The organism is Pedococcus sp., from assembly GCF_036000045.1.
Classification (GTDB): Bacteria; Actinomycetota; Actinomycetes; order Actinomycetales; family Dermatophilaceae; genus Pedococcus.
This window is the reverse complement of the sequence record NZ_DASYGF010000019.1, coordinates 1-52,936: the sequence shown is the minus strand read 5'-3', so window position 1 is coordinate 52,936 and position 52,936 is coordinate 1. Positions and strand designations below refer to the sequence as shown.

The following is a 52,936-nucleotide window of genomic DNA, read 5'->3' as shown; positions in this document are numbered from 1 at the left end:
TCGGTGCCGTCCGGAGCCACGAGGACCACGGTCGCGTTGACGGCGTCGTGGCCCTCGCGAAAGACCGTCGCTCGGACCGTGAACTGCTCGTCGACCACCGCCTTGGCCGGTCGCAGCCCGTTGTCGACGAGCGGGGAGACGTCCAGGACCGGGATCCGGCCGATGGGCGTCTGCGGTGCCTCGGACTGGGGAACGGGGGCTCCGGTCGGGGCGGTGCCCGTGCTCCCGGCGCCCGCGGCGTCAGGTGTATCCGGTGTGGTTGCTGGGGGAGTCGCAGTCACGGGCCCGACGCTACTCGTTCTGCACGTTGCGCACCTCCCGCAGGCTCTGCGCGGGTCGATCCGTGAAATTTTGTGAAAGTCCTGCAAGAAGACGTCAAGAGCACGGGGTCGGAGGCCTTAGGATGACCCCTCGTGAAGGCCATCCGACGCTTCAGCGTCCGTACTGTTCTGCCCGAGCCCATTGCAGCGCTCGGCGACCTGGCCAGCAACCTCCGCTGGTCCTGGCACCCGCCCACGCGAGACCTCTTCGAACGGATCGACCCCCAGCGCTGGGTCGCCGTCCGCAAGGACCCGGTCCGCCTCCTGTCCGCCCTGTCTCCCCAGGAGCTGGCCGACCTGGCCGCCAACGACGACTTCGTGGCGGCCGTCGGCCTGGCCAAGGCCGAGCTGGACACCTATCTCACCGAGCCCCGCTGGTTCCAGGCGTGGGCCGAGGAGACCGAAGGTGGCGCTCCCCGCGCCATCGCCTATTTCAGCCCCGAGTTCGGCATCACCGAGGTGCTGCCCCAGTACTCCGGTGGTCTCGGCATCCTGGCCGGCGACCACCTCAAGACCGCCTCCGACCTCGGCGTCCCGATCGTCGGCGTCGGCCTCTTCTACAAGACCGGCTACTTCAAGCAGAGCCTCAACCGCGACGGCTGGCAGCAGGAGACCTACCCGGTCCTCGACCCCGACGAGCTGCCCCTGAGCCTGCTGCGCGAGGACGACGGCGAGCCCTGCGTCATCACCCTCGACCTGCCCGGCGGCCGCGAGCTGCGCGCCCACGTCCTGCGCGCCCAGGTGGGCCGCGTCCCGCTGCTGCTGCTCGACTCCGATGTCCCCGGCAACGACGAGGCTGCCCGCAACATCACCAACCGCCTCTACGGCGGCGGTGGCGAGCAGCGCCTCCAGCAGGAGATGCTGCTCGGCATCGGCGGCGTCCGGGCCCTGCGCCTGTGGTCGCGGCTCACCGGTGCCCCCAAGCCCGACGTCTACCACACCAACGAGGGGCACGCTGGGTTCCTCGGCGTCGAGCGCATCCACGAGCTCACGAAGAGCGCCGGCCTCACCTTCGACGAGGCTCTCGAGGCGGTGCGCGCCGCGACGGTGTTCACCACCCACACCCCTGTCCCCGCCGGCATCGACCGCTTCGGCGCGGAGCTCATCGAGCTGCACTTCGGCGGCGACAACGCCGTGGCGGGCGTCCCCGTGCAGCGGCTGCTCGAGCTGGGCGCCGAGGACTACCCGGGCGGCCAGGCCGGCATGTTCAACATGGCGGTCATGGGCCTGCGCCTGGCCCAGCGCGCCAACGGCGTCTCCCAGCTGCACGGCGTGGTCAGCCGCGAGATGTTCGACGGCCTGTGGCCGGGCTTCGACGACGACGAGGTCCCGATCACGAGCGTCACGAACGGCGTCCATGCCCCGACCTGGGTCGACCGTCGGGTCTACGAGCTCGCCGCCAAGCACCTCGGCACCGCCGACATCGAGCGCGACAACGCCTGGGATCGCATCCCGGACGTGCCCCGTGACGCGATCTGGGCCACCAAGCGCGAGATGCGCGAGCAGCTCGTCAAGGAGGCCCGCCGGCGCACGAAGTCCTCGTGGAAGAAGCGTGGCGCGAGCGCGGCCGAGCTCGGCTGGGTCGACGACGTCCTCGACCCCGACATTCTGACGATCGGGTTCGCCCGACGGGTGCCGACCTACAAGCGGCTCACCCTCATGCTTCGCGACCCGGCCCGCCTCAAGCGGCTGCTGCTCGACGAGGAGCGCCCCATCCAGCTCGTCATCGCCGGCAAGTCCCACCCCGCCGACGAGACCGGCAAGCAGCTCATCCAGCAGATGGTGCGCTTCGCCGACGACCCCGAGATCCGTCACCGCATCGTGTTCCTCCCGAACTACGACATCGCGATGGCCCAGTACCTCTACCCGGGTTGTGACGTCTGGCTCAACAACCCGCTGCGTCCCTTCGAGGCCTGTGGGACCTCGGGGATGAAGGCCGCCCTCAACGGCGGTCTCAACCTCTCGATCCTCGACGGCTGGTGGGACGAGTGGTTCGACGGTGAGAACGGCTGGGCCATCCCGACCGCTGACGGCGTCGAGGACCCGGAGCGTCGGGACGACATCGAGGCGGCCGCGCTCTACGACCTCATCGAGAACAGCGTCGCGCCCCGTTTCTACGACGTCGACGCCGACGGACTGCCCCAGAACTGGCTGTCGATGCTGGTCCACACGCTGCAGACGCTCGGTCCCAAGGTGCTCGCCAGCCGCATGGTGCGCGACTACACCACCCAGCTCTACGGCCCCGCGGCCCGAGCCGGCTGGGCGCTCAACGGCACCACGTTCGACGGGGCCCGAGCGCTCGCGGCATACAAGGCGAAGGTCAAGGAGGCGTGGCCCAGTGTCCACGTCGACCACGTGGAGTCCTCGGGCGTCTCGGACTCCCCGCAGATCGGTGACAACCTGCACGTCAACGCCTACGTCTCCCTGGGTGCGCTGTCGCCCGACGACGTCGACGTGCAGGTCGCGCACGGCCAGGCCCACTACTCGGACGACCTCTCCGACGTGCAGGTCGAGTCGCTGCAGCTCGCCGAGTCCTATGAGGGTGGCCGGCACCACTTCGCCGGTGACTTCGCCCTGAGCCGCACCGGTTCCTTCGGCTACACCGTGCGGATCCTGCCCAAGCACGCCGGGCTGGCGAGCACGAGCGAGCTGGGGCTGGTCGTCAACGCCTGACCGGGGGTCGGCTCAGTCCGCTGAGTCGCCTCGCACCCCTCGATAGACCCGGATGCACGCCGGCCCGATCTCGACCGGGCCGGCGTGCATCGTCGCATCGCGCACCCCTGGCCGCTCGTCCGTGGAGTCCCACAGCAGCTCGTATGCCGCGAGGAGGCTCGGCACCGTGGGCAGCCGCACCGTGGTCGCCTCGCCGCCGTGGAGGACGACGAGCACCGAGTCGTGGTCGAAGCAGGTCCCGTTGAGGAGCATCTGCAGGGTGCGCGTCGCCGGGTCCTCCCAGTGGCCGTTCTCCATCGGCCGGCCGTCTGCGGCGAACCAGGCGAGGTCCATCGACCCGTCGGCGTGAACCTCGCGTCCGGTGAAGAAGCTCCGCGGACGCAGGGCAGGGAGCTCTGAACGCAGCCGCGTCAGGAAGGCGGTGGAGGCCAGCAGATCCCGCTGCCAGTCCGCCAGGTCCCAGTCGAACCACGAGATCTCGTTGTCCTGGCAGTAGGCGTTGTTGTTGCCGCCCTGGGTCCTGCCCAGCTCGTCGCCCGCGTTGAGCATCGGCACGCCGGTCGCGAGCAGGGTCGTGGCGAGCAGGTTGCGCATCGAGCGGCGCCGCGCGGTCTCGATGGCCGTTGCGTCGGAACGCCCGTCCACGGGGCCCTCGACGCCGTGGTTCCAGGAGCGGTTGTGGTCGCTGCCGTCCCGGTTACCCTCGCCGTTCGGCCCGTTGTGCTTGACGTTGTAACGGGTCAGGTCCGCGGTCGTGAACCCGTCGTGGGCCGCCACGAAGTTCACCGAGGCGACGGGCCCCCGGTCGCGCGAGCCGAACAGGTCCTGGGAGCCGGCCAGGCGCGTGCCGAGCTCTCGGACCCCGTGGCCCTGGTGGCCCATGGACCGGGCCTTGAGGTCGTCGAGCCAGAACGTGCGCACCGAGTCGCGGAACCGGTCGTTCCACTCCGAGAAGGGCGGTGGGAACTGTCCGGTGCGCCACCCGTGCATCCCGACGTCCCAGGGCTCCGCGACCAGCTTGACCCGGGAGAGGACGGGGTCTGTTCGCAGGGCCACGAGGAACGGGTGGTTGGGGTCGTAGTCGTCGTTCTGGCCGCGTCCCAGCGCCACGGCGAGGTCGAAGCGGAACCCGTCAACATGGCACTCCTGCACCCAGTACCGCAGGGAGTCCAGCACCATCCGGCAGACCATCGCGTGCCGCAGGTCGAGGGTGTTGCCGCACCCCGTCACGTCGATGTCCTGACCACGGTCGTCCAGCCGGTAGTACGCCCGGTTGTCCAGACCGCGCCACGACAGGGAGGCGCCGGTGCGGCCGGCCTGCTCGGCGGTGTGGTTGTAGACCACGTCGAGGAGGACCTCGATCCCCGCGGCGTGCAGCAGGCGCACCATGCCCTTGAACTCGTCGAGCACGCCCTGGGGGTCCGACGCGGCGGCATACGCGGCGTGGGGGGCGAAGAACCCGAGGGTGTTGTAGCCCCAGTAGTTCACCAACCCGCGCCGCGCCACCTCGGGCTCGGTGGCGTTGGCGTGGATCGGCAGGAGCTGGACCGCCGTGACCCCCACGGTCAAGAGGTGCTCGATGACTGCTGGGTGGCACAGGCCGGCGTACGTCCCACGCAGACTCTCGGGCACCGCCGGGTGCCGCTGGGTGAGGCTGCGGACGTGGGCCTCGTAGATGACTGACTCGGCCAGGGGCGTGTGTGGGGGAGCGTCGTCACCCCAGTCGAAGCGCTGGTCCACGACCACGCCCCGGGGGGTGGCTGCCGCACTGTCCAGACTGCTGCGGACCAGGTCGTCCCCGTGCAGCCGCTCGTCGACGCGGTGCGCGAACACCTCCGGCGACCAGGTGACCTCGCCCTCGATCGCGCGGGCATAGGGGTCGAGAAGGAGCTTGGCCGGGTTGTACCGCAGCCCCTCGGCCGGGCGCCAGGGCCCGTCCGCCCGCAGGGCGTAGCGCTGCCCTGCGCTCACCCCCGGCAGGAACCCGGACCAGACGCCGTGGGTGCGCTCGGTGAGCGGGATCCGCCGCTCGGAGGCCCCCCTGGCGTCGCCCGGCTCGAACAGGCAGACCGTCACCGACTCGGCATGCCCGGCATAGACGGCGAAGTCCGCACCGCCGGCCATCAGCGTCATTCCCAGACTGGGAGGAAGGTCACGCGGACGGACGGCGGGCGACATGGCCCTCAGCCTAGGCAGTCGTTACGGTTGGGCCCATGAGTGACCCCACGTCCCTTCCCAACTTCCCACCCCCGCCGGACGAGCATCCCCTGCGCGGACGGGTGCTGGACGTCCTGATCGACCAGGGCCTCGGCCCCGACATCGACGGTGACGGGGACGTGGCCTTCACGGTGCAGGACCAGCAGCTGTTCGTGCGGTGCAGCGAGGGCGACTTCCAGATCATGCGGGTGTTCGGCCAGTGGGCCATCGGCGAGGCCGTCCCGGCCGACCCGCTCAAGCGCCTCGAGACCTGCAACGAGCTCACGCTCCAGCTCAACATCGTCAAGCTCGGCCTGGCGCACGACACCCTCGTGGTGACCGCCGAGCACGTCGTTTCGCCGCAGTCGGACCTGCCCACGCTGGTCGCGGTGTCGACGCAGCTGGTCCTCGCCGGAGTCCAGATGTGGCACGAGCGGATCATGGGCGGCGGCCCCGACAGCGGCCCTGGAGCGGGCCAGCCGGCCCCCGAAGGAGGCCCCGCATGAGCGAGCTCGTCAGCGTCGAGGTCGACGGCGGGGTGGCGACCATCCTGCTCAACCGGCCGCCGATGAACGCCCTCAACGCCGAGATCCAGGGTGCCCTGAGCGCGGCGGCCGTCGAGGTGGGGGAGCGTCGCGACGTCTCAGCCGTCATCCTCTACGGCGGCGAGAAGGTCTTCGCCGCAGGCGCGGACATCAAGGAGATGGAGCGCATGTCCTACACGGACATGGTGCAGCACGCGGGCTCCCTCCAGGACTTCACCCGGGCGATCTCGCGCATCCCCAAGCCGACGGTCGCTGCCATCACCGGCTATGCGCTCGGTGGCGGGTGCGAGGTCGCCCTGGCGTGCGACTTCCGGGTGGCGGCCAAGAACGCCAAGCTCGGTCAGCCGGAGATCCTGCTCGGCATCATTCCCGGGGCCGGTGGCACCCAGCGGCTCGCCCGCCTCGTCGGACCTGCCAAGGCCAAGGACCTGATCTTCTCCGGGCGCTTCGTGTCCGCCGACGAGGCGCTGGCCATCGGGCTGGTCGACGAGGTGGTCGAGGCCGAGGACGTCTATGCCGCTGCCAGGCGCCGCATGGAGGCGTACGTCGGTGGTCCCGCCTTCGCCCTGCGCGCGGCCAAGGAGGTCATCGACCGTGGGCTCGAGGTCGACCTCGACACCGCGCTGGACATCGAGCGCGCCCAGTTCGCCGCGCTGTTCGCGACCAGGGACCGCGAGATCGGCATGAGGTCGTTCGTCGAGAACGGACCGGGCAAGGCGAAGTTCGAGGGCGCCTGAACCCATGGCTGAGACCAACGCGGCAGCGACCGCCGAGCAGGTGGCGGCCGCATACGAGGACAACAAGCTGGCCCAGGTGCTGTACCACGACTGGGAGGCGCGCAGCTACGACGACAAGTGGTCGATCTCGTTCGACCGCCGCTGCATGGACTACGCCCGCGAGCGGTTCGAGGCGATCACCGGCCTGCCCGATCCCCTGCCGTATGGCACCGCCCTCGAGCTCGGCGCGGGCACCGGCTTCTTCTCGCTGAACCTCAAGCAGGCGGGTGTGCTGGACCAGGTCCACGTCACCGACCTGTCCCCGGGGATGGTCGAGGCAGCGCAGGCCAACGCCGACAGGCTGGGCTTCCGCGTCCAGGGCAGGGTCGCCGATGCAGAGCGAATTCCCTACGACGACAACACCTTCGACGTCGTGGTGGGGCATGCGGTGATCCACCACATCCCCGACGTCGAGGCAGCCTTCCGCGAGATGTTGCGCGTCCTCAAGCCCGGTGGCCGGTTCGTCGTCGCCGGTGAGCCGACGCGGATCGGCGACTGGTACGCCCGCCGGTTGGGCCGTATCACCTGGGCGGCGGCAACCCGCATCACCCACCTGCCGACGCTGCGCGAACGCTGGGCCAAAGAGCAGGAGCAGCTGGACGAGTCCTCCCGGGCCGCCGCCCTGGAGGCCGTCGTCGACCTGCACACCTTCGATCCCGACGAGCTGGCGCGGATGGCCCTGCGGGCGGGCGCGGTCGACGTGCGCACCAAGACGGAGGAGCTCACTGCCGCCTTCCTCGGCTGGCCGGTGCGCACGTTCGAGGCGGCCGTGAAACCGGGAGTGCTGGGCTGGGGCTGGGCGAGGTTCGCGTTCGGGTCCTGGCAACGGCTCTCGGCGGTCGACCGCGCGCTCTCCAGGGTCGTCCCCTCCCGGTTCTACTACAACGTCGGGATCACCGGCGTGAAGCCGAGTTGACGTCGGCGGCCGACGCCGACATGTCGCCCGCCGACCACGGCGAGCGCGCTCCGTGGGGGCTTCCGCGGCCGATGGCGTGGCTGCGGTGGGTGGCGTGGGCGGTCCGCAACCGCGCCTTCACCCGCCACCACCTGTTGAGCTACCTGAGGATGGCCCGGGCGAGTGCGCGGTACCCGTCGCTGCGGTTCGAGGGCCCGTGCTTCATAGGCCCCGACGTGCGCTTCGAGGTGCGTGAGGGCTATGCGCGGATGGTGGTGGGCGCCTACACCCACTTCGGCGCCCATGCCAGGGTGCGCGCACATGAGGGGACTCTACGCATCGGCAGCAAGTCGGTCATCGGCATCAGGACGACGGTCAACTGCTGGCTGGACATCGTGATCGGCGACACCTGCCTGTTCGGGGACGACGTCTACGTCTGCGACTTCGACCACGTCACCACCTCGACGCACGTGCCGGTCAAGGACCAGGGCATCGTGAAGTCTCCGGTGCGGATCGGCGACGACGTGTGGCTCGGCACCAAGGTGGTCGTCACGCGCGGAACCGACCTGGGGGACCACTGCGTCGTCGCGGCGGCCGCCGTGGCGCGTGGCGTCTACCCGCCCAAGTCGGTCGTGGCCGGCATACCCGGCAAGGTCGTCAAGACCCGGAGCTGAGCCGGGCATCCAGCGACGCGAAGGCGCCGTCGCGCGCCGCCAGACGCGCGGACTCGGCCGCTGCATCGTCGCGTCGTCCGTCCTCGATGAGCTGGGCGAGCACGTGAAACTCCTTGCGATGCAACACAGCCCGTCGCTCCGCATAGTCCACCGACTGGCCGCGGGTCACGAGGAACGCCCAGTCGCTGGACAACGCGTGGAAGAGGGAGGTCAGCAGCTGGTCGAGGTCGGGCCGGCGCGCGCCGAGCCGGCCGGCGGCACCCTCGCGCGTCATCAGGTCCACCCAACGGCGCTGCATCCAGTCGTTCTCGTAGGCGATCTGGCGCACACGCGGACCGTCCCACACCGAGAAGTCCTTGCCCGCACCCCACGAGCCCGGTCCGAGGTCGAGCTCGCCCGCCACGTGACCGGCCTCGAGGGCCTTCTGCACCGTGGTCACGGTCACGCCGGCCTCGCGCAGCGCGCGGACTGCGTGGCCGAGGAACTCCGGACCCTCGTGCCACCAGTGCCCGAAGAGCTCGGTGTCGTAGGCGGCGACGACGAGGGCAGGTGCCCCGGTCCGGTCGTAGGCGCCACGGAGCCGCGCGGTCACGGCCTCGACGAAGTGGTGGGCGTCGCGGCGCACCTGCACCGAGGCGGCAGCCGGGTGGTAGGGCTGCTTGCGCGTCACGTCGACATCGGCTTCGGTCACAGCCCACAGTCGTATGCCGGTCTGTTCCTCGCGAGCATGGAAGTCGCGGTACGCACCGGCGGCCGGATAACCGGTGCGGGACGACCAGATCAGGTTGGTGACCTCGAGGTCACGAGGCACGGCGACCACCGAGGTACCGGCGACCCGCCAGGCGCCGTGCGGATGCCCTCCGGCGTCACGCACCGTCTGCTCGTCGACCACGAAGTGACCCACGCCGGCCTTCTCGAAGGCAGTGGCGAGCCCGGGAGCCCAGCCGCACTCGGGGGACCAGATGCCGCTCGGGCGCGCGCCCAGCCGCCAGCTGCTGTCAGTCAGCCCACACGCCAGGGCGGCACGGACGAGCTCGGGCCGGAGCAGGGGTAGGAGTGGGTGTGCCGCGGGACCACCGAGCAGCTCGACGACCCCAGCGTCCCGAAGGGAGCGGAAGACGGGCGACCCGCCGGCAGCCCAGCGGTCGGCGAGCAGGGTCTGCGCCCGTACGGCCGCGGCATACTCCCTGCCGGCCGCGTCACGGCGGTCCGGGTCGGGGTCGAACCCGAGCTCGCGGGCCCGCTGCTCCCACAGCCCCGCCCAGGTGGTCACATCCCTGCGCATGCGTGGGTGGTCGAGCTGGGCGGCGAGCACGGGCGTGACGCCGAGGGTGAGGACGTCTCGGTGTCCCTCAGCCGCAAGGGAGTCCAGCTCGGCGACGAGGGGCAGATAGGACTCGACCCAGGCCTGGAACAGCCACTCCTCGCCGACCGGCCAGACCCCGTGGCCCGGCAGCCAGGGGAGGTGGGAGTGCAGGACGAGGCAGAACGTGCCCGGCACGGGTGCAGTCACGAGAGGCCAGTCTGCCGTGTGCGCACCGTCACCCGCTCGGCGGGCCGTGGTGAGCGTCACGCGGTGCCGACATGTCGATTGTGGGTGGGGGCTGTAAGGATGGCACCTGACCTCAGTTCGATCCCTACCTGGAAGAGGACGATCAGCGCATGAACATCGTCGTCTGCGTGAAGTACGTGCCGGACGCACAGTCCGACCGCACGTTCAACGACTCCGACAACACCACCGACCGGGTGGGTGTCGACGGCCTGCTGTCCGAGCTCGACGAGTACGCGGTCGAGGAGGCCCTCAAGCTGGTCGAGGCCGGCGAGGGCGAGGTCACCGTCGTGACCGTGGGCCCCGACCAGGCTGCCGACGCGGTGAAGAAGGCCCTGCAGATGGGCGCTGACAAGGCCATCCATGTCAACGACGAGGCGATCCACGGCTCCGATGCCATCGCCACCTCGCTGGTGCTGGCCGAGGCCGTCAAGAAGGTCGGCCCGGCCGATCTGGTCATCACCGGCATGGCGTCCACCGACGGCACCATGAGCGTCGTGCCGGCCATGCTCGCCGAGCGTCTCGGGCTGCCGCAGGTGACCCTGGCCTCCGAGCTCACGGTCGACGGCTCCACGGTGACGATCCGCCGCGACGGCGACGCCGCCTCGGAGACGATCGTCGCCTCGCTGCCGGCGCTGGTGTCGGTGACCGACCAGATCAACGAGCCGCGCTACCCCTCCTTCAAGGGCATCATGGCCGCGAAGAAGAAGCCGGTCGAGACCTGGTCGCTGTCCGACCTGGGCGTCGACCCCTCGCAGGTGGGCCTCGACGCCGCCTGGACCAAGGTCACCTCGTTCACCAAGCGCCCGCCGCGCCAGCAGGGTCAGATCGTCACCGACGAAGGCGACGGTGGCACCAAGCTCGCCGAGTTCCTGTCCGCGCAGAAGTTCGTCTGAGCCCTGCCGCTCAGGCAAGCAGAGAAGAGAGTTCCTGTCATGGCTGAAGTACTCGTGCTGGTCGACCACGCGAACGGCACCGTTCGCAAGACCACCTCTGAGCTGTTGACCATCGCCCGCCGTCTGGGCGAGCCGTCCGCCGTGTTCGTCGGCGACGGCTTCGAGGCCGCCAAGGAGACGCTGGCCAAGTACGGCGCGGAGAAGGTCTACCGCGTCGAGTCGGCCGACGTCACCGACTACCTCGTGGCGCCCCAGGCCGAGCTGCTCGCCCAGCTGGTCGAGAAGACCTCGCCGGCCGCCGTCCTCATCCCGAGCAACGCCGCCGGCAAGGAGATCGCCGCGCGGCTGGCGATCAAGACCGAGTCCGGGCTGATCACCGACGCGGTGGACGTCCAGGCCGGCGAGGGTGGCGGTGTCGCCACCACCCAGTCGGTGTTCGCGGGCTCCTACTCGGTGCAGGCGACGGTCACCAAGGGCACGCCGATCGTCACCGTCAAGCCCAACTCCGCCGCACCCGAGGAGGCTGCAGGCGCGGCCGCCGACGAGGTGTTCGAGGTGGCGGTCTCCGACGCCGCCAAGGGCGCCAAGGTGACCGAGTCCAAGCCCAAGACGGCCACGGGCCGCCCCGAGCTCACCGAGGCCGCGATCGTGGTCTCCGGTGGTCGCGGCACCGGTGGCGACTTCTCCAAGGTGGAGGACTTCGCCGACTCCCTCGGCGCTGCCGTGGGTGCGTCCCGGGCGGCGGTCGACGCCGGCTGGTACCCCCACACCAGCCAGGTGGGCCAGACCGGCAAGCAGGTCTCGCCCCAGCTCTATGTCGCCTGCGGCATCTCCGGCGCCATCCAGCACCGTGCCGGCATGCAGACGTCCAAGACCATCGTGGCCATCAACAAGGACGAGGAGGCCCCGATCTTCGAGCTCGTCGACTTCGGTGTCGTGGGCGACCTCTTCCAGGTGCTCCCGCAGGCCACCGAGGCGGTCAAGGCCGCCAAGGGCTGACCTCCTCCCGTCTGCCGCGAACGCGGCATACCCAGCGAACGCCCCGGACCACACCGTGGTCCGGGGCGTTCGCTGTGCAGTTGACGCGTAAACTTTCCGGGTGCCTGCCTACCTCGACCACGCCGCCACCACGCCGATGCTCCCGGCGGCCCGCGCGGCGATGACCCGGCAGCTCGCCATCACCGGCAACGCCTCGTCCCTGCACACGTCCGGACGGCAGGCCCGACGGACCGTCGAGGAGGCGAGGGAGCGTCTGGCCAAGGCGATCGGAGCGCGCCCCTCCGAGGTCGTGTTCACCTCAGGGGGCACCGAGTCTGACAACCTCGCCGTCGCAGGCACGTTCGCCGCGCGGCGTGAGGCCGACCCGGCCCGCAACCGCATCGTCTCCAGCTCCATCGAGCACCACGCCATCCTCGACTGCATCGAGCACCTCGTCGCCCACGAGGGCGCCAAGGTCACCTGGGTGGACCCCACCGCCGACGGTGTCGTCACGGTCGCGGGCCTGCGGGCGGCGATCGAGGCCGACCCCGACTCGGTGGCCCTGGTGACCGTGATGTGGGCCAACAACGAGGTGGGCACGGTGCAGCCGGTCGCCGAGCTCGCCGCCGTCGCGCGCGAGTTCGGCATCCCGTTCCACACCGATGCCGTGCAGGCCGCCGGTCATGTCCCCGTCGACTTCGCCGCCAGTGGGGCCGACCTGATGACCATCACTGGCCACAAGGTCGGCGGGCCGTTGGGAGTCGGGGCTCTCGTGGTGCGACGCGACGTCGTCCTGGTTCCTCAGAGCTTCGGCGGTGGCCAGGAGCGTCAGATCCGCAGCGGCACGCTGGACGTGCCGGCGATCCTGGCCTTCGCGGTCGCGGTCGAGGAGTCGACCCGACTGCTCGAGTCCGAGTGCACGCGACTGGTCGCCTTGCGTGACCGGCTGATCCGGTCCGCACTCGACCTCGGCTACGACATCACGGTGGGGGGCGCGTGGGAGCCCGGCGACGGCATACACCGGCTGCCGGGCAACGCCCACCTGCTCGTGCCGGGCTGTGAGGGTGACTCCCTCCTCTACCTGCTGGACGCGGCCGGCGTGGAGTGCTCGACCGGCTCCGCCTGTCAGGCGGGGGTCCCCCGGCCCTCGCACGTGCTGCTGGCCATGGGCATCCCCGAGCGAGCGGCTCGAGGCGCGCTCCGGCTGACCCTGGGTCACACGTCCACGGACGCCGATGTCGATGCCGCCCTGGCCGCTCTCCCCGCCGCCATCGAGCGGGCGCGGCGGGCCAGCGGGGTCGCGAGCTGATGCGGGTCGTCGCCGCCATGTCCGGCGGGGTCGACTCGGCCGTGGCGGCCGGACGCATGCTCGACGCCGGGCACGAGGTGGTGGGCGTGCATCTCGCCCTGTCGCAGAGCGCCGCCACCCTGCGCGAGTCGGCCCGTGGCTGCTGCACGATCGAGGACGCCGGGGACGCGCGCCGCGTGGCCGACATGCTCGGGATCCCCTTCTACGTCTGGGACATGGCGGCGCGGTTCAAGCGCGACGTCATGGAGGACTTCGTCGCCGAGTACTCCGCCGGGCGCACTCCCAACCCGTGCCTGCGCTGCAACGAGAAGATCAAGTTCTCCGCGCTGCTCGACAAGGCGGTGGCGCTCGGTTTCGACGCCGTGGCGACGGGCCACTACGCCCAGGTGGTGACCCGCGACGGGGGCGCTCGAGAGCTGCATCGCGCAGTCGACCCCGCCAAGGACCAGTCCTACGTCCTGGGCGTGCTCGACGCCGACCAGCTGGCTCGGGCCCACTTCCCGCTGGGCGACACCACGAAGCCCGAGATCCGGGCAGAGGCCAAGGCCCGTGGGTTCTACGTCGCGAGCAAGCCCGACTCTCACGACATCTGCTTCATCGCCGACGGTGACACCAAGCGTTGGCTCACCGACCGGCTGGGGGAGCAGCCCGGCGAGATCGTCGACGCGACGTCGGGCACGGTGGTGGGCTCGCATTCGGGCGCCTACGCCTACACCGTCGGCCAGCGTCGAGGGCTCGGGCTGGACCGGGCGTCGCTGGATGCCGAGCCGCGCTATGTCGTCGGCGTCGACGCGGTCGCCAACCGCGTCGTCATCGGTACCGGGGACCTCCTGGGCGTGAACGCGCTCAGGGGTGACCACGCGCGGTGGTGCGGGGCCGCTCCGGAGGGCGTCGTCGCGCTCGGCGCGCAGGTGCGTGCCCACGGCGAGGAGGTGCCAGCGCAGGCGTGGGCGGAGGGCGACGAGGTGCAGGTCCGGCTGGCGTCGCGGCTGCGCGGGGTGGCGCCGGGGCAGTCGGTGGTGCTGTATGACGGGACGCGGGTGGTCGGCTCGGCCACGATCGCGTCGGCCTGGCTCGAGCGCTGACCGTGGCTCGAGCGATGGCCGTGGTGCGTGAGCGGGCACTGGTCCTCGGGGGCGGCGGGTCCGCCGGCAATGCCTGGGAGATCGGCGTGATCGCCGGCTTGTTCGACGCCGGGCTCGATGTGACCGAGGCCGACCTGGTCGTCGGAACCTCGTCGGGGTCCACGACCGCGGCACAGGTGATGAGCGGACCCCGCCCGACCGAGCTCCTTGCCGCCGTTCTCGAGGCCGGGCCTCAGGCCCCGAACGGGGCACCTGGGGCGCGCGGGGCCCGCGGGGTGTCCGAGCACATCGAGCGGACGAACGCCATCATCCGTGCTGCGACGGACGCGGCCGATATGCGCCGCAGGATGGGTGCCGCGGCGCTGGACCAGGGTGCGGGGTCGGACGACTCGGCTCGAGCGCAGCGGCGCGCCCTCGTCGCAGCACGCCTGCCCAGCCCGGACTGGCCGCAGCGGCCGCTGCTCGTCGTGGCGGTCGATGCCCACACCGGCGAACCGGCCGTGTTCGACCGTCACAGCGGAGTCGACCTGGTGGACGCCGTCGTCGCCAGCACCGCCGGGCCCGGGGCACCCGGCTACCGGATCGGCGACAGCCGGTACATCGACGGCGGCTACCGGCGCAACGAGAACGCCGACCTGGCTGCCGGATCCGCACGGGTGCTCGTGCTCTCGCCCTTCGGCGGCAGGACCCGGCATCCGCTGGAGTGGGGGCTTCAGCTGGCCAGCCAGGTGGAGGAGCTCCGGGCCGATGGCAGCAGGGTCGAGACGGTCTTCCCGGACAGCAGCTCGCTCGAGGCGTTCGGCGACAACGTGATGGACCCGTCGACGCGTCCGCCCGCAGCTCGGGCCGGGTTCGCGCAGGGGCACGCCCTGGCTGAGCAGCTGACCGAGCTCTGGCGCTGACCGGGTTCGCGACGGTCACGGGCTGTCGGTGGGCCCGGCTAGGCTCGGCCCGTGGCTCGCGCAACTGGCATCGGATCCCTGCCCGGCACCGATATCCGCGAGGCGCTGCGGGGGGTCCGCGACATCCTCGGCGACGGGCACCTGCCCTACCTGCCCGAGCTGCCGGCCCGCGGTCCCGGTTCGGACCTGCTCGGTCGGGCGGCGGGGATGCTGGTGGACCTGCACGTGGACCTGCAGCCCGGTGGGTGGCGTTTCGTCGAGCGTCCCGGACGTGACGCGGGGCGCACCAGCGGTCTCCTGCGACAGGATCTCGACGAGCTCGCCGAGGCGTTCGACGGCTACGCCGGTGAGCTCAAGCTCCAGTGCGCCGGCCCCTGGACCCTCGCGGCCGGCGTCGAGCTGACCCGGGGAGAGAAGTCGTTGTCCGACCAGGGCGCCGTGCGCGACCTGGTCGGATCCCTGGCCGAGGGGGTGCGTCAGCACCTGGCCGAGGTCCAGCGCCTGGTGCCGTCGGCCAGCCTCGTGCTCCAGCTCGACGAGCCCTCGCTGCCTGCGGTCCTGGCGGGGCGGCTCCCGACCGTCTCCGGCTATGGCCATCTGCGCGCCGTCGACCCGCAGACCGTCGCCGACGGCCTGCGTGAGGTGCTCGCGGCCGCGACCGACGCCGCGGCGACCGTCGTCCACTGCTGCGACCCCGGCATACCGCTGCCGTTGCTCCGCGCGACTGGCGTGGGGGCGGTGTCGTTCGACACCACCGCGCTGAAGCCGCAGCGTTGGGAGTCCGTGGCGGCGACGGTCGAGCAGGGGGTCGCACTGTGGGCCGGGTGCCTGCCTACCGACGGCAGCGGCACCGCGCGGGCGGCGGCCGAGCTGGTGGCGCGGGGGTGGCACGACGCCGGTCTGCCGGTCGCCGCCTTGGCCGACCTGGTCGCCACCCCGACGTGTGGCCTCCCCGGACTCACACCGGAGGGTGCCTGGCGCGTTCAACGCGCAGCGGTCGACGTGGCCGCGGAATGGTCCGAGCGAGCAGAGAGTTGACCGCACCATGAGCAGCGTTGCCACCCGTGATCGCGTCGCGCAGACGCCGTCCACCACCAGGGTGCCGTGGCAGGTGAAGTACCTGCTGTTGGCCCTGATCTGGGGTTCGAGCTTCCTACTGATGAAGGTCGGACTGCGGACCATGGCACCCCTGCAGATCTCGAGTCTGCGCATCTTCGCCGGTACGGCCACGTTGCTGTCGTTGCTGGCCGCCACCGGTGGCCGGCTGCCCCGCGAGCCACGCGTCTGGGGGCACCTGGCCGTGTCCGGGGTGTTCCTCACCGCACTGCCGTTCAGCCTGTTCGCGGCGGGGGAGGAGCGCGTGTCCTCGGCGCTCGCGGGCATCGGCAATGCCACCACCCCCCTCGCGGCCGTCTTCTTCGCCCTGGCCCTGCTGCCGAGCGACCGGCTGTCGCCACGCAAGCTGGCGGCCGTCGTCATCGGCTTCGTCGGGGTGGTCGTCATCATGCAGCCGTGGGCGTCGGCGGGTCGTCCTGACCTGCTCGGCTTCGGCATGACCCTCGTGGCCGGCGCCTGCTACGGGCTGGGGTGGACCTACAACCGCCGGTACCTCGGGCACGCGGACCTGGGCGGTCTCTCGATGCCCACGGCCCTGCTCCTGGTGGGGTCGGCCCTGATGGTGCCCGTGGTCCTTTTTTGGTGGCTGCTCCACCGGTCCGCTTATGCCGCCCCGTGGTCCGGGCACGCGGACACCGGTCAGGGTGGTGTCCTGCTGCCCCTGGTCTGCGTGCTCGTCCTCGGCGTCGTGGGCACAGGCCTCGCCTACATGCTGCAGTTCGACGTGGTCCGCGGTGCCGGTGCCACCGTGAGCACGACCGTCACCTACCTCATCCCCGTGGTGTCGGTCATCCTGGGTGTGCTGGTCCTGCACGAGCACCTGGCTTGGCCGCAGCTGCTCGGCGCGGTGATCGTGCTCGTCTCGGCGGTCGTCATCGGCCTGCCGGCTCGTCGTCCCCGACCCGCCGCCTGACGCGCGGCTCGGGCTGCTCAGGAGCCGGTCGGCGCGTGCACCTCGCGGCGCAGGATCTTGCCGGTTGCGCCCTTGGGCAGCTCGTCGACCTGCCACAGGTGCCGTGGGTACTTGTAGGCGGCGATGCGCTCCTTGACGTAGGCCTTCACGTCGTCCAGCGACGCCGTGGCTCCGGGGCGCAGCGCCACCGCCGCGCCCACCTCCTCGCCGAGTAGCTCGTCCGGGACGGCGACGACAGCGGCCTCCAGCACGTCGGGGTGCGTATAGAGCACCTCCTCGACCTCCCGCGGGTACACGTTCATGCCGCCGCGCAGGATCATGTCCTTCTTGCGGTCGACGATGGTGAAGTAGCCCTCGTCGTCCATGGTGGCGAGGTCGCCGGTGCGGAACCAACCGTCCGGGATCGCCTCCGCCGTGGCCTCCGGGTTGTCCCAGTAACCCTTCATGACGTTGTCGCCGCGGATCGCGATCTCGCCGACGCCCTCGCCCGGCGGGACGTCGTTGCCCTCGAGGTCCACGAGCTTCATCTCGCACCCGGGGATGGCCACGCCGATGGTGCCGGGCTTGCGCTCGCGGTCGGGCATGTTGAACGACGCGACCGGCGAGGTCTCCGACAGGCCGTAGCCCTCGAGGATGACGCAGCCGAACTTCTCTTCGAACGCCTTCATGACCTCCAGGGGCATGGCCGAGCCGCCGGAGCAGCACGTGCGCAGTGAGCTGGTGTCAAGTGAGTCCGAGTCGGGGTGGTTCAGGATGGCGGCATACATCGTCGGCACGCCCATCATGATGGTGACCTTCTCGGCGCCGATGACCTTGATCGCCTCGGCGGGGTCGAACCGAGGGATGAGGGCGAGCGACGCACCGGAGATCACTGCAGCGTTGAGCCCCACCACGAGCCCGAACACGTGGAACAGCGGCAGGCAGCCCATCACCACGTCCTGCGGACCGGTCTGCTGGATCTCGACGGCGCTGCGGTAGGCGTTGAGGTGGATGTTGCGATGGGTCAGCTCGGCTCCCTTGGGGCGGCCCGTGGTGCCCGAGGTGTAGAGCACGATCGCGGTGTCCTCGTCGTCGCGCTCGACCGGCTCAGCGATCGGCTCACCCTCGTCGAGAGCGCCTGCCTCGGGGCCGAGCACGCCGCAGGTGACGATCCGGGTGCCCGAGCGCTCGGCGCCGGCCGTGGCCTCCGCGACGAAGTCAGGCCACACGAAGGCCACCTTGGCCCCGGAGTTGCTGAAGAAGAAGTCGATCTCGCCGGCCTTGAGCAGCGGGTTCATCGGGACGACGATGGCGCCCGCCAACAGCGAGCCGAAGAACACCACCGGGAAGGCCGGCACGTTGGGCAGGATGATCGCCACCCGGTCGCCCGGCTCGATGCCCGCGGCTCGCAGCTGTCCGGCCACCGTGGCCGCCATGGCCGAGAGCTGGGCATAGCTGAGGTCCTGGCCGTGGAACTTGATGGCCGGCGCGTCGGGCTGCTTCCGAGCGGTCTCGACCAGGTTGGTGGCCAGGTTCGTCATCGTTGACTCCACTTCTGCGAGGAACGGGCTTGGGGCGTTGGCGTCATCCTCCCTGGTCATCCCCTGGTTGGCTATGGATCACCGGATTTCGGTATGCCGCGGGCCGTCAGTGGGGTGCGGCAGGATGGCCCCGTGAGTGAGATCGTGTCGAGCACCGTCCCGCAGCAGGTCCGCCACGAGTGGACAGAGATCGCCGAGCAGGCCAGCGCAGCGCAGTTCGCCTATCACGTCAAGGATGCCCCGACCATCAGCGACGGCGAGTACGACGGCCTGATCCGACGGCTCAACAGCCTCGAGGAGGAGTACCCCGAGCTGCGCACGCCCGAGAGCCCCACCCAGCAGGTGGGGGGCGCGGTGTTCTCCACCGACTTCCAGGCGGTCGACCACCTGGAGCGGATGCTCAGCCTCGACAACTGCTTCTCGCCCGAGGAGCTGGCCCAATGGGCGGCGCGGGTCACCCGCGACGCGGGCACGGCGGCATACCACTATCTGTGCGAGCTCAAGATCGACGGTCTGGCCGTGAACCTGCTCTACGAGCGGGGCCGGCTGACCCGGGCCCTGACCCGCGGCGACGGCCGAACAGGCGAGGACGTCACCCACAACGTGCGCACGATCGAGGGCGTGCCCCACCAGCTCGCCGGGTCGGGCCACCCGGCCACGGTCGAGATCCGGGGCGAGGTCTTCTTCCCCCTCGAGGGGTTCGCCGAGCTCAACGCGGCACTGGTCGAGGCGGGCAAGGCGCCCTTCGCGAACCCTCGCAACTCGGCGGCCGGATCGTTGCGCCAGAAGGACCCCCGCGTCACCGCGAGCCGCCCACTGCACATGCTCGTGCACGGCATCGGCTACCACGAGGGGTTCGAGCTGACCCGGCAGTCGCAGGCCTACGAGAAGCTGCGCGAGTGGGGGCTGCCGATCTCGACGCACTTCCGGGTGGTGGACACCATCGACGAGGTCCAGGAGTTCGTCCGCTACTTCGGCGAGCACCGCCACAGCGTCGAGCACGAGCTCGACGGGATCGTGGTCAAGGTCGACGAGGTGGCCGTGCAGCGCCAGCTCGGCTCCACGTCGCGGGCCCCGCGCTGGGCGATCGCCTACAAGTACCCGCCCGAGGAGGTCAACACCACGCTCCTCGATATCCAGGTCAACGTCGGTCGCACCGGTCGGGTCACACCGTTCGGCGTGATGCAGCCGGTCGTGGTGGCCGGCTCGACCGTCGAGCGGGCCACCTTGCACAACGCGGACGAGGTGCGGCGCAAGGGCGTGCTCATCGGCGACACCGTGGTGCTGCGCAAGGCCGGCGACGTGATCCCCGAGATCCTTGGACCGGTCGTCGACCTCCGGGACGGCACCGAGCGGGAGTTCGTGATGCCGACGCACTGCCCGTCGTGCGGCACGGCTCTGCGCCCCGAGAAGGAGGGCGACAAGGACATCCGCTGCCCCAACTCGCGCACCTGCCCCTCCCAGCTGCGCGAGCGGCTCGCGGGGCTGGCCGGGCGCGGCGCCTTCGACATCGAGGCGCTGGGCTGGGAGGGCGCGACGGCACTGCTCGACTCCGGGGTGCTCGAGGACGAGAGCGGCCTGTTCGGTTTGGGGGAGCAGGACATCGCGCAGGTCCCGCTGTTCACCCGCGCCGCGAAGAAGACCGACCCTGCCGATGCCGTCGTCGATGGGCGGGTGCTGTCGGCCAACGGACGGCGGCTCGTCGCCAACCTGGCCCAGGCCAAGACCCAGCCGCTGTGGCGGGTGCTCGTCGCGTTGTCGATCCGCCACGTCGGGCCCACGGCTGCGCGCGCCCTGGCCCAGCACTTCGGCTCGATGGACGCGATCCGCGAGGCGAGCCGCGACGAGCTCGCCGGGGTCGAGGGCGTGGGCGGGGTCATCGCCGACGCGGTCCGTGAGTGGTTCGACGCGCCGGACAACGCCTGGCATCTGCGCATCGTCGACCAGTGGGCGGCCGACGGGGTCGTCATGCGGGACGAGCGTGACACCTCCGTGGACCAGACCCTGGCCGGACTGACGGTCGTCGTGACCGGCTCGCTGGAGGGGTTCTCGCGCGACTCGGCCAAGGAGGCGATCCTGGCCAGGGGGGGCAAGGCCTCCGGATCGGTGTCGAAGAACACCGACTACGTCGTCGTCGGCGAGAATGCCGGGTCCAAGGAGGACAAGGCCCGCGAGCTGGGTCGGCCCATCCTCGACGAGGCCGGGTTCCGCCGGCTGCTGGAGACCGGCGAGGCTGAGCCTCTGCCGGCGACCGGCGAGGGATAGCCCGGCCGGCGACCGCCGACCGGCGAGGCCTAGCCTCGGACGGCGGGTCGCCCCTCGCGCAGCGCCGCGCTCGCCTCGTCGATGATCGAGGTCATCGCCGCGAAGGCGGCGGGGCCGTCGCCCGACTGGACCGCCTCTGCTACGTCGGCATGGAGCCGGACGGCCACCGGGTTGGGCCGCGCGGGCATCAGGTGGTGATGGGTCCGGCCGGCCAGCACCTCGGCGACAACGTTGTGCAGGGCCGCGAGCATCTCGTTTCCGGAGGCCTCGAGCATGGTGCGATGGAAGACGGTGTCCGCCTCGAGGTACGCCTCGAGGTCGCCGGCCTTGGCATGGATGGACATCTGCATCACTGCGCCCGTCATCGCCCCGCACTGCTCGGGAGTGGCTCGCTCCGCGGCGAGCGATGCGGCCACCGGTTCGAAGCCACGCCGCAGCTCGCCGAGCGACAGCAGCTGCTCCTCGCGGTCAGGGCCGTCGAGACGCCAGCGGATGACCCGCGGGTCGAAGACGTTCCAGTCGGGCCGGGGGCGGACCCGCACGCCGAGGCGCCGCCGAGTCTCCACGAGGCCCATCGACTCCAGGACGCGCACCGCCTCGCGCACGACCGAGCGGGACACGCCATACGTCTCGTCGAGCTGGTCGATACGCAGGATGGCGCCCACGGGCGAAGCGCCCGACACGATGTCGTGCCCGAGGGCGTCGAGCACCGAGGCGTGCAGGCCGCCGGGGTGACCGGCCGCACCACCGTCCCCGAGCCGGGGCGGCGGGGGAGCGTCGGGGGTCGCGGGGCTGGCGGGGAGCATGGGGTCAAGCGTGCCAGAGGTGCCATCTGAGGCGGCGGCCGGGAAAGAAATCATATTTATTTCTACTGACCTCTTGATAAGACAGGTCTGAGAGGGCACTCTGTTCCGAGCGACTCGATGAGGAGTACTCGAGCCGGACGAAGGAGTCTCGGAAGCATGCACGAAAGTCCACCACCCCTGGTTGTCGTGATGGGGGTGTCCGGCTCGGGGAAGACCACGGTCGGTGCCGCCCTGGCGCAGCGCCTCGGCGTCCCGTTCGCGGACGCCGACGACTTCCACCCCGAGGCCAACATCGCCAAGATGTCGGCCGGCATCCCGCTGGACGACGAGGACCGCCGGCCCTGGCTCGAGGCCATCGCGCAGTGGCTCGCCTCGCATGCCGCGTCGGGCGGGGTCGCCAGCTGCTCGGCGCTCAAGCGCTCCTACCGCGACATCCTCACGACCTCAGCGCCCGAGACCTTCTTCCTGCACCTGCATGGCGACCGTGACGTGCTCGCGTCCCGGGTCGCAGCCCGTCCGGCCCACTTCATGCCGGCCGCGCTGATCGACAGCCAGTTCGCCACGCTCGAGCCCCTCCAGGCCGACGAGCGCGGCGCCACCCTCGACGTCTCGCATTCCATCGACGACCTGGTCGACCAGTCCGTCACCCTCCTCACCGCGAAAGGCGGAGTCTCCGCATGACCCCCGACCTGTTCTCCCTCCTGCACCCCGCCTTGGCGGCTGCCAGCACACCGGCGATCCCGGCGGCACGGCTCGTCCCGGCGGCGCTGCTGGGCATCGCCGTCATCGTGTTGCTCATCACGCGCTTCAAGGTCCACCCCTTCCTCAGCCTCACGATCGGCTCACTGGTGGTCGGAGCGGTCGCCGGCGTGCAGCTGTCGTCCGTCGTGGACAGCTACACCAAGGGCTTTGGTGCCACGGCTGCGAGCGTCGGCACCCTGATCGCCCTCGGCGCGATGTTCGGCAAGCTGCTGGCTGACTCAGGTGGTGCGGACGAGATCGTCGACACCATTGTCGGTCGCTCGAGCGCGCGCACCCTGCCGTGGGCCATGGCCCTGGTCGGCGCGATCATCGGCCTGCCGATGTTCTTCGAGATCGGCCTCGTGCTCCTCATGCCGGTCATCTTCCTCGTGGCCCGCCGCTCCGGCCTGTCGGTGATCAAGGTGGGCATCCCGGCCCTCGCGGGTCTCTCCGCCATGCACGGGCTCGTCCCGCCGCACCCCGGTCCGCTCGTGGCCATCGACGCCCTCAAGGCCAACCTCGGCCTCACCCTCGGCCTCGGTGTCCTCGTCGCCGTCCCGACCGTGGCCATCGCCGGCCCGCTCTTCGCCCGGTTCGCCGGTCGCTGGGTCGACGTCCCCGCCCCGGCGATGTACGAAACCCGTGAGAACGCCCTCGACCCTCGCCCCTCCTTCGGACTGACCCTGTTCGCGGTGCTCACCCCCGTCGTGCTCATGCTCGGCAAGGCAGTCGCGGACATCCTCGAGGGCAAGGACGCCCCCGTCCGGGTGGTCCTGGACTTCGTCGGCACGCCCCTGATCGCCCTGCTCATCGCCGTCATCGTCGGCATGTTCACCCTGGGCCGCGGTGCGCGCATGGGCACCAAGGAGCTCGCGAAGTCGCTCGAGCAGTCGCTCCCGCCGATCGCCGGCATCATCCTCATCGTGGCGGCCGGTGGCGGTTTCAAGCAGACCCTGGTCGACACCGGCGTGGGCAAGGTCGTCGCCACGTGGGTCCAGGGCAGCGGCCTGTCCGTGCTCCTGCTCGCCTGGCTCGTCGCCGTGCTCATCCGACTGGCCACCGGATCGGCCACGGTGGCCACGGTCACCGCGTCGGGCATCCTCGCGCCGCTGGCCTCGGGCATGGCCCCTGCCCACGTGTCGCTGCTCGTCCTGGCGATCGGTGCCGGGTCGGTGTTCTTCTCGCACGTCAACGACGCAGGCTTCTGGCTGGTCAAGGAGTACTTCGGCCTGAGCGTCGGCCAGACGATCAAGTCGTGGTCGCTCATGGAGACTGTGCTCTCCGTGACCGGTCTGGTGTTCGTGCTCCTGCTCGGCCTCGTGGTCTGAGCGGACCCGACACCCCATCGACGGCGGGTATGCCGCGCGGCCAGGCCGCGCGGCATACCCGCTTGTCTTTTGTGCGCGACACGGGCGGCCCGGTTGGATCCGCCGGTGAACTAGGCTTGACCCTCGTGGCAACCGACTTCCAGCAAGAGATCAAGACCCTGCGCGCGACGATGGACTCGGTGCGCGAGGTGACCGACCTCGACACCCTCCAGGCCCGCATCAAGGACCTGGAGGAGAAGTCCGGCGCGCCAGACCTCTGGGACGACCCTGAGCAGGCCCAGCAGGTGACCTCCGCCCTGTCGCGCGCCAACGCCGAGTACGAGCGGGTCACGGGGATGGACTCGCGCATCGACGACCTCGAGACGCTGGTCGAGATGGGCACGGAGGACGGCGGCGACGCCGAGACGATGGCCGAGGCCGAGCGCGAGCTGGCCTCGCTGCAGAAGGCCGTGGCCGAGCTCGAGGTGCGGACGCTGCTGTCGGGGGAGTACGACGAGCGCGAGGCGGTCGTGACGATCCGCTCCGGCGCCGGTGGGGTCGACGCCGCGGACTTCGCGGAGATGCTCATGCGGATGTATCTGCGCTGGGCTGAGCGGCACGGCTACCCGACCAAGGTCATGGACACCTCCTATGCGGAGGAGGCCGGGCTGAAGTCGGCCACCTTCGAGGTGAACGTCCCGTATGCCTTCGGCAACCTCTCCGTCGAGGCGGGCACCCACCGTCTGGTCCGGATCAGCCCCTTCGACAACCAGGGACGCCGCCAGACGAGCTTCGCCGCCGTCGAGGTGATCCCGCTCATCGAGCAGACCGACCACATCGAGATCCCCGAGAACGAGATCAAGGTCGACGTGTTCCGCTCGTCCGGCCCGGGTGGACAGAGCGTCAACACCACCGACTCGGCCGTGCGGATGACCCACATCCCCACCGGGATCGTGGTCTCCATGCAGAACGAGAAGTCCCAGATCCAGAACCGCGCGGCCGCCCTGCGCGTCCTGCAGTCCCGCCTCCTCCTGCAGCGTCAGGCCGAGGAGGCCGCCGAGCGCAAGGAGATGGCCGGCGACGTCAAGGCCAGCTGGGGCGACCAGATGCGCTCCTACGTCCTGCAGCCGTACCAGATGGTCAAGGACCTGCGCACCGAGTTCGAGGTGGGTAACCCCTCTGCGGTGTTCGACGGCGACATCGACGGCTTCCTCGAGGCTGGGGTGCGCTGGCGCAAGGAGCAGCAGAAGGCCGCTCAGGGCTGAGTGAGCTGAGCAGCCCGAGCAAGGCCGACGGCCGGTCTCGAGGGCCGCGCAACGCCGAGAAGGTGCCGCTGCGCGGCATACCAAGGTTCCTTACCTATCCTCGGGTGCGGCGTGCGTGCACCACGGCGTGCGTCCGTCTGCCGCCCCTGCCCCCGCCCGTAAGGCTCAGTCCCCGCGCATGATTCGGTTCGAGAACGTCAGCAAGGTCTATCCCCGGTCCTCCCGGCCGGCGCTGAGCGACATCACCCTCGACGTCGAGCGAGGCGAGTTCGTCTTCGTCGTGGGCGCCTCCGGGTCGGGCAAGTCCACGCTGCTGCGCCTGGTCCTCAAGGAGGAGCGCGCCACCCAGGGGACGGTCCTCGTCGCCGGCCAGGAGGTCGGCAAGCTGCCGCAGCGCAAGGTCCCGCGCCTGCGCCGCGAGATCGGCACGGTCTTCCAGGACTTCCGCCTGCTGCCCAACAAGACGGTCTACCAGAACGTCGCGTTCGCCCTTCAGGTGCTCGGTCGCTCGTCCCATGCGATCCGCCAGGTCGTGCCGGAGACCTTGGAGATGGTGGGTCTGGAAGGCAAGGAGAAGCGGCTGCCCCACGAGCTCTCCGGTGGTGAGCAGCAACGGGTCGCTATCGCCCGGGCGTTCGTCAACAAGCCGCCGATCCTGCTGTGCGACGAGCCCACCGGCAACCTCGACCCCACGACGAGCCTCGACATCGTGCGGCTGCTCGACCGGATCAACCGCACCGGCACCACCATCGTCATGGCCACCCACGACGACGACATCGTGAACCAGCTGCGCAAGCGAGTCGTCGAGCTCAAGTCCGGTCACATCATTCGCGACGAGAACAAGGGCGTCTACGGCAGCGGTCGCTGACCCGACCTCTGCCTGTCACCGGCCCCCACGCTTCGGAAGAGACCCACCCCATGCGACTGCAGTTCATGCTCGGCGAGATCTGGACCGGCCTGCGCCGGAACCTGTCCATCGCCGTCTCCGTCATGCTCGTCACCACCGTGTCCCTCTATCTGCTGGGCCTCGGGCTCCTGGCCCAGCGCGAGGTCGACACCCTCAAGGGCTACTGGTACGACCGCATCCAGGTGTCGATCTTCATGTGTGGCCCTGACGCGCCTGAACCCAACTGCGCAGGCAAGGCGATCACCGAGCAGCAGAAGGCCTCCCTCAAGGCTCAGCTGGACCAGATGCGGCCGCTGGTGAAGAACGTCTACTACGAGTCGGAGCAGCAGGCCTACGACCGGTTCCAGGAGCAGTTCCGCAACAGCCCTCTCGCGAGCAACATCCGCGTCGGCGACATCCCGCAGAGCTTCCGCGTCCAGCTGTCCGACCCCACGAAGTACGACGTCGTGGTGAGCGCCTTCCAAGGCGCACCGGGGGTGGGCAGGGTCCAGGACCAGCAGAAGACGCTGGACAAGCTGTTCAAGGTGATGAACGGCGTGACGGTGGCCTCGTTGGTCCTGGCGTTCATCATGATCATCTGTGCGGTGCTGCTGATGGTCACGACGATCCGGCAGGCGGCGTTCACCCGGCGGCGCGAGACCGGGATCATGAAGCTCGTCGGCGCCTCGAACCTGACGATCCGGCTGCCGTTCGTCATGGAGATCGTCCTGGCCACGCTCATCGGTGTGGGCGCGGCCATCGGGCTGCTCTGGTCCACCACCCAGTTCCTCGTCGCTCCGTACGTCGTCAAGGTCCTTCCGGACGTGCCACTGGTCGGCATCAGCGACGTCTGGCTCATCTCGCCCTATCTGGCGGGCCTGATGCTCGTCATTGCCATCAGCACCTCGTGGGTCACGCTCTGGCGCTACCTGCGCGTCTGACTCGCTCGTGTCACTCCCGGGATACCCGTGAGGTCTGTGTTACCAATGAGGTCTATGAGCGCGAACTCCCCGCGGCAGCGGCGCCACGCGGGCCTGGCCTTCCTGTGTTCGGTCCTGGTGGTGAGCTCCGGGGCTGTGAGCAGCGCGTATGCCGGCCAGCTCGCGGGGGAGCCCGGGCTGAGCTCGGCGGCCCCCTCGGCCACCGATCCCGGCCAGGCCAAGCAGCAGGTGGACCGCGAGATCCAGGCGCTGCAGGGCCAGCTCGAGGACGTCGGAGCCAGCCTGGCCAAGGCCTACATCGCCCTGCGCCGCACCCAGGCCGCCCTGCCCGTCGCGCAGCTGGCGCTCGACCGCGCCACCGCGGCGGTGAACAAGGCCGATGTCTACAACAGCGAGATGACGGTGCAGCTCGACGTCGCCCAGGCCAACGAGGCGCGAGCCGTCGACGAGCTGACCGCCACCCGGGACCGGCTGGCGGCGACCCGGGTACGCGTGGCGGGCTTCGCCGCCCAGCTCTACCAGGACCAGGGGATGGGTCAGCTGTCCGTCGCGCTGAGCGCCACGACACCGGAGGACTTCGCCAACCGCATCGCCATGAACGACACGGTGATCAGCGTCCAGAACCAGTCGCTGACCACGTTGGCCACTGCCTCGGCGGCCGCCACCGCCGAGGAGGCCCACCTCGCCGCCCTGCAGGCCGACGTGGCCGCCGCCAAGAGGGCCGCGGAGGCAGCCTTGGCCCGCGCCCAGGCGGCTCGGGCCAGCGCGGCTGCCGCGCAGCAGAAGCTCGAGGCGCTCGCCGCCCAGCAGGTGGCCCAGTCCAAGGCCCTGGCCGCCCAGAAGGTCGTCGAGCAGAAGCAGCTCGCCGCCGCCCAGAAGGTGCAGGCCCAGCTCCAGGCCCAGCTCGTCGCCCGAGCCAAGGCCGCCCGCGCCGCTGCGGCCCGGCGCGCCGCCGCGTTGCGGGCAACCGGCCGCAGTGTGCCATCCGGGCCGATGACCTCGACCGGCTTCCTCTCGCGGCCGTCCGACGGCTGGATCTCCTCCGAGTTCGGCATGCGCTTCCATCCGATCCTGCACATCTGGCGGCTGCACGCCGGCCGCGACTTCGCCGCCGCCTGCGGCACACCGATCCGGGCTGCTGCCGACGGCCAGATCATCTCGGCCGGAGTCGTCAGCGGCTACGGCAACCGCATCGAGATCGACCACGGCATGGTGCGGGGGGTCGACCTCGTCACGACCTACAACCACATGGAGCGGTTCGCGGTGACGAGCGGCTTCGTCCACCGCGGTCAGGTCATCGGCTACGTCGGCACCACCGGGGAGTCGACCGGCTGCCACCTGCACTTCGAGACCTACGAGGACGGCATACCGAGGGACCCGCGCCGCTGGCTGTGAGCCGTCGACGAAACCGGCTGGCCGGGATACCCGGGTCAACAGGTACCGTTGCATCGCGTGGGCGCACGGCCCACGACGCAGGCACGGACGGGAAGAGCAGTGGCCAAGGAGCAGGGGCGCAAGGTGGTGGCGAGCAACCGCAAGGCTCGCCATGACTACCTCATCGAGGACACCTTCGAGGCGGGCCTGGTCCTCATGGGCACCGAGGTGAAGTCGCTGCGGATGGGCCGCGCCTCCCTCATCGACGGGTATGCCGCGTGGCGCGGCGACGAGCTCTGGCTCGAGGGAGTGCACATCCCCGAGTACGTCAACGGCAACTGGACCAACCACACGCCACGCCGCCGCCGCAAGCTGCTGCTGCACCGCGCCGAGCTCGGCAAGATCCAGCGCAAGTCCTCCGAGAGCGGCCACACCATCGTGCCGCTGCAGCTGTACTTCAAGGACGGCAAGGCGAAGGTCGAGATCGCGATCGCCAAGGGCAAGCGCCAGTTCGACAAGCGCCAGACCCTGCGCGAACGGCAGGACACCATGGACGCGCAGCGAGCGCTGCACCGCCGGGGTCCCCGCTAGGCCCATGTCAACCACCGCGCGGCGGCGCCCGTATGCCGCGTTGGCGGGGCTTCTCGTCCTGCTCTTCGGGAGTCTGGTGCTGGCGTCGGGGCCGGCAGAGGCGGCTACCGCGGTCGAGGCGGCCCAGGTGGTCCCTGGCGTCCAGGCGGTCGACCAGGCGACGCAGTTCCACGTCGACTTCACCCTGAACCGCGACGGGTCGGTCGATGTCGCCGAGCACCTCACCTGGCAGTTCCCGCAGGGGGAGCCGCGGCACGGGATCGAGCGGCTCGTGCGCGTGCGCGTGGGCTACCAGAACCGCACCGACGTCTACCGTGAGTACCCGATCAGCGCCATCACGGCAAGCTCACCGTCGGGAGCCCCGGCGCAGGTGTCGGTGTCAGACGCGGTCGACGGAGCGTCGGTGCGGATCCGGGTGGGCGACCCGCAGCAGACCGTCTCCGGCACGCAGTCCTATGTCGTGCGCTACCACCTCGCCGCCGTGGTCAACGGGTTCCCCGACCACGCCGAGCTCTACTGGAACCTCGTCCAGCCGGGCGACACCCAGATCTACCAGCACGTCACCGCGACCGTCACAGGCCCGGCGCCCAGCGACCGCGCCGAGTGCTTCTACGGCGAGCGCGGCTCGACGTCGCGCTGCACCTCGACACCTGGAGCAGTCGCGCAGTTCAGCGCACCGGACCTGCAGCCGGGGCAGGGCGTGTCCCTCCTCGTCTCGCTGCCCCGGTCTGCCTTCGGGGCGCTCGAGCCCGTCCTGCGCCAGGGAACCGTCAGCGCCTCCGGTGGGGTGGTGAACACACCGGTCAGCCGCGCTGTTGCGGTGCTCGCACTCGGCGCGGGGCTCACGCTGCCGCTCCTGGCGGCGGGGCTGATGGGCACGCTCGTCTATACCCGCGGCAGGGACGAGCGCTACGCGGGACTCACGCCGGGCCTGCGGCCGGGCATGGGCGACTCGGGGGCGGTCGTGCGTGGCGGAAAGCCTGTCGTGACAGTGCAGTTCGCTCCGCCCGAGGGCGTGCAACCTGGAATGGTCGGCACCATCATCGACGAGACGGTCGATACGGTCGACGTCGCGGCGACCCTGGTCGACCTGGCGGTGCGCGGCTACCTCACCATCGAGCCGGTCGGTGACCAGGACTGGCGGCTGACGCGCACGACACCCGCGGTGGGGGAGCAGGCGCTGCTGCCGTACGAGGTGGCGCTGTACGGAGGTGTCTTCTCCGGCAGCACGGTGCTGCTGTCCGAGCTGCGCAACGAGTTCAAGCCCACGCTGGACCGCGTGCAGAGCCTCATGTACGACGAGGTCGTCCGGCGTGGGTGGTTCCGGCGCTCGCCCCAGGCGCAGCGCGCCGGCTGGACCGCGCTGGGCGGGGCGCTGGTGGCGGCAGGGGTGTTCGGGTTCTTCTGGCTCGGCGGCCGGGTCGACCGGCTCGGGTCGGTGGCCGGGGTGCCCGTGCCGCCCGGGATCGTGCTGCTCGCCGGGACGGTCCTCGCTGGTGTCGTCGTCGTGCTCCTGGGTCGGCGGATGGCCTATCGCACTGCTGACGGCAGTGCGGTGCTCGCGCAGTCGCTGGGGTTCAAGCAGTACCTCGTCACGGCGGAGGCGAACCAGATCCGGTGGGAGGAGGCCCAGGACATCTTCAGCCGCTACCTCCCGTTCGCCATCGTCTTCGGCGTGGCTTCGCAGTGGGCGTCGACCTTCGAGCAGGTCGCCGAGTCGGCGGCTGCCGCGGGGCACGTCGTCACACTGCCGTTCTGGTATCTCGGGGGTGGCTACGGCTCGTTCGGCGGCCTCGCCGACAGCATGGACTCGTTCGCCAGCACGGCCGGGGGGACCTTCGCTAGTACGCCTGGGGGATCGGGTGGCTCGGGCTTCTCCAGCGGCGGTGGCTTCTCCGGCGGTGGTGGCGGCGGCTCGTCCGGTGGTTCCTGGTAGGACGTCCACCTACCACGGTCCTGACAGCAAGGAGCCACGGTCTTTGACAGCAGAAAGGCCGGGCCACGAGGGCCCGGCCTTCCTGCTGGAGGAGACAGCTGGTTCAGTCGCCGAAGGCGTCCTTCACCTTCTCGCCGGCCTGCTTGAGGTCAGCCTTGCTCTGGTCCGCCTTGCCCTCGGCCTCCATGCTCTGGTCGTCGGTGACCTTGCCGGTGGCTTCCTTGGCCTTGCCGGTCAGGTCCTCGGCCATGTTGCTCATCTTGTCGTCGCCGCCCATGTGGGGCCTCCTCTGGTAGGGGAGCCCACGTTCTACCCGCTCTGCGTGAGTTCAAACGCCCGCCGGCCGGGGCTGCTCCTACGCGTCGATGACGACGATGAGGTCACCGCCCTCGACCTGCTGCTGGGAGCCGATGGCCAGGCGGCTCACCGTGCCCGCCACGGGCGCGGTGATGTTGGCCTCCATCTTCATGGCCTCGATGGTGGCGACGACCGCACCGGCCTCGACCCGGGCGCCCTCCTCCACGGCGAGGCTCACGACACCGGCGAAGGGCGCGGCGACCTGTCCCTTGGCGTTGGGGTCGGCCTTCTCGGCGGCCTTGACGTCGACCGCGACCTTCTGGTCACGCACCTGCACGGGCCGCAGCTGGCCGCCCATCGTGAACATCACGGTGCGCATGCCGCGGTCGTCGGCGTCGGACACCGACTGCAGCCCGATGATCAGGCGCTTGCCGGGCTCGAGGTCGATCTCGTGCTCGTAGCCCACCTCGATGCCGTGCAGGAACTCGCGAGTGCCGAGGACCCCGAGGTCGGAGTAGGCCTCGCGTGAGCTCTCGAAGTCCTGGGTGGGCCCGGGGAAGAGCAACCGGTTGAGCGTATGCCGCGGGCTCGCCTTGAGCGCGTCCCGGTCGTCCTCGCTCAGCTCGCTGACCCTCGGCTTGAGGTCCCTGCCCGCGAGGGCCTTGGTCCGGAACGGCTCCGGCCAGCCACCCGGCGGGTCACCGAGCTCACCGGAGAGGAAGCCGATCACCGAGTCGGGGATGTCGTACTTGGTGGGGTCGGCCTCGAAGTCGGCCGGGTCGGCCTTGGCGCCGACCAGGGCCAGCGCAAGGTCACCGACGACCTTGCTGCTCGGCGTGACCTTGACGATGTTGCCGAGGATGCGGTTGGCCGCGGCATACATGTCCTCGACCGCCTCGAAGTGGTCGCCCAGGCCGAGCGCGATGGCCTGCTGGCGCAGGTTCGAGAGCTGGCCACCGGGGATCTCGTGGGTGTATACGCGCCCGGTCGGTGCCGGCAGACCGGACTCGAACGGGAAGTACAGCTGGCGCACCGCCTCCCAGTAGGGCTCGAGGTCGCAGACCGACCGCAGGTCGAGGCCGGTGGCCTTGGAGGTCCCGTCGGTCGCCGCCACGAGGCTGGACATCGGGGGTTGGCTGGTGGTGCCTGACAAGGCAGCGCTCGCCACGTCGACCGCGTCGACGCCCGAGTCGATCGCCGCCAGCAACGTCGCCAGCTGCCCACCCGCGGTGTCGTGGGTGTGCAGGTGCACCGGCTGGTCGAACCGCTCCCGCAGCGCCGTGACGAGCGTGCGAGCGGCGGGGGCCCGCAACAGCCCGGCCATGTCCTTGATGGCGATGATGTGGGCACCGGCCTCGGCGATCTGCTCGGCCAGCCGCAGGTAGTAGTCGAGGGTATACAGCTTCTCGCCGGGGCTTGTGAGGTCGCCGGTATAGCACAGGGCCACCTCGGCCACGGCGGTGCCGGTGGCCCGCACCGCGTCGATCGCCGGACGCATCTGGCCCACGTCGTTGAGTGCGTCGAAGATGCGGAAGATGTCGATCCCGGTGGCCGCCGCCTCGGTGACGAAGGCGTCGGTCACCTCGCTCGGGTACGGCGTGTAGCCGACGGTGTTCCGGCCACGCAGCAGCATCTGCAGGGGCAGGTTGGGCATCGCCTCGCGCAGCTGGGCGAGGCGGTCCCAGGGATCCTCGGCCAGGAACCGCAGCGCGACGTCATAGGTGGCGCCTCCCCAGGCCTCGACCGAGAGCAGCTGCGGCGTGAGCCTGGCGACGTGGGGGGCCACGTGCATGAGGTCGCGCGTCCGGAGCCGGGTGGCCAGCAGCGACTGGTGGGCGTCGCGGAACGTCGTCTCGGTGACGCCGACCGCCTCCTGGGCGCGCAGGGCCTCGGCGAACGCCTGCGGCCCCAGTCGCAGGAGGCGGTCCCGCGCGCCGGGCGGCGGGGGAGTGGAGAGGTCGACGGCCGGCAGCTTCGACCGTGGAGAGACCCGGGTGCGACCAGGGCCGTAGGGCTGGTTCACCGTGACGTCGGCCAGGTAGGTGAGCAGCTTGGTGCCGCGGTCGGCCGAGACCCTGGCCGTGCGCAGGTAGGGCCGCTCGTCGATGAACGAGGTCGACAGACGGCCCGCCTGGAAGTCGGGCTCCTCCAGCAGGGCCTGGAGGAAGGGGATGTTGGTGGAGACGCCGCGGATGCGGAACTCGGCCAGCGCACGCCGGGCCCGGCGCACCGCGGTCGGGAAGTCACGTCCCCGGCAGGTGAGCTTGACGAGCATCGAGTCGAAGTGGGCGCCGATCTCGGCGCCGACGAACACGGTGCCGCCGTCGAGGCGCACGCCCGCGCCACCCGCGGACCGGTACGTCGTGATCCGGCCGGTGTCGGGTCGGAACTCGTTGGCCGGGTCCTCGGTGGTGATGCGGCACTGCAGCGCGGCACCGCGGATCTGCAGGCTCTCCTGGGCGATGCCGAGGTCGGCGAGAGTCTCGCCGCTGGCGATGCGCATCTGCGAGCTCACCAGGTCGACATCGGTGATCTCCTCGGTCACGGTGTGCTCGACCTGGATGCGGGGGTTCATCTCGATGAAGACGTACCGGCCGTCGGGCGCCAGCAGGAACTCGACGGTGCCTGCGTTGACGTAGCCGATCTGCGTCGCGAAGGCCACCGCGTGGGCGCACATCCGCTCGCGCAGGTCTGGGTCGAGATTGGGCGCGGGGGCGATCTCCACGACCTTCTGGTGGCGTCGTTGCACCGAGCAGTCGCGCTCGAACAGGTGGACCACGTGGCCTTCGGCGTCGCAGAGGATCTGCACCTCGATGTGGCGGGGGCTGACCACGGCCTCCTCGATGAAGACCGTCGGGTCGCCGAAGGCGGACTCCGCCTCTCGCATGCAGGCCTCGAGAGACTCCCGCAGGTCCTCGGGTCGCTCCACCCGTCGCATGCCGCGCCCGCCGCCGCCGGCGACGGCCTTGGCGAAGATGGGGAACCCGATCTCCTCCGCCGCGGCGACCAGCTCGTCGACGTCGGTGCTGGGCGGCGCACTGCGCAGGGTCGGAAGGCCGGCCTCCTTGGCGGCGGCGATGGCCCGCGCCTTGTTGCCCGTCAGGTGCAGGACCGAGGCCGGCGGCCCGATGAAGGTGATGCCGGCCGCCGCGCACGCCTCGGCCAGCTCGGGGTTCTCGGAGAGGAAGCCGTAGCCCGGGTAGACGGCGTCGGCCCCCGCCTCGACGGCGGTCCGGACGATGCCCTCGGGGTCGAGGTAGGCCCGGACGGGGTGTCCCTCGTCGCCGATCTGGTAGGCCTCGTCGGCCTTGAGCACGTGCTCGGACTTGCGGTCCTCGTAAGGGAACACGGCCACCGTCTTGGCGCCGAGCTCGGTGGCGGCACGGAACGCGCGGACGGCGATCTCACCGCGGTTGGCGACAAGGACCTTGCTGAACACGGGGCCTCCAGGTGGGGGGCAGCGACGACACGGTGCGGTTCGATCGTAGTAACGCCCGGCGAGGTGAGCCGGGTCACGTTCAGTCCGCGAAACGGCATACCTCTCCCGCTTTGTGCGACTGACGCGTCCTGGGCGCGTCGTGTCGCCCACCTGCGCGAGCGTTGGTCGCACCAAGCAGGGAGTATGCCGGGTGAGGGAGGGGGCGTCGGGAAATGATTGGGAGGTGGCCGGCGTTGACCGATAGGCTGAGTCATCAGCAGCACAACTGAACAGCGCTTGTGTGAACACCCCTGCACTCGCAGGAGCATGGGGGTGATCGGTTTCGACATTGGTCGGCATTCCAGGGGAAGCGGGTCGAGGATGCCTGGTTATCTCGTTAACGCTCCTGGCAAACCAATAGGTGCCAATTCCAACCGCACCGACTTCGCCCTCGCCGCCTGAGCGAGCCTCGAAGTCCGTCAGCCTGAGGTAGTTCTCGACTCAGTGTCTGGCGTCAGCTAGAGAACTTGCTGCGTAGTCACGTTGGGGGGCTGCGCGGGACTCTTACCCAGCTGGGCCTGTCAGGGAACGTGTGCGTGCGAGCCCTGGGGCCGAGAAACTCCGTAGCGCACTGCACCCGGAGAAGCCCTGGTTTCCCGTCAATGGACGCGGGTTCAATTCCCGCCACCTCCACCACCCTGGTGTTCACACGCCGCAGTCAGCGCGAAGGCCCGGTCATCCGACCGGGCCTTTCGCGGTGACTGGGCGGCGATCTCGCGCTAGACCGCGCCCTCGGCTGCAGCGGGCTCGGCCTTCTGCGCCTCGACCTCGGCGCGCACGGCATCCATGTCGAGGGCCTTGACCTTGTCGATGACCTCGGTGAGCATCGGGGCGGGCAGCGCGCCCGCCTGGGCGAAGACGAGGATGCCGTCACGGAACCCCATGAGCATGGGGATCGAGGTGATGTTGGCGGCCCTGGCCAGAGCCTGCTCGGCCTCGGTGTCCACCTTGCCGAACACGATGTCGGGGTGCTCCTGCGAGGCCGCCTCGAACACCGGCCCGAAGCGCTTGCAGGGTCCGCACCAGTCCGCCCAGAAGTCGACGAACACAGTGCCGCTCTCGAGCACAGTCTTCTCGAAGTTCTCCGCGGTCAGCGTTGTCGTTGTCATCGGTCGTCCACTCCCATCGGCCCGCGACGGTCACGGTCCTGCGTGGTCAACGTCGAACGGCGCCGCAACCTTCCCGCAACCGTCCGCCGCCGTCCCCGTCGCCGTGGGCGGCCGTCCTTCCCAGAGGTCGCCGTCCTAGAGTCGGGCTGTGCAGAGAACCGACTCCCGCGTCGTCACGGTCGGCCGGCTCTTCGGTGTCCTGGCCGTCCTGTTGGTGCCGTGGACCGCCTATGTCTTCCTGACGCTGCCGCCACGGGCACGCGCCGAGAACTATGACCTCGCCTGGGGTGGCTTCGACGTGGGTCTGGTCGGCCTGCTGGGCCTGACCGCCATTGCCGCGGTGCGCCAGAGCCCCTGGCTCGCGCCTGTCGCGGGCGGTACGGCGACCGTACTCGCCACGGACGCATGGTTCGACGTGGTCACCGCCCCCACGACGGCGGACCGGTTGATCGCCTCGGCCATGGCCGTGCTGGTCGAGCTGCCGCTGGCTCTGGTCTGCGTCTGGCTTGCGCTGCGAGGCCAGGACCTGCCGACCCGCCGGCGCAGATGGTGACACGACCACGAGGTGGCCGCATTTCGGCCTACCCCCGAGTAGTGGCCACAATGCGACCATGACCGCCCTGCCGTCCGTGTCCAACTCCATCACCGTCCGACTGACGCTGCCCGCCCGCGCCACCGCGGTCTCCGAGCTCACCGGTGTGATCGAGCATGGTGGCGGCCTCGTGACCGGTCTCGACGTCACGGCCTCGGGTCCGGACCGGCTGCGCGTCGACGTGACGGCGGCGGCCAGGGACACCACCCACGCCGACGAGCTCGTCGAGGCGATGCGCGGGGTCCACGGCGTCGAGATCGGCAAGGTGTCCGACCGCACCTTCCTGGTGCATCTGGGCGGCAAGCTCAAGATCGAGTCCAAGGTCCCGATCCGCAACCGAGACGACCTGTCGCTGATCTACACGCCGGGGGTGGCGCGCGTCTGCATGGCGATCGCCAAGAACCCCGCCGACGCGCGCCGCCTGACCATCAAGCGCAACACCGTCGCCGTGGTCACCGACGGTTCGGCCGTCCTGGGACTGGGCAACATCGGCCCGCTCGGCGCCCTCCCGGTCATGGAGGGCAAGGCGGCGCTGTTCAAGCGGTTCGCCGACATCGACGCCTTCCCGATCTGCCTCGACACCCAGGACACCGAGGAGATCATCGCGACCGTCAAGGCCATCAGCCCGGTCTTCGCCGGCATCAACCTCGAGGACATCTCGGCGCCCCGCTGCTTCGAGATCGAGGCTCGGCTGCGCGAGGAGCTGGACATCCCGGTGTTCCACGACGACCAGCACGGCACGGCGATCGTCACGCTGGCGGCCCTGCGCAACGCCCTGCGAGTGGTCGGCAAGGAGCTCAGCGAATGCCGCGTGGTCATGTCGGGCGCGGGCGCGGCGGGCACGGCGATTCTCAAGCTGCTGCTCAAGGCGGGCGCCACCGATGTCGTGGTGGCCGACCAGCTCGGCGTCCTCCACCCGGACCGCGAGGACATCGCGTCCGGCCAGCAGCCCGCGCTCGCCTGGTCGGCCGCCCACACCAACCACCGCGGCGTCACGGGCACCCTGCGCGAGGCCGTCGCCGGCGCGGACGTGTTCATCGGGGTCTCGGCACCGGGCATCCTGACCGGTGACGACATCGCCACGATGAACGACGGCGCCATCGTCTTCGCCATGGCGAACCCCGAGCCCGAGGTGGACCCCATCGCCGCCGCGCAGCATGCGGCCGTCGTCGCGACCGGGCGCTCGGACTTCGCCAACCAGATCAACAACGTCCTGGTCTTCCCGGGGGTGTTCCGGGGCCTGCTCGACGCTGCCTCCACCTCCATCGACGAGGACGTCATGCTGGCGGCTGCCACCGCGCTGGCGGACGTCGTCCACCCTGACGAGCTCAACCCGGCATACATCATCCCGAGCGTCTTCCACCCCGACGTGTCCAAGGTGGTGGCGGCGGCGGTCAAGGCCGCGGCGTTGGGGATGACCCCCGAGGCGGCCGAGCGTCAGTCTCTCGACGGGGACCCCTCAGACGCGAGCGGCGAGCCCGAGCTCATCGCCTAGCAGCTCGAGGCTGCGCAGTTTCGCGCCCAGGTCCGGGGTCGGCGCGACCAGCGTGATCTCGTCGGCGCCGGCCTCGTCGGCCAACGCCGTGAGGCCCTTGGCGACGTCGGCCGGCGGCCCGGCATACACCCGGCCCTGCAACGAGGGGGCGATCCGCTCGTACGCCTCGGAGAGGCGGAACTCACGGATCTCGGCGGCGCTGGGCCGCGTCGTCTGCCCACTGCGGATGCGCTGCATCTGCAGCGCCCAGCCGGCCCGGAAGTCCTCGGCGACGTCCTCGTCCTCGGTGGCCAGGGCGAGGACCGAGATGATGACCCGCGGGGTGTCGCCGAAGGGGCCGGGCCGGAAGGCCTGTCGATAGGCGCGCAGCGCATCGACGGCGAGCTCGGGGGCCATGTGGTGGGCGAACACCGTCGTCATGCCGTTCACCGCGGCGAACGCCGAACCCCAGCCGCTGGAGCCCAACATCAGCAGCTCGGGGTTGGTGTCGACGACCGGAGTGGCCAGCACCGACCGGAAGGGATGGTCCTCCGGCCACGAGTCGGACAGGAACGCGATGAGCTCCGCCGCCTGCTGCGGGAAGTCGTCGGCGGTCAGCGCCTCGCGCGACCGGCGCAGTGCAAAGGCCGTGAGCTGGTCGGTGCCCGGGGCGCGCCCGAGGCCGAGGTCGATCCGTCCTGGGTGCAGCATCTCCAGCGTCTTGAACCACTCGGCGACCTTGAGCGGGGAGTGGTTCGGCAGCATGATGCCGGCGGCCCCGACCCGGATACCGCGGGTCAGGCCGGCGAGATGGGCGATGAGGATCTCCGGTGAGCTGCTCGCCAGCCCGGCGAAGCTGTGGTGCTCGCTGATCCAGTAGCGGGCGAACCCCAGCCGGTCCGCAGCCTGCGCCACCTGCGCGCTGCGGGCGATCGCGTCCTGGGCGCTCAACCCCGCTGGGACGTCGACGAAGTCGAGCAGGGACAGGGGTCGCGCAGGGGTGACGGTCACACCGGTAGCCAACACGGCGGGGCGGGCGGCGATTCCATGACCTGCGCCCTCTCGGACGGTCCGAGGTCGCCCTTGGCGGTCGCCCCTCGCGGTGGTCGGGGACACGCGACGACGCTGCTAGACTGGTCCGGCTCAGTTCGGCGGCGCCTGGCAGCGCCAACAGTGGCAGAGCGGCCACATCCGATTCTTTCCTACTCCGACTGAGACCCACCGGATGACAACTGTCGATCCGGTCCACCGGGCCGTTGAGGCCTGAGGCTCGTCTTCTTCGCCCCCTCGCCAGGTGGCTCGAGGCGCGTCTACTCGAGTACCTGAAGTGAGTTGAATATCTGTGCCCAAGAACCTGCGATCCGGCGCGCCCAAAAAGGCCCGGTGGACCCCAGACCAGAAGGCTGCGGCGAAGAACGGCCCCAAGAAGGCCCACCGCGGCCAGTCCGCCTCGGCCGCCCCCGGCCGCGCGTCCAGCAGCAAGCCGTATGCCGCCCGCCCGGCTCGCGACAACGAGCGTCCCGCCCGCAGCGAGCGTCCCGCCCGCAGCTACGACCGTGATGAGCGCCCGCAGCGGCGCGAGTTCGACCGCGGCGAGCGTCCCCAGCGCCGCGAGTTCGACCGCAGTGAGCGTCCCGCCCGCAGCTTCGACCGTGACGACCGCCCCGCGCGCAGCTACGGCAGCCGCGACGACCGCCCGGCGCGCAGCTACGGCAGCCGCGACGACCGCCCGGCCCGCACCTTCAGCAACCGTGACGAGCGTCCAGCCCGTCGATTCGACCGAGACGACAACCGTGGTCCTCGTCAGTTCAACCGTGAGGACCGTCCCATGAACCGCTCCGACCGCGACGACCGCGCCCCCCGCCAGCTCAACCGCGACGACCGCGCCCCCCGCCAGTTCAACCGCGACGACAACCGCGGGCCGCGCCAGTTCAACCGCGACGACCGGCCGGCGCGCAGCTACGGCAGCCGCGACGACCGCCCGGCGCGCAGCTACGGCAGCCGCGACGACCGCGGTCCTCGGCGCTTCGAGCGCAGCGACCGCGCCCCGCGCTTCGAGGCGCAGCCGGACCCCGAGTCCGAGCGCATGGAGGCCGACACCTGGGTGAAGGCCACCCGCAAGAGCGTCGACGGTCCGGTGACCATCGACGCCGACAACGGCTTCGCCGGGCTTGGGCTGACCGAGCGCATCGTCGAGCGGCTGGCCCGTGACGGCATCACCGCGCCGTTCCCCATCCAGGCGGCCACCATCCCCGACGCGCTCGCCGGCAAGGACGTCCTGGGCCGTGGGCAGACCGGCTCCGGCAAGACGCTGGCCTTCGGCCTGCCGCTGCTGTCGCGCCTGGCGGACGGACCCAAGGCGTCCCCGCGCCGCCCGCATGCCCTGATCATGGTGCCGACCCGTGAGCTGGCCATGCAGGTGTCCGACGCTCTCGAGCCCCTCGTCCACGTCCTCGGGTTGCGCCACAAGCTCGTTGCGGGCGGACTGTCCTACACGACCCAGATCAACGCCCTCAACCGTGGCGTCGACCTGCTGATCGCCACCCCCGGCCGACTCAAGGACCTCATCGAGCGTGAGGCCGTGCAGCTCGGCGACATCCAGATCGCCGTCCTCGACGAGGCCGACCACATGGCCGACATGGGCTTCATGCCCGAGGTCACGGCGATCCTGGACCGCATGCCCGAGGGCGGCCAGCGCATGCTCTTCTCGGCCACCCTCGACAAGGGTGTCGACAAGCTCGTCGAGGGCTACCTCACCGACCCGGTGACGCACTCGACGGATGATGCCAAGGCGTCCGTCACGACGATGGAGCACCACGTGCTGCTCATCGACCCCATGCACAAGAAGACCATCACGGCCGAGGTGGCCAACCGCGCCGGTCGCACCGTCGTGTTCGTGCGGACCAAGCTCGGCGCCGACCGCGTCGCGCTCCAGCTCCGCGAGCAGGGCGTGTTCGCCGCGGCCCTCCATGGCGGCCTGGGTCAGGGCGCCCGCAACCGGGTGCTCGGCGCGTTCCGCGACGGCTCGCTCCCGGTCCTGGTGGCCACCGATGTCGCGGCTCGCGGGATCCACGTCGACGACGTCTCGGTCGTCCTGCAGGTCGACCCGCCGGCCGACCACAAGGACTACCTGCACCGTTCCGGGCGCACCGCCCGCGCCGGTGACAAGGGCACCGTGGTCACGCTCGCGCTGCCGCACCAGCGCCGCACGATGGAGCGGATGGCGCGCGAGGCCGGCATCGATGCCATGCCCACCAAGGCCGTCCCCGGTGACGAGCGGCTCGCCGCGACCGGCGCCTCCGCTCCCAGCGGGGTCCCGGTGCCCGAGGACCAGGTCCGACGGGTGCTCGAGGGCGAGAAGCGCGGTCGTCGCAGCGGTGGCTACGCCGGTGGCCACGGCGGCCCGCGCACGGGCGGGCCCCGCTCCAGCGGCCCGCGCAGCGCAGGTCCGCGCACCGGTGGCCCTCGCGGTGAGGGCGCTCGTGGACCCCGTCAGGGCGGACGGTCCTACGGCGGCGAGCGCGCCGACCGTGGCGGGTACACGCGCGGTTCGCGCGACTGACCTCAGCACCCCCGGCATCACCCGAACAGTCGAAGCCCCGGTCCCTGGGACCGGGGCTTTGACGTGCACGGGCACAATGGACTCGTGGACCACGACCTGTCGGGCAGACTGCTCGTCTCGACGCCGCAGATCGAGGGGGGCGTCTTCCACCGGTCTGTCGTCCTACTGCTGCACCACGACGCCGAGGGCGCGCAGGGGGTGGTGCTCAACCGGCCGATGGAGGCCCGCATCGACGCCGTCCTACCGGACTGGCAGCCGCACGCCACTGCCCCGGCCGTCCTCTTCGAAGGCGGTCCGGTCGGCCTCGACAGCGCCCTGGGGCTGGTGACGGTTCCCGGCGACGTCGAGCCGATGGGGGTCAAGCGGCTGTTCGGGGGCATCGGCCTGCTGGACCTCGACACGCCTCCCGCGCTGGTGGTGCCGGAGGTCGCCGGCCTGCGGATCTTCGCCGGGTATGCCGGGTGGTCACCCGGCCAGCTCGAGGGTGAGGTCGAGTCGGGCAGCTGGTTCGTCGTGGAGGCCGAGGGGCGTGATGCCTTCACGGATGCTCCGGCGGCCCTGTGGCAGCGGGTGCTGCGCCGTCAGCGCGACCATCTCGCGTTCGTCGCCACCTTCCCCGAGGACCCGGAGATGAACTGAGGCCTCACCTGGCCGCGGCATACACTGCGACCATGAGCGACCCCTCGATCCCCCTGGACGACCCGCTGGCGCCTGGAGCGCAGCCCGCTACCCAGACGGCGGTGCTCGAGCGTGAGCAGGTCGAGGAGCAGCTGCAGGAGCCTGGCGACCACGAGCGCTTCTCGCACTACGTGCGCAAGGAGAAGATCCTCGAGAGCGCTCTGTCCGGAGAGCCCGTCGTGGCGCTGTGCGGCAAGGTCTGGGTGCCCGGCCGCGACCCGAAGAAGTTCCCCGTGTGTCCGACCTGCAAGGAGATCTACGACGGCCTGCGCGCTCCGCAGGACGGCGGCGACGACTGATCCCGAGCAGGCGTTCCGGCACCGGTGCCGACACGCTCTAGCACACCCCCGAGGCCCCGGCTCAGACGCCGGGGCCTCGGCATGTCGAGCCACCGCAACGGTTATCGTGGCGGGCCTATGAGTACCGCCGCCGCCTCCCACCTCTCACCAGCCTTCCCGGAGCGGGCGGCGTGGGGCACGGCGTCCAAGCTGCGCGCGTGGCAGCAGGCTGCGCTTGCGGCATACCTCAGGGCCACCCCGCAGGACTTCCTCGCGGTCGCCACGCCGGGGGCGGGCAAGACCACCTACGCCCTGCGGCTCGCCACCGAGCTGCTCGACCGCGGCATCATCGAGGCCGTCACCGTCGTGGCCCCCACCGAGCACCTCAAGACCCAGTGGGCCGACGCCGCCGCGCGGGTGGGCATCCATCTGGACCCCGCTTTCTCGAACTCCTCGGCCCGGCACTCCAGCGAGTACGACGGCGTCGCCCTGACCTACGCCCAGGTCGCGAGCCGGCCGTCCCTGCACCGGACCCGCACCGAGGTCACGCCCACGCTGGTGATCCTCGACGAGGTCCACCACGGCGGCGACAACCTCTCCTGGGGCGACGCCATCCGTGAGGCGTTCGAGCCGGCCACCCGCCGCCTAGCCCTGACCGGCACCCCGTTCCGCTCCGATACCTCGCCGATCCCTTTCGTCACCTATGCAGAGGGCAGGGACGGCATCCGCCGTTCGGCGGCCGACTACACCTACGGGTATGCCGAGGCGTTGCGTGACGGTGTCGTGCGGCCCGTGCTGTTCCTCGCCTACGGCGGCGCGATGCGGTGGCGCACGCGCGCCGGTGACGAGGTCGCCGCCCGCCTGGGCGAGCCCCTCACGAAGGACGCCATGGCGCACGCGTGGCGCACGGCGCTGGACCCCAAGGGTGAGTGGATCCCCTCGGTGCTGGCGGCGGCCGACAAGCGGCTGACCGAGGTGCGGCGCGGGGTCCCCGACGCCGGTGGCCTGGTCATCGCCTCCAACCAGACGGCCGCGCGCGCCTATGCCCGCACGCTCGAGTCGATCACCGGGGTGAAGCCGACCCTGGTCCTGTCCGACGACGCGGGCTCCTCGGCCCGGATCGAGGAGTTCGCGTCGAGCGAGGCCCGCTGGATGGTCGCGGTCCGGATGGTGTCCGAGGGCGTGGACGTGCCTCGGCTCTGCGTGGGTGTCTACGCCACCTCCACCTCGACGCCGTTGTTCTTCGCGCAGGCCGTCGGCCGGTTCGTCCGCGCTCGCCGGCGCGGGGAGACGGCCTCGGTCTTCCTGCCCTCGGTGCCGGTGATCCTCGAGCACGCGGCGCGTCTGGAGGAGGAGCGGGACCACGCGCTGGACCGTCCGAAGACGGAGTCCTCGGAGGCCTCGATGTGGGCCGAGGAGGACGCGCTCCTCTCGGCTGCGAACCGCACGACGCGCACGCCCGACCTCGACGAGCGGAGCTTCGAGGCACTGGAGTCCGACGCCGAGTTCGACCACGTGCTTTTCGACGCCCGGCAGTTCGGGCTCAACGCCTCGGTCGGCTCCGACGAGGAGCAGGAGTACCTCGGGCTGCCCGGCCTGCTCGAGCCCGACCAGGTGGCGACGCTCCTGCACGAGCGGCAGACCGCCCAGAGCACCCGTCGCCCTCGCCGCGCCGACCAGGCCGTGTCGGCGCACCGCGCGCTCGCCGCGCAGCGGCAGGAGCTCAACAAGCTTGTCTCCGCCTATGCACGCAAGACGGGGTCGCCCCACGCGGTCGTGCACCACGACCTGCGGCGCGCCTGCGGTGGCCCGGCGCTGGACGAAGCCACCTCCGAGCAGGTGGGCGCCCGGATCGAGCGCATTCGAGCCTGGTTCGTGGGGCGTCGCTGAGCCACGACGCGCGCTAGCGTGGGCCCGTCGGCGGCACGAGGCCGCCGAGGACGGAGCAGCGCGATGGCCAACCACGTGTACTCGATCAGCGAGGTCGTCGGGACCTCACCGGACGGCATCGATGCAGCGGTGTCGAACGCGGTCACCCAGGCCTCGAAGACGCTGCGCAACCTCGACTGGTTCGAGGTGCAGAGCGTGCGCGGCCAGATCGGCGACGGCGCGGTCGCGCACTGGCAGGTGACCGTCAAGCTGGGCTTCCGCCTGGAGGAGTGAGCAGCGGGCGCCGTCGCTAGTGTCGCGACGCCGTCCGTGGCGCAGCCTGCGCCGCCGCCTCGACGAGGGGCAGCGTGCGTAGGGGGATCCTGGTCGCCAGCGAGATGGCCGTGTTGGCCCGGATGACGTGCTCGTCGTCGACGACGGCGTCGATCACCCGCTGCAGGTCCGCGTTGTCGCGCGCCACGATGTGGATGAACAGGTCGCCGGAGCCGGTGATGGTGTGGGCCTCCAGAACCTCGGGTATGCCGGAGAGGTGCTCCACCACGGGGGAGTGGCCCCGGCCCTGCCGGATCTCCAGGGTGCAGAAGGCCGACACCGGGTAACCCATGGCCGCCGGGTCCAGCTGCGGCGACCATGAGCGGATCACCCCTCGCTCCACGAGACGGTCGAGCCGCGCCTGGACGGTGCCCCGGGCCACGCCCAGCTCGCGGGAGGCGCCGAGGACCCCGATCTGCGGCTGCTCGGAGAACAGCACCAGCAGGCGGCCGTCCAGCGCATCGATCGTCATGGACACAGTGTCCACTAAATCGGCGCCAGGGGCGGCCATTCTGCGCAGACTGCGCAGCGCGGCGGCATACAGTTGCACAGCGAAGTGCCACGCGACACGCTCCAGGCATGACGACGGAGACCCGCCCCACCGCCCTCGACCTCACCCCCCAGGAGCGCGAGGCCAGCCTCGACCTCGAGCAGCTCAAGCAGCTGGTCGGGCTCGTCGAGTACGACCAGAGCAAGGACCCGTTCCCGGTCACGGGGTGGGATGCCATCGTCTTCGTCGTCGGCAACGCCACGCAGACGGCGCACTACTACCAGTCCGCCTGGGGCATGGAGCTCGTGGCGTACTCCGGCCCCGAGAACGGCCAGCGCGACCACAAGTCGTTCGTGCTCAAGTCGGGCTCGATCCGGTTCGTGGTCAACGGCGCCGTCAGCCCCGACAGCCCGCTCATCGCCCACCACGCCAAGCATGGTGACGGCGTCGTCGACATCTCGCTGGAGGTGCCCGACGTGGACCGGTGCGTGGCCCAGGCCAAGGCGGCCGGCGCGCGCGTGGTCCGGGACGCGGAGGACCTGACCGACGAGCACGGCACTGTCCGCATCGCCTCGATCGCCACCTACGGCGAGACCGTGCACACCCTCGTGGACCGCAGCCGGTATGACGGCCCGTACCTGCCTGGGTACGTCGCCAAGGAGTCGACCTGGGTCAAGCGCGACGGCGCCCCCAAGCGGTTGTTCCAGGCGCTCGACCACATCGTCGGCAACGTCGAGCTCGGCAAGATGGACGAGTGGGTGCAGTTCTACAACCGCGTCATGGGCTTCGTGAACATGGCCGAGTTCATCGGTGACGACATCGCCACCGACTACTCGGCCCTGATGTCCAAGGTCGTCGCGAACGGCAACCACCGGGTGAAGTTCCCCCTCAACGAGCCTGCCGTGGCCAAGCGGAAGTCGCAGATCGACGAGTACCTGGAGTTCTACAACGGCCCGGGAGCCCAGCACCTCGCGCTCGCCACGGGAGACATCCTGCGCACGGTCGACGAGCTGCGCGCCAACGGGATCGAGTTCCTCGACACTCCGGACTCCTACTACGAGGACCCTGAGCTGCGCGCTCGCATCGGCGAGGTGCGCGTGCCCATCGAGGAGCTGCAGAGCCGCAAGATCCTGGTCGACCGTGACGAGGACGGCTATCTCCTGCAGATCTTCACCAAGCCGCTCGGGGACCGGCCGACCGTCTTCTTCGAGATCATCGAGCGGCACGGGTCGCTGGGCTTCGGCAAGGGCAACTTCAAGGCGCTGTTCGAGGCGATCGAGCGCGAGCAGGACGCCCGAGGCAACCTCTGAGGCGTCAGCGCCCCAGCGGCGTCAGCGCCCCAGCGACAGCAGGGTCCGCCCCGCCATCGCGGCCTCGCCAGTCGCGTTGGGCTGGACCGGGAAGGCGTTGACGGGGGCGATCGCCGGCTGGACCCACCGGGCGCCGGTGGGCTGGCAGGCCTCGTGACCGGTCGAGCTGGCCGGACATGTCGACGAACCGCGCTCCGGTCTGCTGGGCCGACTTGCTGACGGACGGCAGGATCTGCGGGGAGCCCAGGATGACCACGGTCGCCGCAGGGCCTTCTGGCGCACCGCGGTCAGCGCGGCGACCAGGTGTGGGTAGGTCTGGTTGACGATCTGGTCGGTGAACGTGGTCCCGTACATCTGCTGGCACGGGTTTCCCAAGACGTCCGTCGCGGAGACCGTGGCACACCCGAAGAGCGAGCTGACGAAGACGGCATCGTCGGCGCCGCCATGTCGTGGGCGTGGTTGAGCATCGAGCGGCTGCACGTCGGGGGGTGCGTCGGCGACGAACGGGGAGACCCCGGCGGCGGAGGAGTAGCTGTCGCCCAGCGCGACGTAGGGCGACGTCTTGATGGCGTGGGGGCTCGCGGTCGACGGGGTGACCTTCGCGGTGGCCGGACCGGAGACGCTCAGTCCCGGGCCAGCGGGCAACCTCACCGCCCGGAACCTCAACGTAGTGCTCGCCCGGACGCCAGGCAACGAGTCCGACGCGGCTGCAAAGAGCGGGGACAGCGCCGACGAGCGTCGCCCAACGTGCCCGTTCTGGTGCGCTGGGCGTGAGAGGCTGAGGGCATGTCCATGCCCTCGCACGCCGGCTGGTTCGACGACCCCGCCGATTCCACCCAGCTGCGCTACTTCGACGGCGTGATCTGGACGAGCCACACCGCCCCTCGCGTCACCCGGTCCAGCGGGCTCGAGGGAGGCCAGGTTCAGCCAGGACAGCAGCAGTACCCGGGACAGGGACACCCGCCCCAGTACCCGGGCCAGCCGGGCCAGCCGAGGCAGGTGCAGCCCGGCCAGCAGCAGGCCCCCTACCAGCAGCTCCCCGGCGCGCCCCAGCAGCCGCCGCAGTGGAGCGCTCCGGCCTACCCGGGATCGTGGGGACGCCCCGCCACGCCCGACGGCCAGCCTCTCGCGAGCTACGGGCAGCGCGTGGGTGCCTTCCTCATCGACTGGCTCATCCAGGCCGTCATCGGGGGTGTGCTTGGTTCGTACTTCGCCTTCAAGGCCCTGTCGAGCTACGTCGACCAGCTCAGCTCGATGATGAACCAGGCCCAGCCCGGGCAGCAGCCCGACTTCGCTGCGCTCGCGGCGAGTATCGACCGGGGGGCCCTGACGATCTTCTCCCTCATCGGCATCGCCGTGTTCGCGGCATACCAGCTGTTCTTCCTCACCCGGTCGGGCCGCACCCCCGGCAAGGCCGCCGTCGGTATCAGCGTGCGGCTGCGTGAGCGGCCCGGGCCGCCCCCAGCCGGGGTCGTCGCCCGGCGCATCGCCCTGCCCGTGGGGCTGTTCCTGGTCGAGCTGGTGACGCTGGTGGGCGTGCTCGGCCTGATCGGCCGGGCACTGGACCTGCTGTGGCCGTCGTGGGACCCCAACCGCCAGGCCCTCCATGACAAGGTGGCCGGCACCGTGGTCGTCGTGGGGGAGCAGCCCCGCCGCTAGGCCTCAGTACCCCTGTGCCTCAGTGGGCCGGAACGATGGTCCCGGTCACCTCGCCGAGGCCGACCCTGGCTCCAGCTGGACCCGGCGCCCACGCACGCAGTGTGACCTGGTCGCCGTCCTCGAGGAAGGACCTGGTCGTGCCGTCCTCGAGCGTGAGGGGCTCGGCGCCGTTCCACGACAGCTCGAGCAGGCTGCCGCGGGTCTGCTTGGCTGCACCGGAGATGGTGCCGGAGCCGAAGAGGTCGCCTGGCCGCAGCGAGGCGCCGTTGACCGTCAGATGAGCCAGCATCTGGGCGGGCGACCAGTAGAGGTCGCGGTACTCGGGACGGGAGACCACCGTGCCGTTGAGCTCGACCTCGTAGTGCACGTCCAGCCCGTATGGAGCGTGCGCACCGCGCAGGTAGCCCAGTGGCTCGGGATCCTGGCCGGGCAGGTCGACCCGAGCCTCGGCGAGTGCGTCCATGGTGACCACCCAGGGAGAGATCGAGGTGGCGAAGGACTTGCCGAGAAACGGTCCGAGCGGCACGTACTCCCAGGCTTGGATGTCGCGCGCGCTCCAGTCGTTGAGCAGGACGACCCCGAACAGGTGGTCATCTGCGCGGTCCACGTCGACGCGCTCGCCGAGCCGGGTCCGGTCACCCACGACGAAGCCGAGCTCGGCCTCGATGTCGAGGCGCACGCTCGGACCGAATACGGGGGCGGCCTCGCCGGGTGCTCGTCGCTGCCCCTGCGGGCGGATGACGTCCGTCCCCGAGACGACGACGGTGCCGGCCCGGCCGTGGTAGCCGATGGGAAGGTGCTTCCAGTTGGGGGTGAGCGGCTCGGAGTCGGGCCGGAACAGTCGGCCGATGTTGGTCGCGTGGTGCTCGCTGGCATAGAAGTCGACGTAGTCGGCGACCTCGAACGGCAGGTGCAGCCGCACCTCTCCGAGCGGCACCAGGAAGGGCTCGACGGCATCGCGGTAGAGCTCGTCCGTCAGCTGCTCCTGCAGGAAGGCCCTTGCGGCGGCCCACGCCTGGCGGCCCTGGGCCAGGAACGGGTTGAGCGTCGGCGCCAGCCAGACCTCGCCCGACTCCATGCCCGCCTGCTCCGCGCACGCGCCCGCGTCGAGGACCCGGTCGCCGACGCGCACGGCCACCCGGGGGCCGCGCGTGGCTGTCGAGAAGACGCCGTAGGGCAGGTTGTCGATCCCGAAGGGGTGGTCCGCAGGCAGGTCGAGCCAGGGTGCGGGCACAAGAGTCATGGTCATGGTCCTTCGATGAGTCCGAGGCTGGTGAGCTCGGTGATCGGGTCGGTGACCGCGCAGCAGCCGTAGGTCGTGAAGAAGGCGCGGACGATGGCCGCGTCGGCGGCACTCATGCGGGTGACGTGACTGACGAGCTCCGCTGGGTCGCGCTCGGCCAGCAGGGGGGTCAGCTCGTCGGCCTCTTCGCCGTTGAGCGCCCAGCGGACCGCGGTGAGAACGTTGAGCAGGCCGTGCTGCTCCTCGCCCGCATGGTTGCCGCGGACGGCATGGTGCAGGCCCCCGGTGAGCTTGAAGCCCAGGTCGTGGTCGACGGCGCCGCGGATGAACGCCGCCAGCTCCGCCTCGTCGGGCCATGCCCAGGTAGGGGTGGCGCCGGTGCGGAACTTGGCCTGCAGCAGGTCCGAGTCGCTCGCATCGGCGGCGATGTCGGCCAGCGCCCCGGACTGGGTGGCCCCGCGTGGCACCTCCAGGCTGAGGGGCACGTCGAGCGCCGCCTCGCGCCAGTCAGGGGACCACCCGATCTCGGCGCCCACGACGACGGCGCGGGGAGCGCGACGCAGGGTCTGCACCGCCGAGACCACCTCTTCGACCGGGGTGCCGGGTCGTCCGATCACCGCCACGCGCAACGGATCTGGCTCCGTCGCCGCCGCCAGCAGGGCGACGAGGTCGTCGGCAGAGGCGGCGGGGACGAGTAGGGGGCCGACACACGCTGCATACGCGCTGGTGCGGTGGAGCCGGTGCAGCCGCACCGCGTCCGCGAGGGGTGCGTTCCCGGGCGGGAACACGGCCGCGTCGTCGACCAGACCGGCGAACAGGCCGGGCTCGGCGGGGCGGTCGGCGACGGCCCCCGACGTCAGTGTCATGGGGGGCAGGCTACCCGCGTCCTGTGACATGCTCGGCTCACCCCTCACCACAATGAAGGGCCCGCCCTCAATGACGAGAGAGTGAGCGATGGCGTACTACCAGCACCAGGGCAGCATCCCCCCCAAGCGGCATACCCAGCACCGGCGCCCGGCCGGACGCGGCGCCAAGGGTGAGCTGTACTACGAGGAGCTCATGGGGGAGGAGGGGTTCTCCTCGGACTCCTCGCTGCTCTATCACCGCAACGTCCCCTCGACGATCCTGAGTGCAAGCGCCTGGAGCCTCCCGGACCTCTCGACCACGCCCAACCACCCGCTCCAGCCGCGTCACCTCAAGCTCCACGACCTCTTTGCCGCCAAGGAGGTCAAGGACACGGACGTGGTGACCGGGCGACGCCTCGTCCTCGGCAACGGTGACGTGCGCATCTCGTATGCCGTGGCCGGCGCGCCGAGCCCGTGGTACCGCAACGGGATCGGTGACGAGTGCGTGTACGTCGAGAGGGGCCGCGCCCGCGTCGAGACCGTCTTCGGAGCCTTCGACGTGGCCGAGGGCGACTATCTCGTGATCCCGCGAGCCACGACCCACCGCTGGATCCCCAAGCGCTCCGCCAAGGACCCGCTGCGAACGTACTGCATCGAGGCCAACAGCCACATCACGCCGCCGAAGCGGTACCTGTCGAGGTTCGGCCAGCTACTCGAGCACGCGCCGTACTGCGAGCGCGACCTGCGGGCGCCGGCCGGCCCATTGTTGGCCGAGGACGTGGATGCCGGGGCAGACGACGAGACCGAGGTGTACATCAAGCACCGCGGGAACGGCCCGTCGGGCATCGTCGGGACCATCCATACGCTGCCGTTCCACCCCCTCGACGTCGTCGGCTGGGACGGCTGTCTCTACCCGTACGCCTTCAACGTCCGCGACTTCGAGCCCATCACCGGACGCGTGCACCAGCCCCCGCCGGTCCACCAGGTCTTCGAGGGGTGGAACTTCGTCATCTGCAACTTCGTGCCGCGCAAGGTCGACTACCACCCGCTGTCGATCCCTGTGCCGTACTACCACTCCAACGTCGACAGCGACGAGATCATGTTCTACGTCGACGGCGACTACGAGGCGCGCAAGGGGTCCGGCATCGGCAAGGGCTCCGTCTCCGTGCACCCTGGCGGACATGCCCACGGGCCGCAGCCGGGGGCCTCGGAGGCCTCCATCGGCATCGAGTACTTCGACGAGCTTGCGGTCATGGTGGACACCTTCCGTCCACTGGAGCTCGGCGAGGGTGGCATCGCCGTCGACGACGGGACGTATGCCCTCTCCTGGGGCAAGGCTGGACGACGGGGCGACGGCCGGGGTTAGTCTGGAGAGTCCCGCCGCGTCAGTGTGGACGCGGCGGGCGCCCCTGGTATGCCGTGCACCCGCGCGACAACAGGCCCTCCGGAGGTCAGGTGACTCCTCGTCGCTCAACGCCCTCGCGCCGCGAAGTTCTCGAGCTGGCGCTGGTCGGTGGCGCGAGCGCCACGGCGGCGTTCTTCGCGGCCCCGGCCAACGCGGTGGCTGCGAGCACGGCAACGAAAGGCACGTCATACCGGCTGTCCGTGCTGGGCACGACGGACACCCGCGGTGCCGTGTTCAACTGGGACTACTACGTGGACGCGGAGTACGACGACGCTGAGGGCAACGACATCGGGCTGGCCAAGGTCTCCAGCCTCGTGACGTCCGTGCGGCAGGAGCGCGGTTACGCGAACACGCTGCTGGTCGACGGCGGCGGCATCGTCAGGGGGACGCTACTGGCGCACTTCTACGCGCGCGTGGACCCCGTGATCGGCGGCCACGTGCATCCCATGGCGGCCGCCATGAACCTGATGGGCTACGACGCGGCGGCGGTGGGCGGCCACGACCTCGACTACGGCCTTGACATGCTGCGCGCGTTCCAGTCGCAGTGCCAGTTCCCTTTGCTGTGCGCCAACTCCCTGGACTGGACCACATCGGCGCCTGCCTTCGCGCCCTACGTCATCAAGCATCTGCGGCTGACCGGAGCACCCACGCCGGTGAGTGTCGGAATCCTCGGCCTGGTCACACCCCAGATCGCGGCCTGGGACGACGAGAGCGTCGAGGGGCAGCTGAGCTTCCTCGACGTGACGCAGCAGGCGCGGCACTGGGTGCCGAGACTCAAAGCGGCCGGCTGCGATGTCGTCGTCGTGCTGTGCCCCGGCGTGTCAGACGTGGACAACGCTGCGCTCGACGTGGCGCGTCGGGTCGCGGACGTCGATGCCGTCCTGGTGGGCCACACCGTCGCCGCCGACACGGGCCCAGAGATCGGCGAGCAGCTCGTCGACAGCATGGTGACCAAGGGCAAGCGGGTGCTGCTGTCCCAGCCGCGTGCCTTGGGGATGCGGCTGTCGGTCATCGACCTCGACCTGGCTCCGGCCCGGCATGGTTGGCGCGTGACCGCAGCCCACAGCCACCTGCTCGATACCGCCGTCGTCGCAGAGGACTCAGCCATGACCGGGCTGCTGGGCGACGACCATGCGGTCGTGCGGACGTACGCCAACTCGGTCATCGGCACCTCTCGAGTGGCGCTGTCCGCTGCGACCGCCCGGTTCGAGCACTCGGACGAGCTCGACTTCGTGAACCACGTCCAGGGGCAGACCGTCAAGGACGCGATCTCCGGGACGCCCGACGAGGTCCTGCCGCTCCTCTCGGCGACCGCGCCGTTCGCCCGTGACGCCGGGCTCCCCTCAGGTGACGTCACCGTGCGTGACGTGGGCGCGTTGTACCCCTCGACGGGGACGGTGCTGGCGGTTCGGCTGAGCGGGGCTGACCTCATGGCGTATCTCGAGCAGTCTGCGGCCTACTTCCGGAGCGTCGACGGTCCGGGACCCTTCACCCCCGATGACGTCACCGGAGCGACCAGCGTGCTCACGGGGCTGCCGGTGCCGGACTCCGACTACGACGTCTTCGCCGGTGTCGATGCGGCCCTGACCTACGACATCGACCTCTCCAGGGCTGCGGGGAGCCGGCTCGTCAACCTGAGCTACGGCGGCCAACCCGTCGACCCCACCGACGAGGTCGTCGTCGCCATGGACAGCCGTCGGCGGTCCGGAACCGCTGGCTTCGCCTCCCTCGCAGTGGCGCCGGTCGTCTACGACGGCCAGCGGGAGATCCGGCAGCTTCTGGTGGACTGGGTGGCCGCTCAAGGTGTCATCGACCCGAGCACGTTCCCAGCCAACCACTGGCGTCTCGTGGCGGG

At 70.6% G+C, this 52,936-nt stretch carries 45 protein-coding genes and 1 other RNA gene; 33 read left to right on the top strand and 13 right to left on the bottom strand.

All coding sequences use genetic code 11. The features are described 5' to 3' along the window. The coding region (locus VGN50_RS04120) for a maltotransferase domain-containing protein (RefSeq protein ID WP_327443386.1) at positions 1–281 on the bottom strand (281 nt) is incomplete at its 3' end. A 132-nt stretch (positions 282–413) separates the two neighbouring features. Between VGN50_RS04120 and glgP the strand changes: the two genes are divergently transcribed. After that, the gene (gene glgP / locus VGN50_RS04115; RefSeq protein ID WP_327443385.1) at positions 414–2,993 is read left to right on the top strand and encodes an alpha-glucan family phosphorylase; all 2,580 of its coding nucleotides are present in this window, start codon (positions 414–416) and stop codon (positions 2,991–2,993) included. A 12-nt stretch (positions 2,994–3,005) separates the two neighbouring features. Here the strand turns inward: glgP and glgX are convergent, their stop codons facing one another. Next, positions 3,006–5,171: a glycogen debranching protein GlgX gene (glgX, locus tag VGN50_RS04110; RefSeq protein WP_327443383.1), complete on the bottom strand. Its 2,166-nt coding sequence runs from the start codon at positions 5,169–5,171 to the stop codon at positions 3,006–3,008. A 35-nt stretch (positions 5,172–5,206) separates the two neighbouring features. Here glgX and VGN50_RS04105 point away from each other — a divergent pair, with 35 nt between their 5' ends. From VGN50_RS04105 to VGN50_RS04090, 4 genes are read left to right on the top strand one after another with little or no spacing between them, the layout of a single operon-like run. Further along, complete coding sequence (locus tag VGN50_RS04105; protein ID WP_327443381.1) at positions 5,207–5,695, top strand: T3SS (YopN, CesT) and YbjN peptide-binding chaperone 1; 489 nt, start codon at positions 5,207–5,209, stop codon at positions 5,693–5,695. Beyond that, entirely contained in the window at positions 5,692–6,471 is a 780-nt protein-coding gene (locus VGN50_RS04100) for an enoyl-CoA hydratase/isomerase family protein (RefSeq protein WP_327443380.1), read from the top strand. Before VGN50_RS04105 ends, VGN50_RS04100 begins: the two co-directional genes overlap by 4 nt. 4 nt (positions 6,472–6,475) lie before the next feature. Continuing rightward, a complete protein-coding gene (locus VGN50_RS04095) occupies positions 6,476–7,426 on the top strand; it encodes a methyltransferase domain-containing protein (RefSeq protein ID WP_327443378.1) in 951 nt (316 codons plus the stop codon). Beyond that, the gene (locus tag VGN50_RS04090) at positions 7,423–8,079 is read left to right on the top strand and encodes an acyltransferase (protein WP_327443377.1); all 657 of its coding nucleotides are present in this window, start codon (positions 7,423–7,425) and stop codon (positions 8,077–8,079) included. Before VGN50_RS04095 ends, VGN50_RS04090 begins: the two co-directional genes overlap by 4 nt. Here VGN50_RS04090 and VGN50_RS04085 read toward each other — a convergent pair. Next, complete coding sequence (locus tag VGN50_RS04085) at positions 8,063–9,592, bottom strand: 1,4-alpha-glucan branching protein domain-containing protein (RefSeq protein WP_327443376.1); 1,530 nt, start codon at positions 9,590–9,592, stop codon at positions 8,063–8,065. The genes VGN50_RS04090 and VGN50_RS04085 overlap by 17 nt on opposite strands. A 149-nt stretch (positions 9,593–9,741) precedes the next feature. On the opposite strand from VGN50_RS04085, the gene VGN50_RS04080 reads away from it, so the two are divergent. From VGN50_RS04080 to VGN50_RS04050, 7 genes are all read left to right on the top strand, one after another. Then, positions 9,742–10,524, top strand: a complete 783-nt coding sequence (locus VGN50_RS04080) for an electron transfer flavoprotein subunit beta/FixA family protein (protein ID WP_327443375.1) — start codon at positions 9,742–9,744, stop codon at positions 10,522–10,524. A gap of 39 nt (positions 10,525–10,563) precedes the next feature. Beyond that, positions 10,564–11,523, top strand: a complete 960-nt coding sequence (locus tag VGN50_RS04075) for an electron transfer flavoprotein subunit alpha/FixB family protein (RefSeq protein WP_327443374.1) — start codon at positions 10,564–10,566, stop codon at positions 11,521–11,523. 100 nt (positions 11,524–11,623) lie between these two features. Then, positions 11,624–12,811 (top strand): cysteine desulfurase family protein, encoded by a 1,188-nt coding sequence (locus VGN50_RS04070; protein ID WP_327443373.1) that lies wholly within the window; start codon positions 11,624–11,626, stop codon positions 12,809–12,811. Next, on the top strand, positions 12,811–13,896 hold the full coding sequence (gene mnmA, locus VGN50_RS04065) for a tRNA 2-thiouridine(34) synthase MnmA (protein ID WP_327443372.1): 1,086 nt from the start codon (positions 12,811–12,813) through the stop codon (positions 13,894–13,896). Before VGN50_RS04070 ends, mnmA begins: the two co-directional genes overlap by 1 nt. Positions 13,897–13,910: 14 nt before the next feature. Then, complete coding sequence (locus VGN50_RS04060) at positions 13,911–14,798, top strand: patatin-like phospholipase family protein (protein ID WP_327443371.1); 888 nt, start codon at positions 13,911–13,913, stop codon at positions 14,796–14,798. A 51-nt stretch (positions 14,799–14,849) separates the two neighbouring features. Then, positions 14,850–15,836: a methionine synthase gene (locus VGN50_RS04055; protein ID WP_327443370.1), complete on the top strand. Its 987-nt coding sequence runs from the start codon at positions 14,850–14,852 to the stop codon at positions 15,834–15,836. Positions 15,837–15,843: 7 nt separating this feature from the next. Next, positions 15,844–16,827 (top strand): DMT family transporter, encoded by a 984-nt coding sequence (locus VGN50_RS04050; RefSeq protein WP_327443369.1) that lies wholly within the window; start codon positions 15,844–15,846, stop codon positions 16,825–16,827. Positions 16,828–16,844: 17 nt separating this feature from the next. On the opposite strand, the gene VGN50_RS04045 is transcribed toward VGN50_RS04050, so the two are convergent. Continuing rightward, positions 16,845–18,347, bottom strand: coding sequence for a long-chain fatty acid--CoA ligase (locus VGN50_RS04045; protein ID WP_327443368.1), 1,503 nt, complete (start codon positions 18,345–18,347; stop codon positions 16,845–16,847). A gap of 93 nt (positions 18,348–18,440) precedes the next feature. Here VGN50_RS04045 and ligA point away from each other — a divergent pair, with 93 nt between their 5' ends. Further along, positions 18,441–20,612 (top strand): NAD-dependent DNA ligase LigA, encoded by a 2,172-nt coding sequence (ligA, locus tag VGN50_RS04040; protein WP_327443367.1) that lies wholly within the window; start codon positions 18,441–18,443, stop codon positions 20,610–20,612. Positions 20,613–20,641: 29 nt separating this feature from the next. On the opposite strand, the gene VGN50_RS04035 is transcribed toward ligA, so the two are convergent. Beyond that, positions 20,642–21,418, bottom strand: coding sequence for a FadR/GntR family transcriptional regulator (locus VGN50_RS04035; RefSeq protein WP_327443366.1), 777 nt, complete (start codon positions 21,416–21,418; stop codon positions 20,642–20,644). 156 nt (positions 21,419–21,574) lie between these two features. On the opposite strand from VGN50_RS04035, the gene VGN50_RS04030 reads away from it, so the two are divergent. The 8 genes from VGN50_RS04030 to VGN50_RS03995 all read left to right on the top strand — a co-directional run bounded on the left by VGN50_RS04030 (position 21,575) and on the right by VGN50_RS03995 (position 30,459). After that, positions 21,575–22,099, top strand: coding sequence for a gluconokinase (locus VGN50_RS04030; RefSeq protein WP_327443365.1), 525 nt, complete (start codon positions 21,575–21,577; stop codon positions 22,097–22,099). Further along, positions 22,096–23,487, top strand: coding sequence for a gluconate:H+ symporter (locus VGN50_RS04025; protein WP_327443364.1), 1,392 nt, complete (start codon positions 22,096–22,098; stop codon positions 23,485–23,487). The genes VGN50_RS04030 and VGN50_RS04025 overlap by 4 nt, the downstream gene beginning before the upstream one ends. 125 nt (positions 23,488–23,612) lie before the next feature. Beyond that, positions 23,613–24,731: a peptide chain release factor 2 gene (gene prfB, locus VGN50_RS04020; RefSeq protein WP_327443363.1), complete on the top strand. Its 1,119-nt coding sequence runs from the start codon at positions 23,613–23,615 to the stop codon at positions 24,729–24,731. Positions 24,732–24,909: 178 nt separating this feature from the next. Next, positions 24,910–25,599, top strand: coding sequence for a cell division ATP-binding protein FtsE (gene ftsE / locus VGN50_RS04015; RefSeq protein WP_327443362.1), 690 nt, complete (start codon positions 24,910–24,912; stop codon positions 25,597–25,599). A gap of 50 nt (positions 25,600–25,649) precedes the next feature. Beyond that, positions 25,650–26,558, top strand: a complete 909-nt coding sequence (ftsX, locus tag VGN50_RS04010; protein WP_327443360.1) for a permease-like cell division protein FtsX — start codon at positions 25,650–25,652, stop codon at positions 26,556–26,558. A gap of 54 nt (positions 26,559–26,612) precedes the next feature. Then, entirely contained in the window at positions 26,613–27,953 is a 1,341-nt protein-coding gene (locus VGN50_RS04005) for a peptidoglycan DD-metalloendopeptidase family protein (RefSeq protein WP_327443358.1), read from the top strand. A gap of 99 nt (positions 27,954–28,052) precedes the next feature. Next, positions 28,053–28,523 carry an SsrA-binding protein SmpB gene (gene smpB, locus VGN50_RS04000; protein ID WP_327443387.1) on the top strand — a complete coding sequence of 157 codons (471 nt, stop codon included), beginning with the start codon at positions 28,053–28,055 and terminating at the stop codon, positions 28,521–28,523. Between the two features lie 4 nt (positions 28,524–28,527). Beyond that, the gene (locus tag VGN50_RS03995) at positions 28,528–30,459 is read left to right on the top strand and encodes a DUF2207 domain-containing protein (RefSeq protein ID WP_327443357.1); all 1,932 of its coding nucleotides are present in this window, start codon (positions 28,528–28,530) and stop codon (positions 30,457–30,459) included. 103 nt (positions 30,460–30,562) lie between these two features. On the opposite strand, the gene VGN50_RS03990 is transcribed toward VGN50_RS03995, so the two are convergent. After that, positions 30,563–30,736, bottom strand: coding sequence for a CsbD family protein (locus tag VGN50_RS03990; RefSeq protein WP_327443356.1), 174 nt, complete (start codon positions 30,734–30,736; stop codon positions 30,563–30,565). Positions 30,737–30,814: 78 nt separating this feature from the next. Further along, the gene (locus VGN50_RS03985; protein ID WP_327443354.1) at positions 30,815–34,195 is read right to left on the bottom strand and encodes a pyruvate carboxylase; all 3,381 of its coding nucleotides are present in this window, start codon (positions 34,193–34,195) and stop codon (positions 30,815–30,817) included. Between the two features lie 308 nt (positions 34,196–34,503). Between VGN50_RS03985 and ssrA the strand changes: the two genes are divergently transcribed. Then, positions 34,504–34,870: a transfer-messenger RNA gene (gene ssrA / locus VGN50_RS03980) on the top strand. 83 nt (positions 34,871–34,953) lie between these two features. Here ssrA and VGN50_RS03975 read toward each other — a convergent pair. Next, entirely contained in the window at positions 34,954–35,343 is a 390-nt protein-coding gene (locus VGN50_RS03975; protein WP_327443353.1) for a thioredoxin family protein, read from the bottom strand. A gap of 148 nt (positions 35,344–35,491) precedes the next feature. On the opposite strand from VGN50_RS03975, the gene VGN50_RS03970 reads away from it, so the two are divergent. Further along, complete coding sequence (locus VGN50_RS03970) at positions 35,492–35,896, top strand: hypothetical protein (protein ID WP_327443352.1); 405 nt, start codon at positions 35,492–35,494, stop codon at positions 35,894–35,896. Positions 35,897–35,954: 58 nt separating this feature from the next. Then, positions 35,955–37,430 (top strand): NAD-dependent malic enzyme, encoded by a 1,476-nt coding sequence (locus VGN50_RS03965; RefSeq protein ID WP_327443351.1) that lies wholly within the window; start codon positions 35,955–35,957, stop codon positions 37,428–37,430. Here the strand turns inward: VGN50_RS03965 and VGN50_RS03960 are convergent. Then, positions 37,395–38,420 (bottom strand): LLM class flavin-dependent oxidoreductase, encoded by a 1,026-nt coding sequence (locus VGN50_RS03960; protein ID WP_327443350.1) that lies wholly within the window; start codon positions 38,418–38,420, stop codon positions 37,395–37,397. The two genes, VGN50_RS03965 and VGN50_RS03960, sit on opposite strands and share 36 nt — an antisense overlap. Positions 38,421–38,751: 331 nt before the next feature. On the opposite strand from VGN50_RS03960, the gene VGN50_RS03955 reads away from it, so the two are divergent. The 5 genes from VGN50_RS03955 (at position 38,752) to VGN50_RS03935 (ending at position 44,090) form a co-directional block, all read left to right on the top strand. Continuing rightward, positions 38,752–40,971: a DEAD/DEAH box helicase gene (locus tag VGN50_RS03955; protein ID WP_327443349.1), complete on the top strand. Its 2,220-nt coding sequence runs from the start codon at positions 38,752–38,754 to the stop codon at positions 40,969–40,971. Positions 40,972–41,055: 84 nt separating this feature from the next. Next, entirely contained in the window at positions 41,056–41,610 is a 555-nt protein-coding gene (locus tag VGN50_RS03950; protein WP_327443348.1) for a YqgE/AlgH family protein, read from the top strand. Positions 41,611–41,642: 32 nt separating this feature from the next. After that, positions 41,643–41,948, top strand: coding sequence for a DUF3039 domain-containing protein (locus VGN50_RS03945; RefSeq protein WP_327443347.1), 306 nt, complete (start codon positions 41,643–41,645; stop codon positions 41,946–41,948). A gap of 117 nt (positions 41,949–42,065) precedes the next feature. After that, a complete protein-coding gene (locus VGN50_RS03940) occupies positions 42,066–43,817 on the top strand; it encodes a DEAD/DEAH box helicase (RefSeq protein ID WP_327443346.1) in 1,752 nt (583 codons plus the stop codon). Between the two features lie 63 nt (positions 43,818–43,880). Next, positions 43,881–44,090, top strand: a complete 210-nt coding sequence (locus tag VGN50_RS03935) for a dodecin (protein WP_327443345.1) — start codon at positions 43,881–43,883, stop codon at positions 44,088–44,090. A 16-nt stretch (positions 44,091–44,106) separates the two neighbouring features. Here VGN50_RS03935 and VGN50_RS03930 read toward each other — a convergent pair whose 3' ends face one another. Further along, positions 44,107–44,601 carry an Lrp/AsnC family transcriptional regulator gene (locus tag VGN50_RS03930; RefSeq protein WP_327443344.1) on the bottom strand — a complete coding sequence of 165 codons (495 nt, stop codon included), beginning with the start codon at positions 44,599–44,601 and terminating at the stop codon, positions 44,107–44,109. Positions 44,602–44,708: 107 nt separating this feature from the next. On the opposite strand from VGN50_RS03930, the gene hppD reads away from it, so the two are divergent. Beyond that, a complete protein-coding gene (gene hppD, locus VGN50_RS03925) occupies positions 44,709–45,929 on the top strand; it encodes a 4-hydroxyphenylpyruvate dioxygenase (RefSeq protein ID WP_327443343.1) in 1,221 nt (406 codons plus the stop codon). Between the two features lie 21 nt (positions 45,930–45,950). On the opposite strand, the gene VGN50_RS03920 is transcribed toward hppD, so the two are convergent. After that, positions 45,951–46,580 (bottom strand): hypothetical protein, encoded by a 630-nt coding sequence (locus tag VGN50_RS03920; RefSeq protein WP_327443342.1) that lies wholly within the window; start codon positions 46,578–46,580, stop codon positions 45,951–45,953. 135 nt (positions 46,581–46,715) lie between these two features. Here VGN50_RS03920 and VGN50_RS03915 point away from each other — a divergent pair, with 135 nt between their 5' ends. Continuing rightward, on the top strand, positions 46,716–47,588 hold the full coding sequence (locus VGN50_RS03915) for an RDD family protein (protein WP_327443341.1): 873 nt from the start codon (positions 46,716–46,718) through the stop codon (positions 47,586–47,588). A gap of 19 nt (positions 47,589–47,607) precedes the next feature. Here the strand turns inward: VGN50_RS03915 and fahA are convergent, their stop codons facing one another. Continuing rightward, complete coding sequence (fahA, locus tag VGN50_RS03910; protein ID WP_327443340.1) at positions 47,608–48,837, bottom strand: fumarylacetoacetase; 1,230 nt, start codon at positions 48,835–48,837, stop codon at positions 47,608–47,610. Continuing rightward, complete coding sequence (locus VGN50_RS03905; protein WP_327443339.1) at positions 48,834–49,697, bottom strand: hypothetical protein; 864 nt, start codon at positions 49,695–49,697, stop codon at positions 48,834–48,836. Before VGN50_RS03905 ends, fahA begins: the two co-directional genes overlap by 4 nt. Before the next feature lie 88 nt (positions 49,698–49,785). Between VGN50_RS03905 and VGN50_RS03900 the strand changes: the two genes are divergently transcribed. Together VGN50_RS03900 and VGN50_RS03895 are read left to right on the top strand one after the other, a co-directional pair. Continuing rightward, the gene (locus VGN50_RS03900; RefSeq protein ID WP_327443338.1) at positions 49,786–51,042 is read left to right on the top strand and encodes a homogentisate 1,2-dioxygenase; all 1,257 of its coding nucleotides are present in this window, start codon (positions 49,786–49,788) and stop codon (positions 51,040–51,042) included. Positions 51,043–51,131: 89 nt separating this feature from the next. Beyond that, on the top strand, positions 51,132–52,936 hold a 1,805-nt coding region (locus VGN50_RS03895), incomplete at its 3' end, for a bifunctional metallophosphatase/5'-nucleotidase (RefSeq protein WP_327443337.1).

Coding starts and splice junctions, on each gene's coding strand:
- glgX (WP_327443383.1), bottom strand. CDS start 5,171: ATGTCGCCCGCCGTCCGTCCGCGTGACCTTCCTCCCAGTCTGGGAATG.
- VGN50_RS04105 (WP_327443381.1), top strand. CDS start 5,207: ATGAGTGACCCCACGTCCCTTCCCAACTTCCCACCCCCGCCGGACGAG.
- VGN50_RS04100 (WP_327443380.1), top strand. CDS start 5,692: ATGAGCGAGCTCGTCAGCGTCGAGGTCGACGGCGGGGTGGCGACCATC.
- VGN50_RS04095 (WP_327443378.1), top strand. CDS start 6,476: ATGGCTGAGACCAACGCGGCAGCGACCGCCGAGCAGGTGGCGGCCGCA.
- VGN50_RS04080 (WP_327443375.1), top strand. CDS start 9,742: ATGAACATCGTCGTCTGCGTGAAGTACGTGCCGGACGCACAGTCCGAC.
- VGN50_RS04075 (WP_327443374.1), top strand. CDS start 10,564: ATGGCTGAAGTACTCGTGCTGGTCGACCACGCGAACGGCACCGTTCGC.
- mnmA (WP_327443372.1), top strand. CDS start 12,811: ATGCGGGTCGTCGCCGCCATGTCCGGCGGGGTCGACTCGGCCGTGGCG.
- VGN50_RS04060 (WP_327443371.1), top strand. CDS start 13,911: ATGGCCGTGGTGCGTGAGCGGGCACTGGTCCTCGGGGGCGGCGGGTCC.
- VGN50_RS04050 (WP_327443369.1), top strand. CDS start 15,844: ATGAGCAGCGTTGCCACCCGTGATCGCGTCGCGCAGACGCCGTCCACC.
- VGN50_RS04045 (WP_327443368.1), bottom strand. CDS start 18,347: ATGACGAACCTGGCCACCAACCTGGTCGAGACCGCTCGGAAGCAGCCC.
- ligA (WP_327443367.1), top strand. CDS start 18,441: ATGCCGCGGGCCGTCAGTGGGGTGCGGCAGGATGGCCCCGTGAGTGAG.
- VGN50_RS04035 (WP_327443366.1), bottom strand. CDS start 21,418: ATGCTCCCCGCCAGCCCCGCGACCCCCGACGCTCCCCCGCCGCCCCGG.
- VGN50_RS04030 (WP_327443365.1), top strand. CDS start 21,575: ATGCACGAAAGTCCACCACCCCTGGTTGTCGTGATGGGGGTGTCCGGC.
- VGN50_RS04025 (WP_327443364.1), top strand. CDS start 22,096: ATGACCCCCGACCTGTTCTCCCTCCTGCACCCCGCCTTGGCGGCTGCC.
- ftsE (WP_327443362.1), top strand. CDS start 24,910: ATGATTCGGTTCGAGAACGTCAGCAAGGTCTATCCCCGGTCCTCCCGG.
- ftsX (WP_327443360.1), top strand. CDS start 25,650: ATGCGACTGCAGTTCATGCTCGGCGAGATCTGGACCGGCCTGCGCCGG.
- VGN50_RS04005 (WP_327443358.1), top strand. CDS start 26,613: ATGAGCGCGAACTCCCCGCGGCAGCGGCGCCACGCGGGCCTGGCCTTC.
- VGN50_RS03995 (WP_327443357.1), top strand. CDS start 28,528: ATGTCAACCACCGCGCGGCGGCGCCCGTATGCCGCGTTGGCGGGGCTT.
- VGN50_RS03990 (WP_327443356.1), bottom strand. CDS start 30,736: ATGGGCGGCGACGACAAGATGAGCAACATGGCCGAGGACCTGACCGGC.
- VGN50_RS03975 (WP_327443353.1), bottom strand. CDS start 35,343: ATGACAACGACAACGCTGACCGCGGAGAACTTCGAGAAGACTGTGCTC.
- VGN50_RS03965 (WP_327443351.1), top strand. CDS start 35,955: ATGACCGCCCTGCCGTCCGTGTCCAACTCCATCACCGTCCGACTGACG.
- VGN50_RS03945 (WP_327443347.1), top strand. CDS start 41,643: ATGAGCGACCCCTCGATCCCCCTGGACGACCCGCTGGCGCCTGGAGCG.
- VGN50_RS03940 (WP_327443346.1), top strand. CDS start 42,066: ATGAGTACCGCCGCCGCCTCCCACCTCTCACCAGCCTTCCCGGAGCGG.
- VGN50_RS03935 (WP_327443345.1), top strand. CDS start 43,881: ATGGCCAACCACGTGTACTCGATCAGCGAGGTCGTCGGGACCTCACCG.
- VGN50_RS03930 (WP_327443344.1), bottom strand. CDS start 44,601: ATGACGATCGATGCGCTGGACGGCCGCCTGCTGGTGCTGTTCTCCGAG.
- hppD (WP_327443343.1), top strand. CDS start 44,709: ATGACGACGGAGACCCGCCCCACCGCCCTCGACCTCACCCCCCAGGAG.
- VGN50_RS03915 (WP_327443341.1), top strand. CDS start 46,716: ATGTCCATGCCCTCGCACGCCGGCTGGTTCGACGACCCCGCCGATTCC.
- fahA (WP_327443340.1), bottom strand. CDS start 48,837: ATGACCATGACTCTTGTGCCCGCACCCTGGCTCGACCTGCCTGCGGAC.
- VGN50_RS03905 (WP_327443339.1), bottom strand. CDS start 49,697: ATGACACTGACGTCGGGGGCCGTCGCCGACCGCCCCGCCGAGCCCGGC.
- VGN50_RS03900 (WP_327443338.1), top strand. CDS start 49,786: ATGGCGTACTACCAGCACCAGGGCAGCATCCCCCCCAAGCGGCATACC.